Raw genomic sequence first — 57671 nt, 5'->3', positions numbered from 1 at the left:
CTACACAGCGTTTTACTGACAGGTTGCAGAAGTTTTACGTACCTGCTGTCATCATCTTTGTAGGGTTGCTATGTCTCGCATTTCTGGTGATTGACGAACCATTCAGTGCCAGCTTTTATCGCGCTATGGGTGTGGTGGTGGCGGCCAGTCCATGTGCATTGGCCATTGCTACGCCCAGTGCTGTGTTGAGTGGGGTAGCCCGTGCTGCACGTGCGGGTATCCTTATCAAAGGTGGTCGTCCACTGGAAGACCTCGGTACACTCAAAGCCATTGCTTTTGATAAGACAGGCACCCTCACGGCAGGCAAGCCAACACTTACCGGCATTATTCCTGCGGCTGGTATCACTAAAGAGGAGCTACTGGAAATGGTGGTAGCTGTGGAATCACTCAGCGATCATCCATTGGCAAAAGCCATTGTTGCCGATGCGCAACTAAAGAATGTCAAGCCTGCAGAGAACCTTTCATCTGTTACCGGTAAAGGTATTAAAGCACAATGGCAGGGGCATGACATTGTTATTGGTAATAAGGCGTTGGTCACCAGTGTTTCGGAGGAGGTGCTTGCGCTGTTGGATGAAAAATCCACCGCCGGGCATACGGCTATGCTAGTGTTAAAAGACAACCAGTATGCGGGCATGATCACCGTTATGGATACCCCTCGTCCCGAGGCTAAACAGGCACTGGATGCACTCAAAGCAGCGGGGATTAAAAAGATGGTCATGCTATCCGGCGATAACCAGTTAGTAGCAGATGCGATTGCAAAAGCGACGGGTCTTACAGATGCATGGGGGAACTTGTTGCCTGAACAAAAAGTCGAAGCGATTAATAAACTAAAGGCTACGGAACATAAAGTGGCTATGGTGGGTGATGGTGTCAACGATGCACCTGCCATGGCTAATAGTACGGTAGGTATCGCTATGGGTGCTGCCGGTTCTGATGTAGCGCTGGAAACGGCGGATATCGCGTTGATGGGCGATCAGTTGATGCACCTGCCGTTTGCGATAGCGTTAAGTCAGCAGGCGAATCGTATTATCAAACAAAATCTGGTGATCAGTTTGGGTATGGTGGCGGTGCTAATACCCTTAACTTTATTGGGTATTGCGAGTATGGGACCAGCGGTGATTGGTCATGAAGGTTCTACTTTGGTAGTGGTGTTGAATGCGTTGCGGTTGTTGGTTTATAAAGAAAAATAACGGATGGTTACCTATACCTTGTTATTACTATCTGTTTTTACAACAATGATAGGGGGGATGGTTCTTTATTTTTCCGGCTGTGGTGATATTAGCAGTATCTTTGGTCTGTATATTATTTCAAACTGTGCGAACGACAATTAGTATTCCTATAATGCTATTCAATAAAAATCAATAACATGTGGCGGTATTTGTTTGTTTTAACGGGACTCGCCAGTTGTACGACGATCAGGTATTCTGAGAAGGCTGTTTTTAAAAGTGAGAAGAGGGGATACCAGGTAGTATACAATGGACACCCTGTAGCGTTTAAAAATATCATTTTAAATAAGGACAGTATCACACGGGTGAAAAAGAATTATGTGAGGAGGAGGATCAGTATTTATCCAACATCTGTAAATGCGAAATTTAAGACGGGGGAAGAGCTGGTGAATGAGATTCGGGTAGCGACAGGGAAGGAGTTTGATATCATTGTTATCAATGGGGTACCTTATTTTAAAGCGGAGGAGCTGAAGTTACTGCAAGTCCAGCAATCGGCGGGGGTTGAATATATTATATTAGACCCTGACAAATTTCAAATAGGTTGTAATAGAATGGATAATCCATTATTGCTGATTGTAGCCCGATAGAAATTACATTTGAATAGGATGATTCCCTTACCGAAGCAAAAATGGAACTTGTGCTAACGGATAAAAAAGAGAGCCGGCCCTGGCAATTTCTGCAAGCTACATTTACATCATTAGAAGCATAGATATGATCCCGATTACCAACGGTACAAAGGAAGCAAGGTACATTACCTTTATTTTATATTGCTGGCCATTATTATTTGTACTGGCAAATATTTGTTCCAGGAACTTTAGTGTAACATCCATCCTTGTGGATGTCATCGTTTTTTCTTTAACAATTTGGATCGCATATTCGGTATCTTTTAATGATTACGAGATCTGGTTGTCTCAGGAAAATAACAGCATAATAATAAAGAGAAGAGAACTGGAAGTCAAATATGAGGTAGATGAGTTTTTGAAATTCCGGTTGGGATATTATCCATTTCAAATGTCTTCTGAAAGTAGGTATTACGAACTGAAAATTAATCGACAGTCTTATCGGATCAGGATCCTGATTACAAAAAGTAATAGAATGGAATTTTCAGAAAGCCTTGACCCTGAGAGGTATTTGAGGAAATTAGAAGAAGAAATGAAAGATAAGATCAGGATGAACATGAGTGGATGTACGAGGTAATTTGATGTGTGGAATTGTCCAAACCCCCGAAAATTTGTATATTACTATATAATTCCGCCACCCTATTTCAATTCCCTCAATATTATGCTTCAGCACAATAAAAACATTTCTGTCATTCAGCCTTCCAGCCGCGCTGCTGCAAACCGTTCCTCCTTTACCGGTATTTCTCAGCCAGCGGTAGTTCAGAAAACTGCTGTCATACAGCGACAAGCATTGACAAAAATTGTAGGAGAATGGAATACCGATAACTACGACATATACGATGTAATCATTGGCGGCCGCACTCTCTCCCCATTCAGCAATACAATGGGTGCCCATTCTACTGCCTGGGTAGCACATATCGACGCCATCAGAAGGCACCTGGTAGGCACTACTATGAGTGTTGGGATCGACTGGTTTTTAGGTACCATCAATGAGGACCTGGACTCCCCCTTGCGCAAGCTGGATGGCTATATCGGCAAAGAGCAATGGGCAAAACTCGACTTTGCGACCTATCAGCTAAAAGTATCCCGCGATAATCTCGTGAGTGTATCAGCAAAAATCACTGCGCAAAATTATCATAACGTGCTACAGGTGTTACGCATTGCCATCAACGCGTACCTGACCTACATCAACCTCCTCCCAACCTCTACAGTAGCCGGTGGAGACCCTTCCGGCCATGGAGAAGGCGTAGCAAGGGGAGAAATTAACTATTTCGAATTCGCTGCTTCGCAGAAATTTCAGAAAGAGGAGGGAACGCCTTCTAATACCGGCCTTCTGGAAACCTATACCCCGCTGGATGAAAAAGACCTGAATACTACAGACTTTACCGGCATGGATACCGAATTGCGAAAGCTATTAAAAGGAGACTTAAAAGAGGGGGAGCTGGCATTGTATAAAAAGCACATCCGGGCTACACTCTGGACAATGTTCGCAGAAGAAACGCCGGAGGTATTTGCACAAGGTCACGAAAACACACAAAGGAAGGAAGTAAAAGAAGAAATATGGGCCTTGACACTACAGAATTTCCTGCGTACCATCAGGGTCGCTTATCCTTTTGCATACGATTTCTGTAAAATGAATGATATGGCATTACTCACTAACGATGTAACACTCAAGATACCCACGTTGAATGTAGCCCATATCGTGAAACTGGTGAATGGCGAAGAGACATTTATCAATATTGCGGGGAGCTATAATTTTAAAGATGAGGATGACAGGGATAAAGTAAAGTCTAAGCTCAGTGGATCGCATCAACTGAATGAATCAGAGGTACGTGGATCTGCTTATGGTGATTCAGATATTGCAGGTGGCGGATCAGGTTTCCAGGTGACAGTATTATTGAACGACCTGGATAATATTGGCGATATTATTACCACCGGTCGCACCAAAAGTCCTTTTAGCGGTACGATGGGCGCTCATACTACTGCCTGGGCCGTTCACCAGGATGCTGTCATTAATACCCTTACAGGGCTGCCGCTTTCAAGTGCCATCCTCCAACTGTCATTAATGACACAGGAGGCGATGAAAAGCCCACAGCTGGAATTTGCCGGAGTGATAGATGAAAAGCACCAGATCTTCCTGGTAGCGGCCTTTAATGAGGCCAGGAAATTTGTAGGAAAGGTGGGAGAGAATTTTAAGCAGAATGTAGGCGTAAAAACTGCTTTCCTGGAAAACTTCATTGCCACTTATCTCAATTTGCTGAATGTGACCCCTCTTGCCACTATTGCTAAAGGAGGTGTGCCGGGAGGTCGCAGGGAAGGACAGCACCGGCAGTTCCTGAAAAGGTACGAGACGGATGGAGATGCGGTTTTCAGTACAGACGAACTGGGTAATAAAACAAAAATTATCACAGATCACCTGTTAGGGATGTTTGATACAAGCGGACTCAATTACTTCCCTCCATCGTTGGTGAGGAGGGAGGCTACAAATATCAGTGAGTATGTCACGGATGGTTTTGATAATACGCATGCGTTATGGGATTTTGTACAGGATAAGGGAACGGAAAAGGCGAATCAGAAAAAGAAAAAGTATGCGTTGGATCAATTTCTGCATACAGTGGCAGAGGCCTACCCCCGATCACTTAGGAATAGTAACCTGGTAGCGACGCTGACAGAAAAACACTCCATTGATCTGGCGCCACCGAAAAGTCCATCGAATGTGATGGGGCACAATGTAGTGGTAGTGGGGAATAAGCAGGATCCAAATGCGCAATTGAATAAAGGTTACATAGGTGAGATAAGAGGGATTAGCCCATATGGCATCACCGTATTGATCCATGCTACTTTTAAAACAGTCGTATTGCAGCCTGGTTCTATAAAATTCATCTAAAATTGAATTACATTCAGATAAAATCAAATCGATCGATATGGCAATGCAGGCAGATTTAAAGGCGTATAAGGATAAAATTTACCCGAGAGTTTTTTTGATAGATGAATTAAAGTTGGTGTTGGAGGATGAGGCAGATTTTCCTATTCACCGGTTATGGCTGAAGGACCTTGCTTTGGGATATGTGATTGATAGAGGAGATAAATTCACGTTTATCAGCAAATGTCATTTGGGCGATGAAATGACAGCGGAGGAAATAATGGCGTTGGCTACAAATAATTTCATAAGAGATTTTGAGTTTAAAATAGTGCAGACTATTTTTGGTTGTTATGAATTGGAAGGGGAGCCGGATCATTGTGCAACGGCTATATTAGTAGCGCCAATATGGGAGAAAGTGGCGGCGCATTTTGGGAAGGACCTGGTGGTGGCGTTTCCGAGTTATGATCTGGTGTTTATGACGGCGGCGGATGATGAAGAGGGGATTAGTAATTTGAAGATAGAGTTGTATAAGATACAGGGGATGGGGATAGAAAAGCGGTTGAGGGATTATTTGTTTTTGTATAAGAGTGAGGACAAGGCGTGGAGTTTTTTGGAGGATATGGAGGAGGAAGAGTTATTCTAAACCAATCCCTTTTTCGTGAGCTCATTCTGTTAGTATTCTTTTTTCTATTTCGAACTTGTGAAACTGATATATTCTTTTTCTGCTTTTTTTAATTTTGTTTCCTGCGCGGTGGTTAACTTTTCAAATGGCTGTAAGCTAACTTTTACCTCATCTTTTTTTATTTCCCGTTTCCATGTACCTGCTACCTGACCGTCAATGATGATGGTATTCAGGTTACCTGGAAAATTATTACTTTCAGACTAAGTCGACAGAGCTGAATTACATTGTCTTAACGCAGGTGACCCGCAGGGATTTGAGGAAACAGGCGCTGACAGAGCAGCCTTTGGGAGAGGGTGGGAAGACGACTGCTTATTCGAATGAGCCTGGGATTCCGATTGATTTACCAGCGGATGTGATCGTGATACCGGCGAAGGAGATTTTGAATATTAATATTACTTATTTGCAATTGGAAGTTGATAATGAGATGATAGAGGAATTGGAAGGATAGTTTGGCATTTAACCTTAAAGATCCTTTAGCATTCAAGTAACAACATTAAAGGAATATTTTAGCATATAAAGTTACAGTTTGGCATTTAACTCTAAAGATTTACATTTACCCAATAGTTTAACCCAACATCCCTTTAAAACCCCATTATGCCAACGCGTTATTTACCCCTCGCTATCCTCGCCGCAGGCTTGCTTTTCGCACCTGGTTGTAAGCAGGATACCCCACATGCCAGCATCACTGGTACCATCGATGGATTGTATGATCCCGCTATTTTCCTGAACATCCCTGCGGGTGACACTTATAACACAGAACCGATACCTGTAAAAGACGGTGCATTCAGCTGGTCAGGAGATATCCAGGAAGTACAGCGGCTGATGTTGCGGATAGGCGACAAAACCATTCCATTGTATATGGATAATTCGGCCGTGGAGATTCATGGCCATATTGATTCACTCGATCAGTTACGGATTACAGGTTCTGCGCCACAAGCGGACTTTGATGAATATCAAAGGTCCCTGGCGGATATTAAAAAAGAAGGACAGGCATTAACTGATCAGTGGGTAAAGGCGAAGGACAATGATAGTTTGAAGGAGTTGATCAGGACGAAGTTTGATTCTTTGGATGAAGTGAAAGATGAAAGAACGAATCAATTCATCGCTACCCATCCAGGAAGTGTGGTGAGCGTATCGCTGCTGAGTGATATGGCGCTGGTGGGAGATCCGACCTTGCTGGATAGCCTTTTCCGGAAATTATCTCCGGCCATGGTAAGCACGACTCCCGGAAAGGCTCTGCAGGAAAGAATTGCAGTTTTGAAAAAGAGTGCGGTCGGACAGACATTGATGGATTTTAAACAGACCGATGTGAATGGGGATACGGTAAGATTGGCGGATCTGAAGGGGAAGTATGTATTGATAGATTTCTGGGCGAGTTGGTGTAAGCCTTGCAGGGCGGAGAATCCAAATTTGTTGAAAGCGTATAATCAGTTTAAGCATAAGAATTTTACAGTTTTAGGGGTATCGCTGGATGAAAAGAAAGAGAGTTGGCAACAGGCGATTGCGGAGGATAGAATGCCGTGGGTGCAGGTGTCTGATTTACAGGGGTTTCAGGGGAAATTGGCGCAGGAGTATGGGATTAAGGCGATTCCTTGTAACTTTTTGATCGATCCTAAAGGGGTTATTGTTGCAAGGTATCTGAGAGGGGAGGCGTTAGAAGAGAAGTTGACGGAGGTCCTGCGTTAGGGAGGAGTTTTTGATAGATTGTGAAGGAAAATTATCATTGTACAGTATCTGAAAACAGCCGTTGGAGGAGAGGTAGATGGAGGTGCTGCGTTAGGGCACGGTGGGTACCTGAAGGCAGGAATTAGGGAAAAAGCTGTCGGAAACACGCCCCCAGGGTGGTTTTTTTGAAATTACTCCTACATCCTGTACTTTTGACGGTACAGTAAAGCTGTTATGAGTAAGAAAATTCATTCGCAGGAAAGGTCTGAAGAATGTCAGGGACATTTACGGGCCATACATGATACCCTGGATGTGTTGAATGGGAAATGGAAGATTTCCATCATTGGTTCGCTGAGTTTTGGAAAGCGACGATTTATGGAATTGCAAAGAGAAGTGGAAGGAATAGGGTCCAAGATGCTGTCAAAAGAGTTAAGAGAGTTGGAAATGAATGAGCTGGTAAAGCGGACCGTGCATGATACAAAGCCGGTAACGGTGGAGTATGAGCTGACTGACTATGGTGGAACATTGCAGAGCATTATTTCGGAAATGGCGAAGTGGGGAGTGCAGCATAGGAAGCGGATCATGCAGCAGGTGATTGTGTAAGAAGGTTGCCAGCGGCGGAAATTGGGAAAATAAACTAATTGAAGGCAGAGCCTATTGAGTATGTATTTTCAATAAAGCCAGGTCCTTTTGATAACAGGTCCTTATAAAATAAGGTTAGCTCATTATTATAAAAGGTCAGGTTCCTTCTTATAAAATAATCCCGGTCTTTTTTATGAAATAAAGCCAGCGTAACTTTATAAATCAAAAAAGCAAAACCTTGCCTCACAGCCAGGTTCTGCTATTATTTGAATGAAAGCAACCAAAATAAAAACTTACCAGCAAAATAAAAAAGAAAGGAAGGTCAGAAGAAGGGCATTCCGGGATGTCAGAATGCCCGTTGCAAATCGCGCACAATGGACCTTCCTTGTAACCAGTGTTATCTTTAATATCTTATATTACCGCTGATTTTTTAGCATATCTTTCGAAGAAAGCTCTCTCTAATGCTTCCCTATGATCAGGGTGTGCAATTTCGATCAGCGCTTTACCTCTTTGTTTCAGGCCTTTACCGAACAGGTTCGTAATACCATATTCAGTCACCACCCAATGTATATGTCCTCTTGTAGTCACCACACCAGCACCTTGTTTCAGGTAAGGAGTGATGCGGGAGATACCTTTGTTTGTCACGGATGGCAGCGCAATGATTGGCTTACCACCATCTGACAATGAAGCACCTCTCATAAAGTCCATCTGCCCACCGATACCGGAGTATTGGTAAGTACCGATACTATCTGCACACACCTGACCAGTGAGGTCTACTTCGATGGCGCTGTTGATAGCGGTAGCTTTTGGATTCTGACGGATCACAGCTGTATCATTTACATAGTCGATAGCCAGTACCCTTACGGTTGGGTTATCGTTTACAAAATCATACAGTTTGCGGGTACCTGCCATGAAAGCTGTGACATTTCTGCCTACGTTCACTTTCTTCAGGCTATTGTTGATTACACCACTTTCGATCAATGGAATGACGCCGTCGGACATCATTTCTGTGTGCAAGCCCAGGTTCTTATGGTTGGTCAGGTTCTTTAACACATAATCAGGGATGCTGCCGATACCTAACTGCAGGGTGGCGCCGTCTTCTACCAGGGTAGCGATATTGCGGCCAATCTGAGCGGTGACTGGGGTAGCATCTGAAGAGTAGTCCAGTACTGGTAGATCTTCTTCGTGCCATACGGCAGCGTGGAAGCGTGATACGTGGATGAAACCTTCACCGTGAGTGCGTGGCATTTTAGGATTTACCTGTGCCACGATATATTTTGCTACTTCCGTTGCAGCGCGGGCGATGTCTACTGAGGTACCCAGTGAGCAATAGCCGTGTTGATCCGGAGGTGATACTGAAATAAATGCAACATCCGGAGGCAGAATGTTCTTTTTGAACAGCTGAGGTATCTGACTCAGGAAAATAGGAACGTAGTCACCATCCTCACTATTCACTACCTTACGGTTGGCAGCGGATGTGAAAAGGCAATTAACAAAAAAGCTTTTTCTGTATGCAGGATTGTCGAAGTCTACCTTACCTAAGGTTGTGATGCTTGTTAATTCAACATTCTCCAATTCTGCGTGCCTATCTTGAAGGGCTTTTAAAAGGTGCATTGGCGTTGCGGCGGATCCATGGATAAAAACACGGTTACCTGAAGTCACACACTTTACAGCTTCTGATGCCGGGATATACTTAAACATATCGTTTCATTGACTTTGATGCCTCAAAATTACCAGCAGATGGGTTGTTAAATGCTGATGAGAGTCAGGAAGGAAAGTATTTGTAGTCAGGAGAATGGGGGATTTTGGGAGGGAAGGGGCTGCTGTGGGGAGGACAGGAGCATGCTGAAAGTGGAATAGGGGGATTTTTTTGAAGGAGAAATGCGAATGATAGGTGGGAAATTGGCCTGCGGCAGCAAGGAAGAGCTTATTATTGGGCTGGCGCCCTTGGGAGGTAATAATTGGAGAGAGGCAGACAGGGGGCTGTGGCAGCAGCAAGGACTTACTATTGGGTTACCTTTTTAAATACTGATACCCTATCACTAAAACATACTCATCTGCGTATACCTAACCGGCGCCATCTTCCCATTATCTGATATATTATATACCGGCGTCTCCTGATACCTTGAAGCTACCGCGATATGCGTATCCCCGGCATGCTGCTGAAATAACTCCAATACCACATCCGGATCATTATTATCCTTCGATAAGTGAGAAAGAAACAAATGCGTCATAAACGGTGGCCTATGCTTTTTAAATAGCTCTAACGCCTGCTTATTGGACAAATGCCCATGCCCACCCCGTATCCTCTTCTTTAAATGATAAGGATACTGCCCATTCTCCAACATCACCTCATCATAATTCGCCTCCAAAAACGCCGCATGGCAAATCTGGAAATGTTTAATTAAATGCTCGCAGGGGGTACCAATGTCTGTGAAGACGCCTATATTAATAGCATTACCAGATATTATAAAAGAATGTGGCTCTACCGCATCATGGAATTTTGGAAAAGCCGTGATGCTCAGTTCGCCGATCTGAACCGGCATGTAAGGGAGAAAAGAGATAGCCTGCTGTTCCTGTAAGAGGAGATTGCCGCTACGTTGGGTAGCAGGGGTGATATAAACAGGGAGGTTGTACTTTTTAGAAAGAATAGTGATCCCTTTTATATGATCCGTGTGCTCGTGCGAGATAAAGAGCGCCTTTACCTTCGTCATACTCAATCCCAGGCGGTGCATGCGGCGCTCGGTTTCTCTGCAGGAGAGCCCGGCGTCTACCATGATCGCTTCATGGTCGTTGCCTATGTAATAGCAATTACCATTGCTACCGGAATTAAGTGATGTGATGTAAAGTGACATGAAGCTGCAAAGTAAATAATAAATTGCTAAAGAAGTTAGTTTTTAGTCTGGCAATAATTTTGAAGATTGAAATTCCAAAGGAATGACTATTGTTTTTTTGTATATAAATACACGTCAGTTATTTGCTACGTCAGGGCACCTTTCGAGAATTTTTATAGTTAAGTCTTTAAATTCTTCATAACACTTTTGCACAGCATACAAGTGTGCACCTATAGCTCCGTCTGCAGGTCGTAATAAGAAAATTGGTTTATGAGCTTCCATAGACATTGGTGCCAAGCTCCGATAATGTTTTAAAAGTGCAATGCAGTTTGTGTCTCCTTCAATTGTAGGGCCGTATTCACTTGATAAACCCAGAACAAATTCTCTATATACATTAGGGATTCTATTCCCCCATTTTAAGTATGATTTTACAGGACGGTTTTCTTTCGCTGAATACTGCATAATAATATACCCAGCAGGAACTGCGTCATTCTCAGGAATTCTGAAACTAAGATTTGATGGCCGATGAGCTTTTCTTAGATTCCATTGACCTTTCCAGATACCTAACGTTTTACCAAGATTTTTTATGCCTTGAAGAGAAAATAAATCTGAAGCAACAGGCATAATGATATAATCTGAACTAATTGTTATTGCTCTGTTGATAGCCCCGAGATTTGGACCGACGTCAATTAAAGCTACTTCTGCTCCGAATCGTTGAGTCGCTTCCTCAATAATTGTTTTGAAGATACTGGTAATTTTAAAGGAATAATTTTCTTGATTTAAGCATTTCAACCACGCATCACTTAAAGTGTCTTCAAATGTAGACAGCGCTAGATTTCCCAGGATTACCCCAAGATTATCATTAATTGGTTCTATATGAGCAGGTACTGCGGGATCACCATTTACAATCGGCGTAATGGCATCCAATATTGTTGATAATGCATTACTCTCATATACTTCCTGTAGCCGACTTTCCGTTAGAAACATAGAAGTTAAGTTAGATTGAGGATCTAAATCAATGGCTATGGTTTTTACACCTAACTCGGATAACATCCAGGCAAGGTGGTAAACTGTTGTTGTCTTTCCTACTCCTCCTTTATTATTAAAAAACGTTATTGTTCTCATTGCCATTGCTGATTTATCGGTATGGTAACTTTGAACTTTGTTGCTAATGACAAGTCAAAATTAGGTTTCCCATTACCATTCTGAGTTAATTCACTTATTGCACGCTTTACACCATAATTGAAACGATTCACGTATCCTAACACCTTCATACCTTCTGCCAATACCACATTTCTATAGTCACTCGCATTTGGAAAGTTTTGAGGAGTCGCTTCTCCATATAAAGCTCCCGGATTAATAATTTCAATACGATTAGAAAATTCGTAAATATAAATAGGCGCGTTGGATTCGTAGCTTCTATGCATAATGGCATTCATTACCAATTCACGAAGTGCCCAATAGGGATAATTACGTAATGTATTTTCCTGGAAAGATTCTCCTTTTACAGGTCTGTCTTTAATTATGTTACCCTTTATGAAATTATCCAATAGTTGTAACTCCGTAATTAATGCTCCAGAAAATTTCTTTTCATATTCTACATCGCTGGTCATTTCTTCACCAGAAAATTTTATATATTGAATATATGATCCAGGAAGAAAAAATTCCGGGTTTATTCCAAACATTAAAATCCCTCCATTAGTGGGACATTTCTCCTTTGTATCATAAAACCTTAATGACGCTAATTGCTCCTCTATTGTTCTGCCATTTTCTATCAAAGTTTCTTTATCTATTGCATTAGGCAAATAGGAAATTTTAAATAAATCAACACTAAGATCAGCAACATTTGAGCCTAAAGCGGGCACCAGATCATAAGTTTTGGCATAAGAAACCCTTCTTTCTGTAAGCATACGTTCCTCTTCCAATGTAGCTTTATCTCTTCTCGGCCCAATCCTTATCCAGCATCTTCCATCATAACGAACAGGGGGATATGTAGATGGTTTTACCTCAATTACAACTACATCTCCACCTTCTAAGTTAAATACCCGACTTAATATAATAGATGGTTGAGGTAATATTTTACCATTGGTCTTTATTCCTCCAATTTTTTGCAAATCGTCATCTGTCCACTTTTTGCCAGCAAGCGATCCATCGTCATCTACTCCAAGGAGTAAATAACCTGAATGTTTATGGTTGGGAAAATCGTTACTGAACGCACAAATTGCAGGACCAAGCTTATCATCAGCAGTAGATCGCGTTCTTTCAATCCAATCACTTTCCATATCAGAAATTAATTGTAATACCTTTTCTTCTGTCATTGATATATAGTTTAAGCTGAGTCTTAAGGTTTAATTAAATATTTAATATACTTGGCCACATTATATCTTTCTGTGCATTCTTTCTACTAGCAAATCTTTTGCTTCGATATCCAAAATCTCTGCTATTTTGTATAGGTCTTCTAAACTCGGCTGTCTCCGGTTTTGAACATAGGAATTTATCATGTTGTAGCTTTTGCCCAGTTGCTCAGCCAACCATTTCTGTTTTATTCCTTTATGTTCTAAAACCTCTTTTATCCGGTTCATTTTTGTTAAAAGTTATATCAATCGGCAAAAATAGGTATATTAATCAATATCTCATGAAATGAGTATAAAAATAATTACAATATAATGTAAATAGGAGCTTTAATGAAAAGCCAGGGATACCTCAACAAAAGAAAAATAAAGGGTGCCTCAAAAAGAGACACCCTTCGTGGAGCGGGTATTTGGCGGCCTGCTCATCTACCATTTAATATTCACCTTCACCCCATCCGGACTATTATCAAATCCAAGATAAAGGGTATGGGAGCTTTCATCCCATGACTTCACCACCTCCTTATTACCTGTCACTACCTCTTTCGGCTCCGCAGGCAATAACACCCGCATCGCATTAATTGTGTTCACAGGACTCTTTGCTGTAAAACTATAGCTGTTCGCCGTCACCACCTCATCATATATCCTTGCAGCAGCAGCTAATACCTTTGGCTTAGACTTATCCGCCACTCTATTAATATTATACAGGAAAGCCTGAGAACCAGGTTCTACTATTTTCCGGGCCAATACCGGCAATGTAGGATCAAACAGGTCCACCACAGGTCCTTTGATCACATAAGGGGTTTTATCCGCCACCTCATCCATCACCGCTACAATATCATATGGGCCTCTTTCTAAATAAAGATTGTTTTTGGTCTGTATATTCCCACCAAAGGCTTCTTTTATTGTCGCCACATAATTATCTGCCCCATTCACCTGCATCACAAAGTTCTTCGGATCTTCTTTTATGATATACACCTTCCCTTTTCCAACATTATACTTCCCTCCATCTGGAGCAATCCCTAACAAACCGAACAAATGCGCGGAAGGCGTTTTATAATGATTTCCCTTCGTATTCCACCACTCCATCACTGACTGGTATGGATCGTCGTCTTTTGAACAATACACCAGTATACCCCCTTTCTTTACCCATTCAGCAATATATTTATGTACATCAGCACTCATTGGTTTCATATTGGAATAACTCATTACCAACACCCTGATATCTTTCAGACTAGCTGCAAAGGACAGGTTTTCCATATGCACCGTCTGAACAGGGATCCCTAATTTCAACAGCGGTAATGTCTGCCCATAAAAGTTGGAGAACTGCGGATCTTCAAAACCATTATGCGTTGGGAAACGCTGGAACATCAGGGAATTTCCCATCAGCACACCTATCCCATTTACCCCCGTCACCCGATTCGCAGAGCGCGGCATATCATTCAGCGCATTTACCATCACCTGCATTTGTGTAGAATAGTATTTAGGTATCAATACCATGCTATCACTATTCGCTACTTTGTAAGGTCTGGTGTATATACGCTCAGGCCATGGCATTACTTCGTAATCAGCTACCATCGGGTAAAGGATCTTGGCGGTGAATGTCGCCTGGTAATTACGTTTGTAATCACTCCAGTCACGCGGCCAGTCTTCGATAGGGTCAGTCAATAAGAACACCTTCCTGTTCGTAGGTGCGGTCATTGAAATAACAGAGCCATATTCTAAAAAAGCATTTTCAAACACACGCTCTTTCTCTAACCCATTGAAGAATGTAGGTTCGCGGGAAGTGCCTGTCCATACCTGTGCAATGTACCCGTCAATACTGGGTAATGATGCCAGACTTGCTTCGGGACTAACGATCTTCCAGGAAGAGTAGTTGACCAATGAGTGCGTAGGAATGTACACCTTTACATCCAGGCCTTTGGTTTTTCCATAGGCTTTCGCGTAAGAGGAGACTTCCTTAATCGCATTATAATATAAATGGTACTTCAGTTTGCTGGACAAATAAGTATTTTCCGGAGACTCATGCTGTGGCCGCCATGGGAACCCGTAATAACGTTGCCATTCGTCTTTGAAAGTCTGGCCATAACCGGCACGTGCCCAGAATTCAGGTTCTTCGAGGTAGATGGCGGTGATGCCTGCGTCGATCACTTTTTTGACTACACCCTTTTTCATGTATTCGATAAAGGTGCTTTCCGGTACAACATAAGGAATGTTGTGACCATGCCAGATGGTATCGCCATTTTGCATAACCTGACCAATACCAAGATGGTTTTTTCCATCCCATTTACCAAGAAAATAATCATCATAAGAGCCCCAGGCAATGCCTGTCATGAATTGAACGGTGTAGCCATGGTCACGCCATGATTTTACTCTTTGTTCGAAGGTCATGTTATGATGATCACCTGCGCCATATACGATGGCGATGTCTGATCTTACGTCTATTTCAGGCCGCCACGGACTGCTGGTCTGAAAGGCTGTTTTTTCTCCTTTCTGCGCAGTTGCCAATAAGGACAGGCAAAAGCAGGAGAGTAGAAGCAATGGTTTCTTCATAATGGAAAGTTGAGACCTGTAATTAAAAACTTTGAAATAACTCACTCCTACATAAGAGCAATGAGTTATACTGATAGCACACTAAACACAATTAACTGAGTCACATTTGTAACAAGCCCTTCCGCCGTAGGCGGAAGGAACTTGCTATGATGGCCTGTGGCCTTGTAGACAGCAAACACAGATGCCATAAAAAGTGGAATTCGCACAAAGAGCCTTACGGTACTTTCACCGCTATCGGCTCATTATAATTATACCTGTTCACACCATCTACACTATAATTAATTCGTCCACCAGCACGCAGGTAATAAGTTGCATTTGTATATGGTAACACAGGAGTCGTTACTGTAATCGTTTGTCCCAACTGAGTGGTCGGATTGCTCACTGCCACTGTATAACGTGAATCATAATTATTATCACCCACATTATAACTGCTTGAATTCACGAACAGATAAATATTCCCCAGATCCTGCTGATACGCCGGCAATGTTGTACCTCTGGACACCCTGAACTGCACCGTAATAGTATTATCGGTATTCACCACCGGATCCCCGATCCATTCCACTTCAAGGAAAGGCACTACTGTAAAATTCTGCGTCACCGTACCATTGATATCAATTGTCACACTCGCATTTTTCGTCGTATCTCCATTGGCATCCAATTGTACAAGCGGCACGAATGGCCCGAGCGGTGTTACATTATACTTCCCTGCAGGAATAACGGAACACTCAAACGTACCATCCTGATTGGTTGTAAAATAAAATGGGGTAGGACTTGCTGAATAATTCAGGTCCAGCAATTTGAACCTTACACCATTATCACCCACCTGCGTCTGCAATCCCTGACCAGTGATCGAGTCTGTGATCAAACCTTTCAATACCATGGAAGGCTTATCCTTGTTATCATATTTCGTGCAGGAGCAAAACAGCCCCAGCGCCAAAACTATATATTGAATTTTCATCATCTTCAAAGTTTTAGTAGATTAATAGCCTGAATTCTGCACCACCTTAGTACTGGTTGTAATCGCTGCCCCCGGCAGTTCCTGGTAGTACCAGCGCGTATCAAATGTGAACGTACTACCCCTTTCATCATAGCGTGCATCGAAGAACCATTTGCCGGCATTATCAGCATAAAACGGCATCAGTGTACGCCAGCGGGTATTGGACTGTTCGGTTGCAATCACTCTCCAACGTTTTAAATCCCACCATACTTTGTTTTCGAAGGCCAGTTCTTTACGACGTTCTTTGCGTACTGCACTAATGAATGCATCGGGAGATGCTTTTTCTATACCTGATAACAGATCTGCACCTGCACGGGTTCTGATCTTGTCAATGCTGGTATAGGCATCATTCAGGTAATCGGCTGTACCCAGCGTAGCCAGTTCTGCTGCAGCTTCTGCACGGATCAGTAATACCTCTGCATAGCGCATTTCAATCCATGGTTGTGCAGATCTGTTTTCCAGTACTTCTTCCTGTGCCATCCCTTCATTCAACCATTTGCGGATGGTGAAGCCGGACATAGCGCAGGTGTTATCTCCATAAAATACACCCGCTGCACCAGCAGGATTCATTTTAGTACCATCGTGCAGTGTATATGCCGTCTGACTACCACTGGAAGAGGTGACTAACTGAGAAGCGCTGGATGAATTTTCATACTTGGTCGTACTGCCTTCAGGAATAAGGCGGGCTATAGATGACGTGGATGCACCGGTATAAATACCTCTCCATATCTGACAGGCAGTGCCTTTGAACTGATCGTTCGGTAAGATAACCGTCGCTCTTAGACGAGGCTCTGCATCTGCAAAAAACTGCATGGTGCTGTCATAGAGTTTGTAAGTACCATTGCTGTTGTATACATCTACATGTCCGTTTCCATCTTTAGGAATACCATCGAACATTTCTACGAAATTCAGGGTAGGATTGGTCTCAGAAGAATAACCGTTTGCACCTTTATATTGAGCAGGTACATTGTATGCATCATAACCATGTACACTTTCAGGATAGCTGTATTGTTTTACAAAGATCGCTTCTGAACTGCTGGCATTGGAGAAGATATTTTTATAGTTGGTGTACTGAGCGGTTTTATCACCAGACGCCCATTCATTCATATACAGGGAATAGCCACCTGCATCTACCGCCAGTGCTGCATTGTAAGCCTGTGTATAGAAATCTTTTGCCAGGTCTGTACTCATGCCACAGAGGCGAATACCACCTACGATGTATGAGTTTGTATTGTATTTTGCAATAGATCCCGCGTGCACCATGGCTCTCGCCTTCATAGCATACGCCGCATATTTATTGGCACGACCTACCTGGTTGGTAGCTGGTAATAAAGCAATCGCACTATCATAATCGGCACCCACCAGTTTCCAGGTATCTTCCTCTGAAGAGCGTGCGATGTCTACATCTGAGATGGATTCTGATGGATAGTTCAGTACACGTGTTACCAACGGTACGCCACCATAGCGTTTTACCAGTGCATAGTAAGTGAAGGCACGTATAAAGTAAGCTTCCCCTTTGAACTGGGCCACCTTGGCAGTAGAATAACTGCTTTGGTAGTTTTTAATGTTTTCCAGGAAGTAATTGCATTCCCTGATCACGGTGTAAAGATCGCTCCATGTATCGCCATAATCTGTAGATGTAGACTCGTTCTTAGCACCACCTACTTCGCGGCACAATGCTTCGCCTGACATCGTACCTGGTACCTGTAGTACCCAGAAGTGATTGAACAGATAGTTGGGACTATAACGGAAATCTTCGATCGGCATTTCGCTGTAGATCCTTGCCATGTAGGAATTGATACCTGCTTCTGAACCGAAGATATCACCGTCCTGGATGATATTGGTTGGAGAGATATCCAGTTTGGTACAGGAAAAGAGCGAAAAACCCAGTATGAATGGTAGTATATATTTAAACTTTTTCATAATCACAAGAATTAAAGATTGATGGTGAAGCCCATGTTGTAGGTACGGTTCAGCGGATATACGTTACCATAACTGTCAGCAGGATGTTCCGGATCAATGAATTTCATGCTTGACCAGGTGTGGGCGTTGTAGATGTTGCAATACACTCTCGCACCTTTGATACCTGCACGTTTCAGCAGGGATACCGGTAAGGTGTAGCCTAACTCAACCGTTTTCAGACGGAGGTAGCTGGCATTGAAATAAGAGAATGTAGAGTTGCCTCTTGCCACGGTGCCTGTGTAAGCGTATTTACCTTTCACCCATTTAGTATTAGGATCGTAAGGGTTGGCAGTTGGATCCTGAGGATGCCATCTGTCCATAAACATTTCAAGTGCGTTGGAATAATTGGATCCCCAGATAGGCTCTGCTAAGATCTCAACATAGTTTACATATACTTTGGCAGCACCCTGGAACAACATAGCCAGGTCAAATCCTTTCCAGCTCGCATCCAGTGTCAGGCCATAGGAGAACATCGGTCTGCCGCTATAGCTGATAGGCTGTAAGTCAAGGTCAGAGATGATGCCGTCACCATTGGTATCTTCGTATTTATAGTCGCCGGGCAGTGTACCCTGGTCATATTTCACTTTGCTATTGGCTATTTCTTCGTAGCTCTGGAACTGGCCGATGCCTTTGAAACCCCATACCATATCAGAGTAGCGGTTGTTGTTATTGCTTCTCCATTCGTTGTAATTGTTACCATATTTACCTACTTCCTGATAAGTATATTGTGTGCGGGTGAAACCGAAAGTACCTCTTACATTATAGCTCACTTCACCAATTTTGTAGTGATGTGTGACTTCGATATCGATACCACGGGTCATATCGCCATTCAGGTTTTCCTGAGGCAGTGCAGCGCCTACGACTGATGGCAGACTTACACTGCGGGTGGCCAGCAAGCCACTACGCTTACGCTGGAAGTAGTCTACGATCAAACCGAACATACCGTTTTTGGTATTGAGGTCCAGACCTACGTCAAATGTTTTCGCAGTATACCATGTAATATTTTTGTTCGCGATACCAGTACTTACAGAGCTGTTCACATAAGTACCATCGAATACAGAACCACCTGGCAGGTTGTTATTATCGCCGCCTGCAGGATATGTGTAACCATTCAGGTATTGATAGGTAGAAGCGTTGTCATCACCCAGCACACCATATGATGCACGGAACTTGGCGTTGTCGATGAATTTTACATCCAGGTTTTTCCAGAAGTTTTCATCTGTAAAGCGCCAACCCACGGAACCAGAAGGGAAGAAGCCCCAACGGTGAGCAGCATCAAAGCGGGAGGAACCATCATAACGGAACCCGAACTCTGCGAGGTACTTGCCTTTGTAGTTATAGTTAGCCTTACCTACATAACCAATGTTTGCATAGTCATACAGGTCAGCGCTGTTGGTAGACATGCTACCCTGCTGGTTATCACTGTTACCTGCGGAGAGCTGATCCAGTGCCAGAGAAAGATCACGGGCTGCAAAGATGTTATCTCCCTGACGGTGCTGACCTTCTACCAAAGCAAGGACGCTCACATTATGCACTTCGTTGAAGGTACGCATGTAGTTCAGTGAGAACTGAGTAAGGATGGATTGCTTGGTATAGAATTCCCTGCGGATGTTGCTGGGACTCTGGTTGGTAGTTGCGTTATAAGATTCGGTCGCGTCGTCGTAGTTGTAGAGGTTGTATTGCTTTTTATAGATCTTGTTGTCGAGTAACTGATAGTCGTAACCGAACATACCTTTTGCACGCAGACCTGTGATGCCGGGAACATCGTATTCCAGGCTCACGTTAGACTGGAACCATTTGTTGCCATATTTTCTGTAACCAGACTGGTTAGCGTCTGCCATGGCTACAGGGTTGGAACCGTCTACAGAACCAACCTGCAGGTAGTCGTGATTGTCATTGGAGTAAATTGGCTGAATAGCAGCAGATCTTTCCATAGAGCGGATGATCCAGTCGGTGGATTCGTAGTTCTTATTGGACTCGTCGAAGATACCGTTCAGCTGGAAGTCAGCTTTCAAACGATCAGTGATCCGGCCTGTTACGTTAGAGCGTAAGTTGTAACGTTTGTAGCTGTTGCTGTTACTACGCAGGAAAGATTCCTGAGAAAGGTAACCGAGAGATGCATAGTACTGTACCCTGTCAGAACCGCCACTGGTGCTCAGGTTGTGCTGAGACATAGGTGCAGATGGCCTGATTACGGCTTTGTACCAGTCAGTACCTTGTTTGGTACCGTTTCTGTAGGCTTCTACTTCGTCGAGGGAGTAGCGGAGTGTACCACCGTTCTGGTTATGCATGGATTTCTCATTTGCGAGGGTCATCCAGTCGGCAGCGCTGGTGCTTTTCGGAGAGCCGATCGGGGTTTGAATACCGAAGTTAGCGTTGTAGTTGATGACGTTGGTACCCGCCTTTCCTTTTTTAGTTGTGATGAGCACCACGCCGTTTGCCGCGCGTACCCCGTATACCGCTGCAGACGCGTCTTTCAGCACAGAGATGCTTTCCACATCGTCAGGGTTCAGGCGGGACATGTTATCGCGGGGGATACCATCGATAATGATCAACGCATCGCCCATACCACGAATATCGAAGGTATTGTTGAAGGTACCGGGTTCGGAAGATTTCTGTACGATACGTACGCCGGCCAGTTTACCTGTCAGCATGTTGGTTACGTTTTCATTTTTGGTGCGGACGATGTCAGCGCTTTTAATGGCAGCTACCGCACCTGTTACGGTTGCTTTTGTTTGCTGACCGTAACCTACCACTACCACTTCCCCCAGGGACTTGTTTTCAGCAGATAATTTAATATCGATACGGGTACGGTTGCCTACCACTACTTCTCTGGCAGAGAAGCCGATGAAAGTAAATACCAGTGTATCGTTTTCACTACGCACATGGAGAATGAAGTTCCCGTTGGCATCGGAGGTGGTGCCTCTGGAAGTCCCTTTGATACCAATGCTTACGCCGGGCAATGCTTCGTTGGCATCGTTGGTCACTCTACCGCTGATGGTGATATCGGCAGGAGGAGCAGGAGGCGTAGCAGGTTTATCTTTTTGTCTGATGATGATGGTTTTCTGCTTGATCACATAATCAAGTGGCTGGTCTTTGAAGCAAAGGCGCAGCACCTCATCGATCGGAGAGTTGGTCACTGAAATGCTTACTGGGCGTGCGCTGGCGAGCATGGGTGCGTTATAGAGAAAATTGTAACCGCTTTGTTCTTTCAGGTCCATCAGGAGTTTTTCCAGCGGCACATTGCGCTCCGATATGGTCACATTTTGTGCCTTACCATGTACCTGAAGGGCGGTGAACATAACTAATAGAAATGTTTTTAGTAGCAGTTTTAATGGCACGTGGAATTGCCGAGGTTTTTTAAATTGTAGATAGCATCGCATAGATGTACGTTTTGTTGGAATTTATGAATGTGTGTTTTTTTAGCAATAGAATTCCCTTACCGGTGCAGGGTTTGCGCCGGTTGTGTAAAAAAATTAAAGTGGATGATGTTAAGGTAACACCGTCAGCTCCCTTCCCTGAATCCTGAAGTGGATGGTGCCGGTGAGTTCGATCATGCTGAGTACTTCCGAAATATTATCAAAACGTGAAATAGTGCCGGAAAAGATCTTTCCGTTCATATCACCTTGGTAATTTACCCTTACGTCATACCAGCGTGCAAGTTTTCGCATAATGCTTTGTATGTTTTCATGGTCAAAAGTAAAGTAGCCGTTTTTCCAGGCTATGACTTCTTCTAAGTTTGCTTTGCAGGTGGTGATCCGGGTGTTTGAGTCAGTCATTTGTGCCTGCATACCCGGTTTCAGTAATTGTTCGCCTGAGTGGTTGTTCACTTTGACAGCGCCTTGCAGCAGGGTCACTTTACTTTTCGCCTCGTCTTTGTAAGCCATGACGTTGAAGTGTGTGCCCAGTACTGTAATGGTGTTGCCGTCGAAGTTTACCTTAAATGGTTTGGATTCGTTTGTAGCAATTTCAAAATATACTTCCCCGCTTATTTCCACTGTCCTTTCATTGTTCCTGAAGGTAGTTGGGAATCGAAGGGAGGAAGTGGCGTTGAGCCATGCTTTGGTACCGTCTTCGAGTACGATCTGGTATTGTCCACCGGTAGGGGTGGAGATCGTGCTCCAGGAGGTGGCGCTACTGCCAGTTTTGTCGTTATATTCTATGAGTCCATTTTGAACCTGTTTAATGATTACACCGTTTTTTGTGGTCAGGGAACCTGCCCCTGCGCTGTCCAGCGTGATAGAGGAGCCGTCTGCGAGGGTCAGGATAGCCTTATTGCAGCCGGGCGTCACCTTGTTGGATGCAAGGTTTTTTAGCGTTGATGGCGGCAGGGTTGGATTGTTTTTATAGATGGATGAAAGTAGGATGAAGAGGCCGGTAAAAGCAGCAGCTGCTGTGAGAATAGTGGTCAGTGTCTTGATGCCGGTTCGTTTTTTAGGTTTGATCTCCTGTTCGAGCAGTGCGTGTAATTCGTTTTCTATTTCGGTTTTGTCACCCATTTCAGCTTGCCAGGGGTGTTCTTCCGCTTCCATTTGGTCGGTATATTCCTGTAGTCGTAGTTTTTCTTCGGCTGTGATCGTGCCTGATAACAGTTTTTCGTATAGCAAAAAGAATTCCCGTGGACTCATTTGTTTGATTTATAGGTATCTGATAAACTAGAGACCCTTTTGGGGACTCACACACATAAATTTGAAAAATATTTTTTGAAGACGAGTGGGGCCGGAAAAAAAAAGAATAATCTCTGGCAAATTGTTACCTTTAATCCACACTACGTTATGTCCATTTATCATGTGCTTAGGCCATTTATCAGACCATGAACTTTGGGAGTCCATATTAAAGGGGGATCAGGTTGCTTTTTCTTACTTCTTTAAGAAGCATTGGCAGTCTGTATACACAACTGTATTTTTCCATTTAAAGGACAGGGAAGTCAGTAAAGAAATCACCCACGACATTTTCCTGAACATCTGGTTAAAGAGAGAACAATTAGAAATACTTTCTTTCTCGGCGTATTTAAAGGCGGCGGGGCGGTATCATGTGTACAAACATTTGAAGAAGCAGAAGGTGAAGCCATTGTCGTTTAATGAGGATATCGGGCAGTTGGATGATTATGCTGTTCAGAATGAGGGGTATCAGCAGTTGTCGCGACAGGAACTGGAGGATAGTGTGGAGGAGTTTGTGCGGAGGTTGCCGAAGCGGTGCAGGGAGGTGTTTTTACTGAGCAGACAGGAACATTTGTCGAACGACCAGATAGCGGGGAAGTTAGGAATTTCGAAGAGGACGGTTGAGAATCAGATTACCTATGCATTGCATCATTTGAGGACGATGCTGAAGGTGATATCTATATTTTTGTTTTAGCCCTGGATATTGTATGTTCGTAAATATCCCTAATATTTTATCCAATGCATTGCAAACACTGTGGCAATCTAATTGAATGCCAGTGAGTCAGCCTGATTACCTTTTACTGAAAGAAAAACATGCACCCTTTCCGGAGAAAGGGTGATGGTATACTGATAGCAGCTTTGTGCAAAGGTGCAGACGATGAATAGTGCAAGGGTTCTTATCATTGTACACTCCATTCATGAATACCTGATGAATTGTCTTTTGGCAACTGTACTTCCAGCCTTAAGGCGGTAGTGTTCACAGGTTCAAAAGTTACGTTATTGTATTTGTCTTTTGCTATTTCGTAAGGTGTTTTATTTACGACAGGTATCCATTCATCACCTTTTTTATAATAGAGTTTCCAGGATACAGGAATACGACATCCACCAAAAGGTCCGTCATCATACCAGTATACTTTAGAACTGGAAATTGTATACGCCTGATCGAAATCGTACTGCACCCATTCCAGCGTATCCTGTTTTGGCCACCAATGCAGATAGAGTGAACTGTTGTCATGAGAATCCAGTGGATCGTACTGATCATTCAGTGCCATGAACATCCGTTTGTTTTTTATGCCCGCACTTACTTTTGCTTTGGAGGCAATGGTTGGAGCTGGCTTTGGTCTTGCCGCAGAGGCTTCGAAAGGAATCCATACAGCCATTTCACCGGGACCACGATTTGCCCATGCGTAGTATGGAATAGCTATTACTGTTTGAGTGGATGTAATGAGTTGATCGCTGTTTAACTGCCGGCTGGAAGAGCTACCATTCATCTGTAATACGGTTACACCGTTCAGCATATCAGGTTTATAAACAGCATTCACAGTAGCATTTTTATCTACGACAATATTTTGTACAGTGGCATCTTTATTATCCGGGCCTTCCAGGCAATACATGATAGGACCACGTTCCAGGGCGAATCGTTTTCTATCAGCAACTACCTGATCGTTGGCCATAATCTTTTGTACGCTCATGGGAAAGTCAAGTCTTATTTTATCACCTGCTTTCCAGTTACGGGTAATGACAGCAAACCCTTTTTCCATTTTGTAAGTAGCAGGTTTACCATTTAGCAGGATGGCCAGTTTAGGCAGACTGGCACTATCTGCATCGTAATATAAGTTGCCCGGTACAGGGGAGCCTTTTGCCCATTCAGGAATACGGATATGCAGTGCAAAGTTCGCTGCTTTGGCAGGTGCCACTGCAATATCGACCTGTCCATCCCATGGGTAATTGGTGGTTTGTGTGATCTGAACAGCACCAACCGGTAATTTAATAGAAGCTGTATTACCAGCAAAGAGATTTATATAGAGATTGTTTTGGTTCTGGGCGTAAATATATCCGGGCATAGAAGGCAGGAATCGCGTCATATTTGAAATACAACAGGCACAACCAAACCACGCACTTCTTTGATGCTGTCCCATAGACGCTAATGGATTCGGATAAAAGAACCGATCTCCTGAAAGAGATACACCAGATAATAATCCATTGTATAAAGTACGTTCCAGTACATCGATATATTTCGCATCGCCATGCAGCAGGAACATCCTGCTATTCCAGTATACGTTCGCGATAGCAGCGCAGGTCTCAGCATAAGCACTCATATTTGGAAGTTCGTATGCCTGTCCAAATGCTTCGCCATTGCCGGTAGCACCAATGCCTCCGGTAATGTAGAGCTTTTTATCTACCACATCATTCCAGATGTCATCGATGGCATGCAGGTATTGCTGATCACCTGTGAGTGCAGCTACATCTGCCATGCCGGTGTACATATAGGTAGCTCTTACGGCATGACCTTTGGCTTCGTGCTGATCTACTACTTTTGTAAAAGACTGGTTGTATTCACCGCTATATGGAGATCCGGGACCTCGTACATCGAGGAAGAACTTTGCCAGATGCAGATAGGCAGTATCGCCGGTGACACGGTATAATTTTGTCAGACCTGTTTCTACGATCTGGTGGCCGGGCCATTTTTCTTCTTTGCCATAGCCGAAAGTTTTCACCAGCAGGTCTGCGTTTTTGATAGCAATATTCAATAATGTCTTTTTGCCAGTAGCCTGATAATGTGCCACAGCGGCCTCGTACAGATGACCGGCATTGTACAGTTCATGACTCAGGTCTTCTTCCATTTCCCATCTCTTCGTGCCCATCCATGGATGCGGATGCGCGGAGTGTACGGTACGGAAAGTATATAAATAACCATCTTTTTCCTGTGCAGCGCCGATAATAGCAATCAGTGAATCGAGGTACTTTTCCAGTTCGGGGTTCTTTTTCACCTGCAAACCATACGAAGCTCCTTCAATCACTTTGTACAGATCCGTATCGTCAAATGTATATTCCGTCATAGAATCGCCGGGAATGGTATGGGCGGCACGTCTGAAATTGTCGATGCGGCCTGTCTTGCGACATTGTTCCAGGGTATAGGGAATCGTTACTTCTGCATTCACCCTGATCTTGGGTGCCCAGAAATTGTCGGAGACCTTTACCTGTGTGAAGGCCACAGGCTGTATGGGATAATCTTTTTTCACCTGTGCCTGGAGGGTGCTACAAAATCCAGTCGTTGCGATGATGAGTGTCTTTATCTTCATAGGGATGAAATTATGGTTTCCCCCGGGAATGGGTTAAATAGATATTAATCAGATTTGCCTGTATATTAGCAGAATTTTATGGATCGTTATTTCATTATTAACAAGCCTTACGACATGGTGTCGCAGTTCGTGAGCCCTGACAAAGTTCATCTTTTGGGCGAACTGGATTATGATTTTCCCGAAGGCATTCATGCTGTGGGCAGACTCGACAACCATTCCGAAGGATTGCTTATTCTTACAACCAATAAAAAAGTCACCCGGTTATTATTTGAAAGCGATACACCACACAAGCGTACTTATCTCGTGATGGTCAATAAGGTGATTAGTGCTGAGGCGCTAGAGAAATTGCGTACCGGTGTGACCATTCGTATTAAAGGGGGTGTGGATTACGTAACGCCGCCCTGTGATGTGCAGGTAGTAGAAAAGCCGGCGAATGTAGGGCCAAGGGCGCATGATCTGAAGGAGTACCTGCCAAGGACGTGGATTACGATCACGCTGACGGAGGGCAAGTTTCACCAGGTGAGGAAGATGACGTCAGCTGTGGGGCATCAGACGAAAAGGCTGATACGGATCTCTATAGAAGATCTGTTGTTGGGAGATTTGCAGCCGGGGGAGGTACAGGAGATGGAAGAGGAAAGGTTCTTCCGGTTATTGAATATTGTGAATGTAGCGATATAGAAGCTGTAAGCGCTAATATTACTGTATAATTTAGCAATATCGCATCAGTTTGGTGCCATAATTCTTGGTACTTTGCTGACTTCCTTATCATGCTTAAAAGTAAATTATGTTGAAAAAAAGTGCACTGGCACTGGGTGTATTGTTACTCTTTCAGGTAGCACGTGCCCAGGATGCAGCACCATCCCGTTACGGAATCATTCCTTATCCGCAACAGTTGGTGCCACAGGCTGGAGAATTTGTCATTACCGCAAAAACGAAATTGGTTGTTCCTTCCGGAAAAGCTTTCAGCAATGAGGCGGCACAGTTACAGTCACTCATCAAACAGGGCTTAGGTCAGGCATTGCCTGCAGGTACCAAAGCAGGTGCGGGTTCCATTGTATTGACACAGAACGATCAGCTGGAAGGCGAAGAAGATTACACTTTGCAGATCAGCACGCAGGAAATTCAGATAGGTGCAAAAACGCCTACCGGTATGTTCCGCGCGATTCAGACCCTGCGTCAGCTGATGCCGGTATCAGTAGAAGGTGCTACCACCAAACTGGCGAAGATCGCCATCCCTGCTGCGGACATCACCGACCACCCTGTATATGGCTGGCGTGGTATGCACCTGGATTTGTCCCGTCACTTTTTCTCAATCGACTATCTGAAAAAATTCATCAACGTACTCGCCTTGTACAAGATGAATAAATTACACCTGCACCTGACAGATGATCAGGGTTGGCGTATTGAAATCAAAAAATATCCTTTGCTGACAGAAAAGGGTGCATGGCGTGAATGGAACAACCAGGATTCTGCCTGTATGGAGAAAGCCAAAACCAATCCGGATATGGCGATCGACGCTTCTCACATTATTCACAAAGATGGCAAAACTCTGTACGGCGGCTTCTATACACAGGCCCAGATGAAAGACCTGATTGCTTATGCAGCAGCACGTCATATCGAAATCATCCCTGAAATCGATATGCCGGGTCATATGATGGCGGCTATCAGGGAGTATCCTTTCCTGAGTTGTCAGGGTGGTGTGAAATGGGGTAAATTGTTTACCACGCCTATTTGTCCTTGCAAAGAAACGACCTTCGAATTTGCAGAGAATGTATTTACTGAAATTGCGGCATTGTTCCCATCTCAATACATTCACCTGGGTGCGGACGAAGTGGACAAGTCTACCTGGGAGCACTTTGACGGTGTAAAGGATTTCATGAAAGAACACAATATCAAAGATGTTGATGAACTGCAGAGCTACTTTGTGAAGAGAATGGAAAAGTTCTTTAATTCCAAAGGGAAGAAGCTGATTGGCTGGGACGAGATCCTGGAAGGTGGAGTGAGTCCTACGGCAGTCGTGATGTATTGGAGAAGCTGGGTACCTTCAGCACCAGTGCATGCGGCTAAGAACGGGAATTATGTGATCATGACGCCGGGTAATCCTTTGTATTTTGATGGTATTCCTGACAGGAACTCTATCGCTAACGTGTATCATTTTGAGCCGGTTCCAAAGGGGTTGACAGCCGAAGAAGGCCGTTACATCATTGGTGCGCAGGCGAATATCTGGACGGAGATGATCCCTTCTGAAAATCGTGCAGACTTTATGTATATGCCACGTATGACAGCGCTGGCAGAGGTATTATGGACACATAAATCCGATTTTGACGGGTATTCTCAGCGTCTGATGGCGCAGTATAAGCGTCTGGACAAGATGAAGGTACACTACCGTATGCCAGATCTGGATGGGTTTACAGAAGAAAATGTATTTGTAGGAAAGACCAAACTTGCAATCGCGAAGCCTTCTCCTGAGATGACGATCCGTTATACGACAGATGGTACGGCGCCGACAGTAAAGTCTCCTGAATTGCCCGCTGATTATATTATTCCGGGTAAGATTTCCCTGCGTATTGCGGCGTTTAAGCCAGATGGTGTGCATGGAGAGATATATACTTTGAACTATAAACCACAATCATTCTTCAAACCGACTGAAGTGATTGGTTTGCAGCAGGGATTGAAGTTGAATTATTTCGATGGATCATTTAAGAGTGTGACGACACTGAAAGATACTCCTGATAGCAGCGGGTATGTAAACAATGTGATCATGCCTGATAGTATGGGGCATGGTGGCAAGCCATTTGCCGCGACGCTGAAAGGCTTTATCAATGTTCCTGAGACGGCGATATATAGTTTCTTCCTGACGGCGGATGATGGTGCGAACCTTTATATAGATAGTGAGAAGGTAGTGGATAATGATGGCTGGCATGCGCCGTTGCAAAAGAGCGGACAGATTGCGCTGCAAAAGGGTTTGCATCCGATCGAGGTGAAGTTTGTAGAAGGCGGTGGCGGTTATACGTTGAAGCTGGAATATAGGGTGAATGGAGGTAAGATTGGAAGGCTGCCGGACGAGTGGTTGCAGGTAGCGAAATAAATATTTCACATGAACTAATTTAATATTTTTATCGGGCAGCTCACAAGGCTGCCCGATCTGTTTTTTCGAATTTGTTTGAGAAACCTGCCTTGTACGAGTGGTTATTGCAACAGAAAAAGTAGTTTTGCAGCATTATGAAGGATTATAAAAAGCACTTTTTGGTGCCAGCAGCTCCTGAGGAGTTGTACAAGGCATTGACCAATCAATACACCATTCAGTTATGGTCCGGTGAACCTGCGGAAATGAAAGCCGAGGCAGGAACGGAGTTTTCCCTTTGGGGAGACAGTATTGCGGGTATGAACCTCGAGTTTGAGGAGGATAAGAAGATTGTGCAGGAGTGGTATTTCGGGGATCAGCCGGAGGATTCAATTGTGACGATTATACTTCATCCTCACAAGAAAGGAACGGATGTGGAGCTGAGGCATACGAATATTCCTGACGAGGCATTTGACGACATTGTGGATGGATGGAATGAGGCGTATTTTGGAGCACTTGTTGATTTCTATTCATGAAGCCAGCGAGTATCAGTGAAATAAAGAAAGAATTGCAGGCATTGCCCCCGGCGAGGCTAATGGAGGTATGTTTGCGGTTGGCGAAGTTTAAGAATGACAATAAAGAGTTGTTGTCTTATTTGTTATTCGAAGAGGAAGATCTGCAGGGATATATAGCCGCCGTGAAGCTGGAAATGGATGAGGCGTTTACTACCCAGCCGAAGACGAACATTTATTATGTGAAGAAGCATTTGAGAAAGATATTGAGGGGAGTGAGTAAGCAGATAAAGTATACGGGGTCGAAGGTGGCGGAGATAGAGTTGCTGTTGTACTTTTTAATGAAGATTAAGAAAGCGGGCATAAAAGTAGGAGAGAGTCCGGCATTGGTCACGATATATATGGGGCAGATGAAGAAGATCCGGAAGGCGATAGAGGGGCAGCATGAAGACTTGCAATATGAATATTTAAAAGAATTAGAAAGATTATAAGTTGATTAGCAGGCAATTGACTGCTTTTTTTATCATGGAGATCGCGCAGGAAGTGGAGAGTAATCGTACACTAATGGAAGTGTTGAGTATGAAGATTGGTGGATTTTGTATATATCTGGGCGTGATGTTGTTCTTTAATTTGTACTTATTTTTCAGGGGAAGAAAGCATGCAAAACGTACGCCGCTGCCTCTTATAATAAATTAAATGTCAATATGTTAACGCTTTGCTAAAATCTTCTGATCATTAAATCTTTCCTTTAAACGAGAGTCTAATAACTATAAAAAGAAAAGGAGGAGTCATGAAAAAGATAATAATTGCGTTAACGATGACCGTAATGGCGACAGGTGCTTTTGCAATGGGTCCCGGACATGGTGGCGGAGGCTTTCATGGGGGAGGACGGACAACCGTCATAGTAGGCGGTGGTTTTGGTTACTACAGCCCATTCTATTCACCATTTGGCTGGGGTTTTGGGTATGGATACCCTTACTATGCGGCTCCTTATCGACCTACTAAACTCGATATGCAGGTGATGGACATTAAAAATGACTATGCCGACAGGATCGCCTCTGTGAAAATGGATAGAGACCTGAGTGGTAGAGAGAGAAGGCAGGAGGTAAGACAGTTGAAAAGAGAACGAGACAATGCTGTGTATGATGCCAAGAGGAATTATTACAAACAGCAGATGGAACGGAGACAACAGTCGCAACAGCAGCAGCCACAGGAACAAACTCAGCCGGAAACGCAGCAGCAATAATGGATTTGAAAAGCCGCAAGTGATTGCGGCTTTTTTTATAATACTCCTAAGATCTTTTTAGGCAGATGTGCAAACCGATATCCCAGTGTAAAACTCAGGTTCCAATCTGTCCGGTGCATATCTTTCACCAATAAATTCGTATTCAGATTTTCCCACGAGGCATTGAGGTATGCATAATACTTATCGCCATTATACCCCGCATTGATCCAGCCCTGCATATCAGTCACCGCCTGCAGTCTCTTATTATCTGTATTTAATTCATGCAAAGCCCCTGCACCAAATATTACCGTAGGTGCAATGATCCACTTATGCTGTCCCAGAACGATATTGTGGGTGTATCCGCCCTTAAATACCAGCGACAACCACGAGGGGTTAGAAGATAATAAATTATAAGTAGATGAGTCTGATATAAGATGTGGCGTCGGTTTTTTCCACCTGATCTGGTGCCAGAGCGGTGTTGCTACCAGGAATACAGAACCCGCAGATTGCAGCTGTTGTTCGGAAAAGGAAGTGGCTGCTTTGTAAGAGTATTTCCTATGATTGATATAATAAAAGAGATCGAGTCCCGCATTCGTAAAATCAATCCCCTGGAAGGCTTCATATCCCCTGTGGTCATGATTGGGTATCAGTAATCCATTATAGGCGTTATAAAACGGCTCTACGCTCACCGCATGACTACCAAACTGCATCCTGATGAGCCGATAGTGATACTTTGCCTTATTGTCCAGTTCTGTACCGGGTATATTGACAGAATATTGCAGGTATAGCCATTTATAACTCACATCGCCTCCCAGGTACCCACTGCTGTTCACAGCCAGTTTATAATTACGCTGTCTGTTTTGGTGGGTCCTGAATTTAAACGTCGTACTATACGTTCCCGCATATAGTTCAACTGTATTTTTCCTTTGAAATGGCTGAATATAAGCCGAGTCTGTTTTTTGAGCATACAGTGTAGCAGGAAAAATTACTAACAGAAAAAGGTAACGCCACATGATTTTACAACAACAGGAATCAGTAAAAGGTTTTTTCGCAAAAAATGTTTAAGTTTCTACCCGATATTAACAACTACACTATGAAATTAAAACTCAGACATTGTCTGCTGGCATTTATAGCGCTGCCAGCCTTTGGACAAAAATCAAATTTTCACTTCGTAAGCACAAAGAACCAGCAGATCAATATTAATAAAGGGACCATTTTTGTAAATGGTAACCGTACGTATCTGCTGAGTAATGGTGCGGAGTTTTTAGATAGCAGGCGCAATAAGCTCATTGAAAATGGAGGCAATGTATTTTTATTTCTGGAAGTAAGTCGCGGTGCAGACGTTAAAGATCTGATAATTTTCAGTGTAAATAATAGCAAGGCGGATTCTATCGGGAATGTCGTGTCTTCTGATATCAGGGATTATGACCATGACCAGAACCTGGAAGTAGGTGGTGCATATACAGTGGCGCCTTATCCAGCTGCGGATTCAGTGTATTATGTGCCTTATATCTATTATGAGATTGTGAAGGGCAGAGTGGTGCTGGATGAGGAGTATAATGAGAAAATTAATAAGAAAAAGTATGGGGTGTGGTTAAAGGATCTGATAGAGGATAGGAAGTACAAAGTGATACCTAAGCCTAAGCATTAAGTGATAGTAGAAAGCCCCCTTTTATTGGGGGCTTTTTATTTTGATCGCGATCTCTTTTCCACAGTGTAGTGCGGCTTCTACGGTACCAGGACTATCGCCGGTGTAGAGCGCTTCTCCTGCAAAGTAAATAGTATCTGCAACGGGCGTGGTCAATACTGCCTTTGCCTTTTCAGAACCAGGCATGCCGTAGGAGTAGCCGCCATGTATGGCTTGTTCTGTTGACCAGTTATGGATAAAACTTTGCTCCAACAGGTCCGCAATGTTTGTTACATTAAATATTTTAGAAAGCGAGTTGAGTGCTTTGGCCAATAGATCAGATTGAGGTCCTGCTGCATGCGGGCCTCCCAGCCACCCGGTAAGAATTAAGCTATCTTCAGATTGCGTCCACCATACCGGCACTTCCTCATCACTTAACACAAACCCGATATCTCTTTTCCAGAAAGCCTGTTTGAAAAGCAGGTTGAACTTAATAACGGTTCCCCATCCGATCTGCCGTGCCGCAGCTGTATATGCTGGGAGAGCAGGGGAAAACTGTATGCTTTCGTTTTGTAGGATATTGATAGGAACGGTGACGAGTACTTTGTGTGCGGTGTAGGTCCGGTCCTGTGTTGTGACCGTCACCTTTCCCGGTTCCCAGGAGATGATTTGCACGGTTTGGTTCGTGATAATTGTACATCCTTTGCCAAGGTAATTGATCAGGGCTGTGTAGCCGTTTTCAATTCTGAAGTTGGTGCCTTGTTCCAGTGTCCATTCATCGTACAGATATTTTACGCTTACCTTGTTCAGGTCAGCGAGGTCGTATCCTTCCACATATCCCTGTACATGATCACGAAGTTCTGCATATTGATCGGCAGGGTAATATTGATCAAGCAATTGCTGCATGGTGGTCGTTTCAGCGGCTTTGCCCATATGTTCGATCAGGTTATCCCAATCTTCAATCCAGCTTTCTTCCTGTTTGAGTTCCCCGTTTTCCGCAAGGGCCATTTCCTCATTGATGGGGTGATAGGGAATACCTGCTTCCTGTAACAAAGACAGGGTGATGGGCAGTTCGCCATGTATGAATTCAGCACCGGTTTCAATATGAATACCGGGTGCAGGGTAGAGGGTAGTCGTTCTGCCACCAGCTTGTGGCCGTGCTTCCAGTATGGTGACGTTGTATTTAGTGGAGAGATCTTTAGCTGCTATAAGACCAGCAGCGCCGGCCCCAATGATAATGATTTCCTGTTGTGCTGACATATTGTAAATGTAAGGTTTTCGAAGAATAAACATTATAGATGAAATTCACTTTATGAACCGCTATTGCTGACTGTATGAATAGTTTTATTATGCCAGAATGTATTCTCCTGTACGATGTTTAAGATCACGCTCTATGGGAAAACGATGGTGGGAAATAATGAAGATGGATGGCGGCTATTCTTTTAACATTGATTGGGTAGGGGGATATTATTGACGTCGATAAGGGTATCGAGTCTTAATACGACGCCATTTTCAAGACGCATGTATTCCACTTTTTCAAGGACGAAGAGATCGGCGATGCGCGAGGAGACTTCCTGCATCTGGCCATCTTCGGATGTGAAACGGATGAGGCAGATGGTGCGCATGGTGGCCCAGGCCTCCAAACGGTCGTAGTAGTCGCAATTGATGGGTTGGTAGGTGGTACTCATGAAATAAAGATAAAAAACTAGTTGATGGATTTTAAAGACTAAAAATTATTTACCAGGCTTGTTGCGTAACTGCATCATATCAAAGGTATTGGTTCCCATTGAATTTGCAGGAGTTGATGATCGATAACTGACTACATTTAACAGCGGCATTTTGTAGTGCCGTTTTTTTTTACTAAGGCTGTTGCGTTGTTCAGGAACAAAAGACAATTGCATTGACAAATTATAACATTTTATAAAGAAATGCTATGGCAGGAGGGTAGTATCTTTGCATCACTTTACCCTAATTAACTGTATATATGTGTCGATATGGATTTTCCGTATACAAGCCACACTATGCTTGTTTTAAATGCCGTAAGACCTTTAAGAGGCGTATTTCTGATGACTGTTCCTGTTCCGGAACGGGTGGGCATGCACATGCCAAATTGGCCAAGTGCCCCGATTGTGGGGAGCTGATGGCTGATATGGGCATGGACTTCGAAGCTCCTGGGAAAGGGAAAATTAAGGCATGGGAACACCTGCGTGTATTATATTCAGTGGGCATCGCTTTTCACTCTTGCGGTTGCTCCGGACCCGGGTATATCCCTAATACGACGGAAGGATTAAAGACGCATCTGAACGGTTTGATCACCATTTACAATGGTGAATTGCAACAGTTGCGACAGGAAACCAACAAAGAAAAGGAAGAAGCAAAAGGCTATTGGACAGGTAAGATCAAATTATTAGAGCAACGGTTATCGTTGCTGTAAACGGACTACTGTGACCTGGCAGTTTGTTAATTCTGCCGCAATTATTTTACTGATTTCATCCCAATCTCCGCCCGCAAGACCAGCACCGATCAAAGGCATGCCAATATGTGCGCCTTTGAACAGGCTGTTTATTGCCTGCATGCAATGCCGGAATGCGAGAGGGTCGAAAGGTTTTTCGCCTCTGTAGTCGTATTGAGTATAGGCGTTGATGATGGTGAGCGGTTGTTGGCTGGGAAGGGTTACTGTTTGGTAATCTATTTTGCCGAGTTTAGTTCGGTCGCCCTTGTATTGCTTTGTTTCAAGGGGGAATTTGTCCGAACCGAAAGCTTTGGCAATAAGGGGAGCTATGCCCTTTTTTTGTGTGCAGAAGCAGTTACAGCCATGTACAATGGCATCGAATTTTCCGGCTTTGGCAGCTACCAGCAGATCGCCTTCGACATAGGTGATTGGGGTGTTCATTGTCTGTTGAATTTTGAGGGGCGAAGATACTGGTTTTGTAAATGAGGTTGATGAGTCGACGGCTAGTGATTTTAATGATTAAAGCCCGAAGAATGTTTGGGATAATCTGATTGCGGAGATGTCTCTAAAAAAGAAAGTACATTACACCGGTTTTATAAAGTAGTTGTACATGGCATGGAATAAATATTATGTGTTTGTAAAAGGCGCTTACGACAAAGATCTTTTGTTAAAAGATTTCGAACCTGGGCAGGAAGTAAATTTATTTGAGACGAATAAACCGGAAACGTTGTTTGCGGGGGAATATAATGATTGTTTGATTTTAGTGGACAAGGAGTTGCCATTTGAGTTTTTATCTGCAGGATTGGGCGTACAGGCAAAGGCAATGATAGATATTTTTCCGGAGGCGGAGATAGGGGTATTGCTTGAGAATTCGACGGTGGGGGTGTATGGATATGCAGTGTTTAAAGAAGGTACCAGGATTCGTACTAAATATGGCTCAGAGGAGGAGGTGTATTTTGAATTTGGCAATCCGTTGTTGGAAGAGCAGGAGGCGCCTGATGAGCCATTATTTGAGGAGGAGGAATTGGAAGAAATGGAAGAAGATGGATTGTCACGACATGAGATCAGGGAAATGGTAAGGTTTGCGAAAGATTTCAGGGTGCCCGGGAAATTGGTAAAGCGGTTTTTGGGTATCGGGTTTCATGAATTGAACCCGGCGGAGGTGAAGTTGACACGATATAAGCGTAAAGCCAGTACGAATAAAAATTGAAGCATACTGGATGAGGGGTAGAAGAGTTGTAGAGACTGGTTTGCGGGCGTTTAACCACTAGTAATGATTCAAAATTAGTAATGCATATAAGTTGATAATAAATTAATTATATATACCATGCGGCATAGCATGAAGGTGTGAACGATGATTTACCATCGAATAATAACTTTACTGCCGTGAAACATTACCTATATTGTTGCTTTACCCTAGCAATCTTGTTTATTTCGTGTGGTAAAAATGAGAATGCTGACATAAAAGAACCCGGGACAACTCCAACTACACCGACTAACCCGGCGCCTACAAAGACAGATTCCGCCACCATTGTTATTATTGGTTCTTCCACTGCCGCAGGCATGGGAGCCAGTCCAACTGATTCTTCCTGGGTAAACAGGTTAAAGCTGTCTACAAAGGAGAATAAGCGGGTACTTAGTTATTTCAACCTTGGAATATTCGGGCTCACCACTTACCAGGGGATTCCAAAGAGCTTTACTAAACCTGGTCGCCCTGCGACTGATACCCTTCACAACATTACGGCTGCATTGTCTTTCCGGCCTTCGCTGGTGATCATGTCATATCCAACCAATGATGTGGCATATGATTATACAGATGATGAGATTATGGACAACTTCAATGAGATGATCCGTTTGCTGGATTCAGCGAAGGTGAAGTACATTATATTCGGTACACAACCGCGCAACTTCCCGGATGTGGCTTACAGAATACGGTTGAAAAACCTGAATGTAAAGATGCAGGCAGCTTTTGGCGAGCATTTTAGCAATGTGTATGATACCCTGGCTGCTGAAGATGGAACGATCAGGGCAGCGGTGGCTTATGGCGATGGTGTGCATGTGAATAATACAGGGCATGACATATTGTATCATAAGATAGCAGATCATGCTGTGTTTCAGGAGGTGATTAAGTAAACTGTATTTGAATCGAAACTAAAAAAGTGCGCCTGTCGCTGCCACCGTCCAGCTACCTTCTTCAATTTCAGCTTCCAGCTCGGTATTATCCCATCCACAATAACCGATAAATATTTTAATATCCTGGGTCGTAAGGGTACCCTTATTGATATGTGCTACGGCGGTTTTAAAATCGCCGCCATAGTACACTTTATCACTTATATGTGTACCATCCGGAATCAGGTCAGGTCGTTGGTGTACAAAGAAAAGATGTTCCTGGTCCACCGGTCCTCCTTCATACAAAGGGAATGGTTTCCCGTTTTTAAACTCCTCCAGCTCAGTCAGTCCACGGGAAAATTGTTTATTCACCACAAATCCCATCGCTCCTTTTTCATCCTGTTCAGTAATGAAAATAATGACATCTTCAAATATGCTGGCATCCAGTAGCGAACTGGCGTGTATAAATTGACCTGCTTTCATCTGGTAAAGTTACAAGGATTTGGCTACAACCAGACCGTATTCGGCTACGTGAGGATTTTCAGGCAGGTCTACATTTACCTAAAATCATAATCATATGAAAATCATTGTAACAGGATCATTAGGCAATATCAGTAAGCCACTGGCCATTTTATTAATTGAAAAAGGCCATGATGTGACAGTCATTAGCAGTGATGCGGCCAAAGCCGAAACGATTATTGCTTTAGGTGCAAAGCCGGCCATCGGCAGTCTGGAAGACACTATTTTCTTACAAGAGACATTCAAAGGAGCAGATGCCGTGTATTGCATGATCCCTTTCAATATGGCCGAACAGGATCAACTGGGATACTTTACACGTATTGCCAATAATTACGTACAGGCCATCCAGGCAAATAATATAAAAAGAGTGATCAATCTCAGTGGGTGGGCTGCTGAAGTGATCAAAGACCATAGTGCAGAAGGTTTTTTCAATGATTTAAAAGATGTAAGCGTGACCCATTTAAGACCGGGATCGTTTTATTCTAATTTTTATGGGTTCATTGGCATGATTAAAACCTATGGCATGATTATGTCCAACTATGGGGGAGATGATATGATAGCCTTTGTAGCACCGGAAGATATTGCAGATGTAGTGGTGGAAGAACTGGAAACACCTTCACCGGGAATAAAGATCCGCTACGTAGCCAGTGATGAACTTACCTGTAATGAAGCGGCACATATATTAGGCACAGCCATCGGCAAACCCGATCTGCAATGGCCGGCATTGCCTGCCGAACAGGTACAACAAGGCATGGAAATGATGGGTATGCCAAAAGACCTGGCAGCTATGTTGGTAGCCATGCAGCAAGCGCAGCACAGTGGCGAGATTCAGGAAAAATATTTTCAGCAACGGCCTGTACTGGGAAAACGGAAACTGAAGGATTTTGCACCTTTATTTGCAGCAGCTTACTAAATTTGGATATGCAACCATATAGAGTAAAATCCATCAGCGAATTTCATCAGTTAAGGGGCCTGCCCATGACAGGTCACCCATTGATCAGTGTGGTGCAATTCAATACGATCAAAGAGTTGCCTGTATTCGAGCCGAAGACATTGGTGCCGGACTTCTATCTCATTGCCCTGAAGCAGGGCTTTGCAAAAGGAGTAAAGATAAAATATGGTCAGCAGGATTATGATTTTGATGCAGGTGTGTTGTCGTTTATGGCGCCGGGACAGGTGTTTGGAATGGAGATGGACGAACAGACGATGAGGGAAATGATGGCAATGAAGGACGCAAATGGATGGATGCTGATGGTGCATCCTGATTTTCTATGGAATACGCCGTTAGCAAAGAAGATGCGACAGTATGCTTTTTTTGATTATGGGGTAAATGAAGCGTTGTTTTTATCCGATAAAGAAGAAAATACGCTGGTGCATATAGTGAATAATATAGAGCAGGAGATCATTGCGAACATAGATACCTTTAGTCATAATATAACTATCTCAATGTTGGAAGCATTGCTGAATTATTCAGAGCGTTTTTATCAGCGACAGTTTTTGACGAGGAGAAGAAGTAGTCATCAGTTATTAACGCAATTGGATAATTTGCTGGAAGTATATTTTAAAGAACAACGTGGTTTGCCAACAGTGAGTTATGTAGCAACACAACTACATGTTTCCGCAGATTATCTGAGTGGGTTACTGAAGGCATTAACTGGGTTAAGTACGCAGCAGCATATACATGAAAAACTGATTGAGGAGGCGAAGGTACAGTTGTCCACGACTACATTGTCAGTCAGTGAGATTGCTTACCAGCTTGGGTTTGAGTATCCGCAGAGTTTTAGTAAATTATTTAAGGCAAAGACGAATTTATCGCCGTTAGCATTCAGACAATCCTTTAATTAAATATTAAATTGGTGCTGGCCGCAGGCCATTTACCGCATAACAGGAAAACGCTTTTGCCGAAGATAATAGCGTTTTCCTGTTATTTCATTGTTATGATTTGAAATTACAATTCCTTTGATTTTCAGTCTATTAAATCCTTTTAGCGTCCAACCATCCTCAATCATATTTTGCAATTCACTTTTAATACGTACTTTTAATCCGTTCACGTTGAAAATGACTCAGAGAGTACTTAGCGTCCATTAAAGACCCTTCACCTGGAAGGGACACGTTACATTCATATTTAATAGTTCACCTATGATCAAACCCGGTAACCCGTCTGTAAAGATCGCAGTAGCCATGTCGTTGCTACTGATGCCGTTTTGCGCCATGCCCTCAATGGCCCAAACCACCTGGCCTCAGGGTCAGTTATTGCCATCATTTCCTGCTACGGCACAAACGCAGGACCTGATTATCCTTCGCGAAACTTCCACGAAATGGGAAGCAGAAGGTTCTTCACTAAGTCATAAAACAGGCCGTTTAGAAACCGATGGCTGGCTTTGCCAGGTGGGTATCGACGCAGCCAACGACCATATGATCTATGGTCCTTATGACAACACCATTCCTGCAGGTGCAAATGTAGCGGAGTTCCGTATGAAGACGGACAACAACACCGCCAACAATGACCCTGTCGTGGATATTGATGTGCGAGACGCAACAACGGGTGCTACCCTGGCGTCGCAAACCATTACCCGTACTATGTTTACCATTGCGGGTGATTATGTCACTTTCACCTTGCCGTTTACCATGCCGGCAGACAACCATTCGATAGAACTGCGTGTATATTGGCGGGGTTCGGCTTATACGAAAGTGGATTATGTAGCTGTACAGCAGAATAATTCTTCTGCAGAAATGTATTTATTTGCTTCACTGAAAGGTATTGTCAACAAGACACAACCACGTATCTTCTCTTACGAAGGAGATGCATTTGCCGAAGGTCAGTATACCTGGTTGAATTCTCTCGGATTGGGCTATAACGAAGTATCGGATAAGTATAGCCTGATCACCAAGTACCGTAACGAAATCGGTGGTTTGATCGTGTATGATCCATCTCAGATCCATACCGTGAACCTGGCCACCATGCTGGCAAAGAACCAGAACGCGTTGATCTGTTCACCAACATTGCTGTCCAAATTGCAGGCAGCGCCTTACAACCTGCCGATCTTAACAGATCTGCGTGGTGTGTATAGCAGCAAAATGGCGGTGTACCAGGCGATGTATAATACTTACTGGCCGAATGCAGACAAGCGTTTATTGATCGGTTTAGATCCTTCTACGCACAAAGCCGCATTGCGTGAATATGCCACGGCTATTGGTGCTGCGACCATCTGGCTGGATCCTGACGTTGCAGATGAAAGTACATTGCTGAATAGTTTCCTCGCTTCAATGCCTGCAGGTGCTAACTTCATGGGTTGGTGGCAGAACGAAGGATCGGGTGTGCAAAGGACATCGACTTATGGTATCACCACTATTGCGAGTGACTGGTCTTCCAACCTCACAGTACATAGCGGTATGCCAAGAACGGTGAACCTGAAAGCAATGCCACAGAAACCTGCTTTGCAGAATAAAATCTATGTAGCATTTATATTGAGTGATGGCGATAACCTGCAATATGTAGAACACCTGATGCGTAAACTGTGGAATGATCCGGGACGCGGACAGGTGCCGATGGGATGGACATTATCACCAGCTATGCTGGATGCGATGCCGGGTGCATTGAACTATTACTGGCAGTCATCAACAGATAATGATAACCTGATAAGTGGTCCTTCCGGCTATGGCTATACCTATCCTAACAGCTGGGATCAGACGAAGCTAAACCAGTTTGTGGCGAAGACAGAAGATTATAATCAACGTGCAGGATTTAGAGTGGTAACAATATGGAATACCATCACCGGTGGTATCAATCAGAATGTAGGTCAGACCTATGCAACGTATGCGCCTTCACTGCTGGGAATGACTGCGCAGAATACCAATGGTGGTTTAACTATTTATAACAATACCCTACCGGGAATGGCACTGAATTGTAACTATTGTACAACAGAGCAGACCATCAAAGATAATATTGCTTCTGCAGCTGCTGGCTGGAATGGTACATCGCCAAGATTTATCATAATACAGGCGCAGCCATGGCAGGGAGTAACGCCTACCAGCTTTAAGAATGCGGCAACAGCACTGAATTCCGATTATGTGGTAGTAAGACCGGATCATATCTTCCAGTTGATCCGTGAAGCCAATGGCTTGCCGGTAGATTCTCCAAGCAGTAATTTGTTTAAGTTGTCAAAGGCAATGGGATCATCTGTACCTGCGCAACAGCAGTCGGTGATTAGTTGTAAGTAATTGTTTTCGCGCTTCTGTTTTATTACAGAAGCGCGAAAAACTTAAGCTGATTTTAATGTTTTTTAATTTACATCTTTTGTATCTTTAAAATGAAATAACCCTCTATTTGTTAATCATTAAAGACAACCCACATGAGAAACATGAAAACCCTCTTGTCCCTTTCTCTGTTCACGCTGGTTTTATTGTTCTGCTCTTTTACTCCCATTAAGGAAGTAAAACAACCTGCTACAAAGTCAGCTGCTAAGATCGTGAACTATGCATGGTACACACCAGACGGTACGTTCGTAGCATGGAGCACTCTGGCAAATGCACTGGTAGTAAGCGATGCAGATCTGAATCCTACTAACGGAACCGTGGTAGCTTATGGCTGGACTGGTGGTGGTTATGGCTTACCACCATCCGGCACACTGGTGTATACGATTTATACACACCCGTGATTTAAATGATTGATGTAATCATTAATGCCGCTCTTCTTCTGTTTGAAGAAAAGCGGTTTTTTTGTATAGAAGGTTGACGAAAAACTTATCCGGAGACGCGTTTTAGTTAACCCTTATTGTTTTATTTTTAAACTCCGCTATGAGTATATTGTCAGCTTTTGAAGTAATTTGTCTTACTGGTATTTTGCGCTGCCAGCTACTCTCTTTCGCAGATGAATAAATAGTCGCTGCCTCATTTATTCGGGAGGCGGGTTTTGTTTTTTTTATTGGGGTATAGATTTTCTGTATTGCAGGTAGCAGCTGCAAGGTTACAATAATATCAGGGTAAGATAAAGGTGATTGGTTTTGTATGTTGGAACAGTATTGGTATCTAAAAGCCTTACAGTAAGGATTATAAGGCTTTAGCGTTTTATGACTTATATTTTAGCCAGAGCACATCATCTTCTATCCGTTTCACTTCTTCCAGTTTAAACAGTGCGGCATCAAACCGTTTTGCTTTTGGATCTATTTCAAACATCGCCGGATTGTCGTGATTTCCATCTACAATTGGCAGTAGCAGGTGATGGTATTCATCAATGAGTCCTTCATTCAGGAAGCTGCCATTGAGGTGGCCACCGCCTTCAACCATGAGGATGTCGATCCTGAAGAGGGTATATAGTTTTTCGAGCACTATGTTCAGATCGATCTCTGTAGCGCCTCCAAAGATGTAAGATACCCCGATATCCTGCAGATGTGCCAGGTAAGCATCGGGTACGCTTTCGGTAAGTACGGTGACAACATGATCGCCATGCATCTCTGATTTTTCCCATCCTAATTTCGCCTGCGCATCGATGGCGATCGCATAGGTGGTGGCATCCGGATTAGCGTTGACGTCCATGCGGGGAATGGAGTGGGTACCGGGTTTATAGATGGGCTTTGCAAATTGGGTAAAGTCCTTTTCCATGGTAGTACGGCCTACGATCCATGAATAACTGCCAATTAGGTTGTGTACTTCTTCAAATTTGCCGCCCAGTTTTTTAATTTGAGGGCTGTCGCCCCATTTGTCGCCAAGGATCTTACCGTCCAGGGTACTCATCATCAAACAGATGGTATATGGTCGTTGTTTCATATTATTAGGTTACTTGTAAGTTTTTTTTGATTCTTTGTAAGTTTTGGAAAGGTTTTGCAACTAACAGAGAAATGGCAAATATAAAAAGTTATGGATGAAACGCAATTTTTACAACTGATCGGGCAGCATCAGGGAATCATTCATAAGATATGCAGGTTGTACCGTAATTCGAAGGAGGACAGGGAGGATTTGTTCCAGGAGATCGTATTTCAGTTGTGGAAGTCGATAGGGACATATGGTGGTACGGCGGCATTCAGTACATGGATGTATAAGGTAGCGCTTAGTACGGCGATCGCAACCTATCGAAAGCGGGTGCCGAAGATTGTGTATTCGGATGTATTGCCGGATAGGGCGGAAGTATTGGATGAGCGGGGGGCGGAGTTGTTTGAGGTGTTGCGGAAATTGAAGGATGATGAGAAGGCAATCATTACTTTGTATTTGGAGGGGTTGAGTTATAAGGGAATGGGGGAGATTATTGGAGTGACGGAGAATAGTGTGGGCGTGAAATTGAATAGGATTAAAGCGAAGGTGCAGTTACTATTTAAAAAGTGAGTGAAGGGATGGCTCCTGCTGATTAAAGAGAATTGAGAGGAGGAATTAGCAACTATTAAAAAGTGAGTGAAGGGGAGGGGATTACCCCTGATGATTATTGAGAATTGAAACGAGGATTTAGTAGCTATTTTAAAAATGAGTGAAGGGAATTGCCCTGATCTTAAAAGAGAATTGAGACGAGGATTTATCAACTAATTAAAACATGAGTTATGGAAGATCTTTTTGCTGCGTGGAATGAGAAAAGTATAACTTCAACAGTACATGCAGGGTTATTGCGTGAACGCCAGCATCCGGTATTGAAGCAGATACGGAAACAGATGGTGATAGAGCTGGTGGGTTTTGTGTTGTTTTTGATCGTGTATTATGATTTTTTTGATGGGGATCGCAAGCCGGTATATGCCAATGTATTATTGGTGGTGGCGATGTTAGGAGTGATAGCAGGGAATGTGGTGGGATATTTATTTGCAAAGCAGGGGGTGATTGGGCCGAATTTACGCGAAGCCTTGAGAATGCATTTGGAGAAGATGAAGTTGTATGCGGTAGTGGCGGTGATGGCGAGAGGGTTTATGATGGGGAGTGTGGTGGTGTTTTTTAATGCAGGGTGGATAGTGACAATGATTTTTATAGTGATGTGGATGGTATTAGTGGGAATATGGGTGGGAAGGATTAGGAAGATAGATAGGGTTTATAGTGATTTATCGAACCCGCTGGATTTCGGGAGGCCGCTGTGATGGAAGTAAAATCGGACTACAGTGGTTTTGGCTATCCTTATTATTCAGGGAACAGCTTTGTTGGAAGTAGGATCGGACTACATTAGTGTTGGATTTGCTCTTATCCAGGGAACCAGCCATGATCTCTATATATTCAATTTATAGCATCTTTTTGAATCCTGTCGATTTCGGCTCGAACCCTTGATTCTGATAGAATCTATGCGCAGCCGTCCTTTCGGCCCGATTGCCGCTATTAACCAAAAGATAGGTAGCGCCCTGTGCTATTGCAAAAGCTTCCGTATGTTGGATAAGGGCAGCACCTACGCCTTCTTTTCTATATTCCTGTTTCACCACCAGCGCCTGAATTTTAAAATAAGTATCATCCAGTTCCCAGGCAAGTTGCTTGTTTATACCAATATACCCAATGACTTTATGATCCGCGACAGCTACAAAAGTGTGGTAATCTGGTGCCTCCTGAATAGCCTTCATTCTTTGGGTAATTTGAGCTTCAGTTGTGGGGTAGCCAAGTTCAATAGTGAGAACGGTGGTGTCAGGGATGTCGGTATCAATATTGAAAGGTCTGATGATAAAGCTCATTGATAAATGGTTATTGTACAAATATACTAATCAAAAGAGCAATCTGTAGGGTAACCGAGTTCGCGCTGGTTTGATATCATATACATAAGCATAAGCTACTTGAATAATCATTGAATTGCTTAAAATTATAATGTTTTACCTCAAACGGTAGCATCAAAAAATATCAGTAACTCATCAGAAAACTAATCAATGATGCATAATCATAGAAAATAATTTCATGAGTACTTTAAAAAAATACCTAATTTGCCCCCCATATTTTAATCACCCTATACAATATTATAACCCATAGGAAAACAGCATTGTTTTTATGAAATATTTATTAGCATTCTTATCCCTATTCTTTGTCCTGTCTGGAAAAGCGCAGTATTACAATGATGTATTATCATATAATAACAACGCTTACGCTACCAACGGTTACAAAATAAAAACAAACATTCCTTTTACGAACCGCGCCGCCATGCCGACTATCTGGATAGAAGGATATGATTTTACAATCCCAGGCTATACCTTGAATTTAACAATTTCATCGTATGTTGTGGGTGATACCTTAACCCGTACTACTGTATCGTCTTCTGGTGGTTCAGCCCCTCCAATAAGGATTGGTAATGAAAATGGCAAGGTATCTATTTTCCTTGATTACAAGAATGGTTATTATGTACGCTTTCATGTTCGAGCCTTTGCACAGGGCATGAGTGAGACAGCATCCATGTTTACCGGTTGGTCTGTAGTCGATTCGGCATTGATTCCCGAGGCAACGGCCGTCAGGGATATACCTTATCGAAATACATTCGCTGGCACCGTGAACCTGCCGGATAGCGTCACTTCCACAGCAGATGGTAAATTCGGTATCGGTACACTCGCGCCCAAGGCATCATTGGACGTCGGCACGATGGTGAATGATTCTACTACAGCCATCCTAAGCCGTTTATATATAGGTAGCACTACCAAAGATGGTACCTATCTGGGTGTACATGCTTATAATACGAATGGAAGTGCTCCAATGTTTGGTCTCATTCATAAATATTTCGGCAATTTAAATTCAGGGCTCATCTTCAACATGGGGCCCGCATCAACGAGGTACGGAGGTTATCTCACTTTCCTGGTAAATGATGGTACAGAAAAAATGCGCTTGGATGCCGATGGGAATCTTGGAATAGGTACTACGGCTACAGGCACATTCAAACTTGCTGTAGCAGGTACGATTGGAGCTAAAAAAATACAGGTGACCCAATCCGGCTGGCCTGATTATGTCTTTGATAGCCATTATCAGCTACCCTCATTAATGGAAATTGAGAATTATGTACAACAACATAAGCACCTGCCCGAAGTGCCTACGGAGAAAGAAGTGACGGTGAAAGGACTGGACCTTGGAGAGATGAATAAGATCCTTGTGAAAAAGGTCGAAGAACTGACCTTGTACCTGATTGAGGAGCATAAGCAAAACCTGGAAAATCAGGAGCGGATAAAGAAAATGGAGCAGGATCTGGCAGAGATTAAGAAAGCAATTCAATAATATGATCATTTTCTAACGGCGGTAGATAAAACTCCCTAAACTCCTTTCTATCCATTACTTTTACATTGCAAATTAAGGATGATGAACCACTACAATTACTACCTCTTCGACTACGACGGCACCATTTGCAATACTTTTCCCACCATTCACTCCGCCATGAGCCAGACCTTTAAAAAAAACGGACTGAACACCATCGACGAAATAACCATGCTCGCCGCCGTCAGCAAAGGTGGCGCCTTACACGATACAATAAGACACCTGCATCCCGAAGCATCGAAACTCAACTTCGACGATGTTGAAGCAATCGCTAAAATATACCGTGAGCAATATAAAGAATGTGACGAAAAACTCACCGCATTATTCGAAGGAGCCGCCGCTGTTTTTGAAAAATTAAAAGCGCAGGACAAAACCATCATTGTCCTCAGCAATAAAGGCATTGCCGCAGTAGAACGCTCCTTAAAAGCACTGAATCTTTTCGACCAGACAGACCTCATTATCGCCGAAGGTGCCTTCCCGGATTTAGCTTTAAAATTGAAACCCGATCCAATGGTTTACGAAACCATCATCACACAAAAATTCAATATTAAAAACAAGGAAGAAGTACTAATGACCGGCGATACCCATGCCGACATTCTCTTCGCCAACAACTGTGGCATCGCCTCCTGCTGGGCCGCCTACGGATATGGCCAAAAGGATGCCTGCGAAGTATTACACCCAACATACACTATTCAGGAAATTTCAGAAATCATATAAAAAAGGGGGCGTCTAAGAACTTCGAGACGCCCCCTTTTTATTCGGGTACCTGATGGAGAGAATTTTCGTATTTAAATTCTCATTGCCTTCCTGTTATTTATGATACATCCACTTTTCAATGTCCAATTCTTTATCACCCCCCAATCTAATTCTTTATCAACTTCACACTCCCTACCCTCCAATATTGATTACCCGAAGTCATTGTCGCTAAAAATCCTAATGTCACCTCCTCTTCCTGCTCCAACGTAAACTTAAATGATACCGTCGCACTCACATACTTACTGCTGGGAAATGATCCATACCCCAAAGCCCCCGAAAGCCCACTAATATCAGGAAGTGCGCTGCCCGCCGCTGCCACTATATACACCGGATCCAACGCCTCTGTATAACACGCTACCTGAAATATATAATTCCCCGCAGGCAATGTCGTCGTCTGTGAAATCTTCCCATTCACAATATTCGCTGTTCCACTCCATCCTGACTCCATCACCAGAAACCCGCCTGCATTCAACCATGTCTCAGATGCATACCCGCCATAACCTGAGTGATTGATCACATTTGCACTCGTCACCCATGGCGCTGCCAGCGTACCCCAGCGCCCACCATCATAAGTAGCGCGATCAAAAGGACCTGTATTCTTCAGGTACAACGCTGTCACATCCGCTTTCACAGAAAACGCCTCAAATGCTGTATAAAAGGTATCTATTGCCGTAGCATTGGGCAAATAAGCCGTTTGATAACTAATACCCGTTCCGGATTTGAACGCAGGCAATGTCGTAGTCATGTCTGTAAGAACAGACAATACCAGCGTATCATGCGCAACCCCCGTATTATCTGTATACTTAATCCGCATGCTCACCGTACCCGCATCACTGCCCGCATCTGCCCACTTTATCAACGCGGATCCATCATCCTGCATCTCTGCATTTGCAATACCTCTATTGATCAGTGCACTCTGGTAAAGGTCCCCATATACATTCGCAGATGTATTAACGGGGATAGATATATTGCCATGCGCATCATAGGTCCTGATCTCAAAGCTCATCAGTCCTTCCGGAAGATCAGGTATGATCACTTTCGCCGTGTCCACACCAGATGTTCTAGTCACAGGCACTTCTATTGAATCCTGTCTGCTATTCCAGAACACCTTGTACTTCGTGATCTTAGGATCGGAAGTGAACAAGCCCCTGATCTCCGCCCTGTTCTTACCCGAAAAGGCTGCTACAGAATCCATTTTGCCCGGATAAACAATGGATCCATTCTCCATATATTTATCCCTGTATTCATCCATTTTGGTACATGCAAACAATAATGTCAACATGCCTGCTATTATAAATGCTCTTTGCATCCTAAAAGATTATAAGTGATTAATTACCCCATAGCGTGAACTCTGCTATGTTTATAAAGTATGAACCCTGCCAGTTGGAAAGACTTCTGATCCTTACATACCGATAGGCCGTTTGCAACGCAGGAAAATCAAACTGCCAGCCATTGTATGCAAGCGTTTGATCCGCTGTCGTCTCTGTACCTGAAGCAGAGCCTGAAGGTTTCGTAACATGACAGGTAACCAGCCTGGTCCAGCTTTCATCCAAAGCGCCACTTAAATTCGGTGAATTGGATGCCCATATTTCAAAGTCTTTTACATTCCCTCTTACATAATACAAACTGCCGACTTCCTTATAAGGATTCACCTGCATACGGCTGAATATATGTGGTTTGCCAAGATCCAGTGTCACCATCTGTGAAGAGCTGGCCTGCTCAACGGTAAATAAACACTGTGGCCAGCCAGGATGGAAGTTGCCATCATAGATATAAGATACATCTGTACGACCACCATTGTTCAATATCTCCGCATCACCGGGCAACACATAATTGCTCCAATCTGATTTAGGGAGTAACTGTTCGAAAATCGGCGTCAATGTTTCATACAACGTATCTGAATAATTCAGCCATCTATCCCTTACTACAAATGCATAGTGTCGTTCTATAGCTGGTTGTTCCCTGACTGCACTGGTGATGACAGGACTATTACTATAGATATTATCCATACCAGTCGTCTGTATCCAGACTCCATTGCCTGTGGTATCTACCAGTGGAATGATCGCGAGGTTTTCTTCTGTAGGATTATCACAGGTAAGATTGAAGCCACCAAATGTAGCCACTACTTTCAGTGATCTTAATGCCAGATCAATAGGCGGTGTCAGCGGTTGTACCGTAACGGTGACAGCCTCAGATGCTACTTCACTGGAATTTACCGCGTACAATTTGATGGTATGTGGCAAGGTATCTCCAAAACCATCTACTGTGAGTGTGTTCACATAGTAAGATGCTTTTATCTCTCTTGGATGACCTGCAGATGTTTCATATTCCGCTTTTACATAAGAAAGATCCTCATCACCCGGGAGTGTATACGTTAAGGCTGATTTCCCATTCAGGTTCACCACCTTAACATTGGATACTGCACCAGGAGCCGAACTGTTCTTTGATACGGGGCTGCGCAAATCATCCCTGGTACAGGATGCCGCTAATAAAATTAAAGCTATGATATATGTTAACTTCATGTGTTGTCGGTTTTACCAGTTAGGATTTTGAACCAGGTTCGGATTTTCCAGTATGTCATCTTCATCTATTGGCCACAGGTAATCACGTGGCGCCACGAAATGCCTTGCCAGAAAAGAGACTTCACGATAGTACAACTCCGGGGTTTGTCCGCTTACTACCCAGCCGGTAATATTGCCACTCAGTTCCTGTGCCGCCGTTTTCCAACGCAACAGATCCCAGAAACGATGTCCTTCAAAACAAAGTTCTATTGCACGTTCCCGCTGGATAATAGTACGCATCCCTTCTTTGGTGGTATATTTTGTAGGATTCTTGCTATAAGTGGCCCAGGCGTTTTGCACTGTTGTCAAACCTGCTCTTGCCCTTACGCGGTTGATGTATTCATAAACATCATTTTGTGGACCCTGTGCTTCATTCAATGCTTCGGCATACAACAAATACAGATCTGCCAGTCGCATTTCAGGATAAGGATAAGAAGGGTAGGTGAGGGTATTCCAGTCCATATGCCAGTTCACCGTTTTCTTCATATAAAACCCGCAGACAGGCACTGGTGATGACTGACTCGTTTCACTCCCTCTTGCCTTCAGCCAGAATGTGTTTTCATCGCTTTTTGAAGGACTGTTCGCCATATACCAGATGCCTCTGTCAAAACCAAGATCTGCGTAATAACGAGGCTCTCTGTCAAAGTTTAACCGCGCGGTCGTTTCTCCTTCTTTGATATTAAATCTTTCATCATGAGTGGCTACCCGAAGGGTAGAAATGTTAGTAAAGTCCAGCGTTTTGTCTTCATCTATAGGCACTCCATTCTTTGTATAAAATAACTTTGCCATTTTGATGGTAGGTCCCATTAATGGGTGTCCCGCAGTCTTTGAGGCCACTGCATTATCAAAATCAAACTGGCCAATTCCACAACGTTGTAAGAACGTACACGCCCATGTAATACTGGTGGTATTCCCCCATATCAGCTCACTATTCCAGGGTTCGCTCATGGAGTTACGGATGCTCATCTGTGTCATGGTAGTAGCATTCAGTGGAATGGTCTGTGCCGGGAATTCGTACAATTGTACACCTTGTGCTGTAGCTAGGTCAATGGCCGCTTTGCACGCATCTGCTGCACGCTGCCATTTCTCTGCGCTGTAAGCAGGATTAAATAGAGCAGTACCATCTTTATTTCTAAAAGCAGCATAGTCTGAATTGCCATTGTACAAAGGACTTGCAGCAGTGACGAGCAATTTTGCCTTTAGACCCATTGCCGCCGGTTTGGTAATACGACCCAGTTCTGAAGAAATATTATTGATACTGTTTGGCAAATGCAGGGCTGCTTCATCCAGCAGATTGGCAATATAATTCACCACACTATCCACTGGCTGGCGTTTTACATACGTTTCTTCGATGGCCACACTGATAGGCAGGTTCTTATCAATAACAGGAATTGGACCATATGCCCTGAACAAGAGAAAATGATAGTAGGCTTTCAGAAACGTTACTTCAGATATCCAACGCTCACGGGTATCGATGTCCAGATCCGGTACTTTACTTAGATTACTGATGTTTTCCAGGAAAATGTTACAATCCCTGATCGCTTTATAACTAGCAGTTCCGTCTCTGTCGCCAGTCATGAAATTGGCGATAGGACTTGAAATATTCTGATCTCCATAAGGCAGACGAAGCACGTTAGTAGACCTGATTGCACTGGTAGGGTCAAGCACAAAGACCTCATCACTGGCAGATAAACCTACATTGTAAGTGGGGTCGAAACTGATGGGGAGATACGAATAACAGGTAAATAAATATTTCTCAGCTTCTGTTTTGGAAGTAAAGGCATTATCAATGGTTGCCACATTATCAGGTACCACATCCAGGAAATTCTTTTTGCAGGATGTAGTCAGCAATGCCGCAATTATGAACAAGCGAATAATTTTCATAAAATTCTGTTCTTTAATTAACACTTAAAACCCGATAGACAATCCTGTATTAAAAACCCGCTGAATAGGGTATCCCAGACCGGAATCACCCATTTCCGGGTCCCATATTTTGAAGGCGCTGATTGTAGCCAGGTTCATACCACTTACATAAATACGACCTGTACTGAGCCGGAATTTTTTCAACACCCGATCGGAAAAGTTATACCCGATCTCGGCTGATTTCAATCGAAGGAAGGAACCGCTCCGCAGCCACCAGGTAGATGTCTGTTTGTTATTCTCTGAAATGGTATTACTTAACCTTGGCCAGAATGCGTAAGAGTTCCGGTTATCTTCTGACCAGTGGTCGTCTGCAATGGACTGCAGCAAGCCATTCTGGTTACCACCATTGATATAAAAAGGTGTCGTGTTCGCTGAATTAATAATGAAAGAAGACCTGCCTGAACCCTGAAAGGCAGCGCTGATATCAAAGTTCTTATAGCCCACAGAAAAGAGCATACCATAGATCAACTCTGGCGTGGTCGGAAAACCGATCGGTACCATGTCTGCATTAGAGATCGTACCATCTCCGTTGATGTCCCTGTATTTGATATCACCAGCCATGATACGTCCATATTGTAAAGGAGAGTTGCTCACTTCTGCATCATCGACAAACAACTTCTCTGCTACCAGTCCGTATATCTGTCCCAATGAGTTACCTACTTTTGATAAGTGTTGGTTGTTAGCAGCGTATTGCGGCTCTTCATTCACCAGCAGTTTACTTTTTGCATAGGTTAGTGTACCACGGGTTTGCAGCCATAAGCTGTGTTCAAATGTTTTGGTATAATTCAGCATAAGGTCAATACCCTGACTGCTGGCCTTGCCGGAGTTGGCAGAGATGTCAGCCTGCAGGCCCATGGAAGAAGGAATCGTACTTCTTACCATGAGGATATTGCTACGTACCTGTTTGTAAGCATCGATGGTGAGTGTGAGATCTTTGAAGACGGTGAGGTCCATCCCGATGTTCGTCTGGCGGGACAACTCCCAGGTTATATCCTTGTTCTCATAACGATTGATAGCCACAGTGGGTCGGCTATAATTAAATTGCGTACCGAAATAACCAGCGGCACCGCCATTAAGATTTACATCAGATAGATAAAAGAACCGGTCAGTTGAATTACCGATCTGGTCATTACCCACCAAACCATAAGTGAACCTGAACTTCAGCTGCTGCACTTTATCAGCCAATGAGGAAAAGAACTTTTCATTAGACACAATCCAGCCTCCACCAACAGATGGGAAGTAACCAAACCGATGGTTCGTAGCAAAACGTTCGGAACCATTGTAGCCAAAGTTATATTCGAACAGGTAGCGGTTGTCATAGCCGTAAGTGAATCTGCCGGATACACCCAGGTTCCTGCTGGGCAATGATAATTGCAGGGTAGAAGCATTACCTGTAATATAGTTTCTGATCGTACCGATTAGCATACCACCCACACTGTGCTTGTCTTTGAAGATCCTGGAATAATTCAGGGCTGTTTCGGCATATGTCGTGGTGTTCACAACTTTATCACCCGGTGAATAGGTGAGGTATTCCGTAGGCGTAGCACCTACACTACCTGTACTACCATCATTGATTAGTGTCAGCCCGGAAAACTTTCCTTCATTGGTATTCGCCTGGTAATAATAAGGACTATACTGGCGGGAAACGGCAAAGTACGCATACCGTGTAGTATAAGCCATCACTCTCGCAGAAAGACCGGGTGTTACTGCATCCAGGTTTTGTTTTAGGCTCAGCTGTGCAGTGAGTGTACTGGTGTTGGTCGCCTGAAAACCAGAAATGGATTGTGCGTATGGATTGACATACAATGCACCACCACCTGGAATGAGGGCATTACCAAATAAAGGGTGTTTTACATACGGCATCAGACTGGATGGATACACCGCCGGAAATGCCACCGGATTGCTCCAGATCGCATTATAAAAAACTGCCGCACCTCCGCCTACAGGACCATTATAATCATCAAACTGACCCTTTAAACTCACGAGTGCCTCTGTCGTTTTTGTCAGATTGATCGTGGTGTTTGAAAGGATAGAATAAGACCTTAGTTTGATGTTATTGCTGAAATTATTCAGCTCATTTTCTTTCAGAATACCATTGTCAATATTATACGTCATTGCCAGGTAGTATTTGGCTTTGTCAGAACCGCCACTGGCATTGATATTATAACGTTGGTTATTGGTGTGATTTTTAATTAACTGTTTTATCCAGTTATTATTTGGATATAATAAAGGATCGTCGCCAGCTGCGGTATGATCGATTTTATTTTGAGAATAGGGGAGCGCGCTGAGTGGATTCCTGGTGAGCGTGGCTTCGTTCGCCAGTTTCATATAAGTAATATTGTCTGCCAGTGCAAAGTTGCGGGTGTTGGAAGAAGTGGCGTTTTCGAGACGGGCATTGAACTTCATCTTTCCGATGTTGCCGGTTTTAGTAGTAACGAGGATCACGCCATTCGCACCTCTGGCGCCATAGAGTGCGGAAGCAGTCGCATCTTTGAGCACAGAGAAACCGGCGATATCATCGGGTTGCAACCTGGCAAGGTCTCTTGAAGATGATTCAATATTGTCGATCAGAATGAGTGGGTCTACCTTACCTGCGCCAAAAGTACCGACACCTCTGATAAAGAACTGCGCGTTGTCAGCACCCGGTTCGCCGCTTCGCTGGTACGAGATCACCCCTGCTATCTTTCCTGCCAGCATAGTGGTGAGGTTAGAGGTAGGGCCTTTCAGTTCTTTGGGATTGATGGAGGTGATGGAGCTGACCATACTGGTTTTCTTTTGGGTGCCATATGCTACCACCACCACATCCTTGATGGTATTGTCTTTTGGGGAGAGCATAATTTCTAAATTGTTCTTCCCGGTCAGGTTCATCTCCCTGGTTTCATAGCCTACATATTGCACCACAAGTACTTTGCTGGTGCCATTCAGCCTGAGTTTGAAGAACCCGTTCTGATCGGCAGTCGCACCGATATTAGTGCCTTTCAGCATGACGGTGGCCATGGGTAATGGCGTTTTGGTATCCTCTGCTAAGATCTGGCCGGAGAGTATGGGCTCCTGATTGGCGGCAGCAGGTTTTTCGACCGGGAGGGGCTTTTCCTCCCTTCGAATGAGGATCACATTTTTTTTAATTTCATAGGCGAGGTTGCGCCCTTTCAATAAATCATCCAGTACGGTGGTCACTTTGGCCCCGGAGTAGTTGACCTGGCCAATGATGTCGTTTTTAGGGATGTTGCCACTGTAAAAAAAGGTGATGTCAGTTTGTTGCTCTATCGATTTAAAGATCGATTCCAGGGTCATATTATTCCCTTTGATCGTTACAATTGGGGGGCTGATCGTCTGCCCACGTAATTGATAATTCAGAAAGAGCAACAGAAAGGCAATAGTGGTTCGCTGCCAGGCAAAATGCTTGCTGGCCGTTTTCATTAACGGGGAATGTCTGTTCATTTTCCTTACTTAATTGTAGAATCTAGTTGATGCTTCACGATATAAAGACGACGACAATTGTGAATGGGTGAATGCCCTCCAAAAAAACTTTTTATAAATGTCAAAATAACATTTATATTTATTCCAGACAATATCCCTTTAGAATTTTTATCCGCGTTATACAATCAACCACTTAACTATTTTTTATGCCTGAATATCCAGGAGACGATATTGTACTTCTATTATTAAAGAATGGGGGCGCCGGCGATGCATTTGAACTTATCTTTAAGAAATACTACAGACTAATGTGGACGAAGGCGTATCTGGGAACAGGAGATCCTACTGACGCCGATGACCTGGTCCAGTCTGTACTGTGCAGTATCTGGGAAAAACAATTGTATTACAAAATTAATGGTAACCTCCGTACCTACCTGCTGGTTGCGGTACGCAACCAGGTAAATGACTATCATAAGATAAAGTCGAGAAGACTTAAACGCATCGAAAAGTATGCTGAAACAGTCGTGGACCAATCGTGTGGGGAGGAACACAACCTAATATCGAACGAAAAGTTTCAGCAGCAACTACATGAACTGTTGCGGGAATTTCCCACGCAGCGTCAGCGTGCATTTAACCTGGTATACCTGGAGCATAAGAAGTACCATGAGGTGGCAGACAATATGGGGATTAGTGTAAACTCATTAAAGACACACCTGAAGATCGCAGTGAAAACGCTGCGGAATAAGCTGGACCTGCCATATTCAGAATAAATTTAAGATCAGAACAAATGATACCATATATAGAACAATTAATGTTGGAGAAGCTGTCAGGATGTATTTCTGATGAAGATGATGCGCAACTGAGGCAATTATTAGAAACCGTTCCGGAATTAAGTGAAATATATAAAGGAATGCAGGAGCAGTTGAGCCAGCCAATTTCACAGGCGTATTTGTCCAAACTGGATGAAGGTGTTTTATGGGAGGAGAACAAACACCGGTTTATACCTCGGAAATTCAAGTGGTGGTATGCAGCGGCAAGTATCCTGCTAATATTAGGATTAGGAGGTAGTTTGTTTTATTATAAACAACCGTCGAAAAAACAACTTGCAAATAACCCGACCGGCATTGTCCTGCAACTAGCCAACGGTCAGCAAATAGACCTCTCCGATACGACACAGTCCATGATGAAGGTAGGGAGTGCGCAATTACACGTATCTTCAAAAAGCTTACAATACAATGCGGCCAACGCAACTGCCGATATGCCAATGAATGTATTGCGGGTACCTGCCGGCAAAGATTATAAGCTTGTGCTGGCAGATGGAACAGAAGTATGGATGAATGCAAAATCAGAAATTCGTTTTCCAATGGCATTTAATGGAAAAACGCGGGAAGTAACCGTGAGCGGAGAAGCCTATTTTTCCGTAAAACAAGATCCTACCCGGCCTTTTATCGTACATGCCGGAGATGTGTCTGTAGATGTACTTGGAACAGCCTTTAACATCAACACCTACAGCAGTGTGAACCCGCGTATAGCATTGGCCTCAGGCAAGGTAGTATTAAAAAGCAAAAACAGTGCACAGGTGGTGCAGTTATCACCTGGCTATGAAGCAGTGTATAACCAGCAGTTCTTTAGTATCGATGCCTTTGATAAGCGAAATACCTTAGGATGGATGGAAGGGAAATATTATTTCAGAAACGCAACATTGAAAGACTTAGGTGATGTGATCAACAGATGGTTTGATATCGATGTTGTATTTGAAAATTCTGCTGTTTCCCGTATAGATCTTACCGGCATATTGACTAAGCAGGATGGATTAAATGATTTTTTGGACAACCTGGGAAAAACGACCGGCATTAAACATGAATTGAAAGATGGTGTGTTAACGTTCCGGTAATAGGAGCTATTGGATCAGATTTAGCAGCTGAATGACCTGAAGAACAAAGGAATTTCGACAGAGGATGAGTCTCAGAATAAAAACAGTCATGAAAGAGGGAATTCACCAACGGGGAATGAAAACCATTTTCAGAAAAAACCCTA

At 43.6% G+C, this 57671-nt stretch carries 51 protein-coding genes (1 of these 51 running past the window's edge); 28 read left to right on the top strand and 23 right to left on the bottom strand.

What is annotated here, in order from left to right; translation table 11 throughout:
• The 5 genes from BW716_RS16575 to BW716_RS16555 all read left to right on the top strand — a co-directional run.
• Nucleotides 1-1190 carry the 3' portion of a heavy metal translocating P-type ATPase gene (locus tag BW716_RS16575; RefSeq protein ID WP_083723934.1) on the top strand. Its footprint begins 718 nt before the window's first position, so only the last 1190 of its 1908 coding nucleotides appear in the window; its start codon lies off the left edge, out of view; the stop codon is at nucleotides 1188-1190.
• Nucleotides 1191-1366: 176 nt separating this feature from the next.
• Nucleotides 1367-1813 carry a hypothetical protein gene (locus BW716_RS16570; protein WP_083723932.1) on the top strand — a complete coding sequence of 149 codons (447 nt, stop codon included), beginning with the start codon at nucleotides 1367-1369 and terminating at the stop codon, nucleotides 1811-1813.
• A 124-nt stretch (nucleotides 1814-1937) separates the two neighbouring features.
• Nucleotides 1938-2423, top strand: coding sequence for a hypothetical protein (locus BW716_RS16565; RefSeq protein ID WP_083723930.1), 486 nt, complete (start codon nucleotides 1938-1940; stop codon nucleotides 2421-2423).
• Nucleotides 2424-2507: 84 nt separating this feature from the next.
• Complete coding sequence (locus tag BW716_RS16560) at nucleotides 2508-4733, top strand: hypothetical protein (RefSeq protein ID WP_083723928.1); 2226 nt, start codon at nucleotides 2508-2510, stop codon at nucleotides 4731-4733.
• Nucleotides 4734-4770: 37 nt separating this feature from the next.
• A complete protein-coding gene (locus tag BW716_RS16555; RefSeq protein ID WP_083723926.1) occupies nucleotides 4771-5352 on the top strand; it encodes a hypothetical protein in 582 nt (193 codons plus the stop codon).
• Nucleotides 5353-5396: 44 nt separating this feature from the next.
• Here BW716_RS16555 and BW716_RS39005 read toward each other — a convergent pair whose 3' ends face one another.
• Nucleotides 5397-5549, bottom strand: a complete 153-nt coding sequence (locus BW716_RS39005; protein WP_368677479.1) for a hypothetical protein — start codon at nucleotides 5547-5549, stop codon at nucleotides 5397-5399.
• A gap of 95 nt (nucleotides 5550-5644) precedes the next feature.
• Here BW716_RS39005 and BW716_RS16550 point away from each other — a divergent pair, with 95 nt between their 5' ends.
• The 3 genes from BW716_RS16550 (at nucleotide 5645) to BW716_RS16540 (ending at nucleotide 7659) form a co-directional block, all read left to right on the top strand.
• A complete protein-coding gene (locus BW716_RS16550) occupies nucleotides 5645-5839 on the top strand; it encodes a hypothetical protein (protein WP_143708879.1) in 195 nt (64 codons plus the stop codon).
• Nucleotides 5840-5985: 146 nt separating this feature from the next.
• Nucleotides 5986-7077 carry a TlpA disulfide reductase family protein gene (locus BW716_RS16545; protein ID WP_083723922.1) on the top strand — a complete coding sequence of 364 codons (1092 nt, stop codon included), beginning with the start codon at nucleotides 5986-5988 and terminating at the stop codon, nucleotides 7075-7077.
• Between the two features lie 213 nt (nucleotides 7078-7290).
• On the top strand, nucleotides 7291-7659 hold the full coding sequence (locus BW716_RS16540; protein WP_083723920.1) for a helix-turn-helix domain-containing protein: 369 nt from the start codon (nucleotides 7291-7293) through the stop codon (nucleotides 7657-7659).
• A 390-nt stretch (nucleotides 7660-8049) separates the two neighbouring features.
• On the opposite strand, the gene BW716_RS16535 is transcribed toward BW716_RS16540, so the two are convergent.
• From BW716_RS16535 to BW716_RS16490, 10 genes are all read right to left on the bottom strand, one after another.
• The gene (locus BW716_RS16535) at nucleotides 8050-9339 is read right to left on the bottom strand and encodes an acetyl-CoA hydrolase/transferase family protein (protein WP_083723918.1); all 1290 of its coding nucleotides are present in this window, start codon (nucleotides 9337-9339) and stop codon (nucleotides 8050-8052) included.
• A 341-nt stretch (nucleotides 9340-9680) separates the two neighbouring features.
• Complete coding sequence (locus BW716_RS16530; RefSeq protein WP_083723916.1) at nucleotides 9681-10493, bottom strand: MBL fold metallo-hydrolase; 813 nt, start codon at nucleotides 10491-10493, stop codon at nucleotides 9681-9683.
• A 114-nt stretch (nucleotides 10494-10607) separates the two neighbouring features.
• Nucleotides 10608-11597: a ParA family protein gene (locus BW716_RS16525; RefSeq protein WP_083724029.1), complete on the bottom strand. Its 990-nt coding sequence runs from the start codon at nucleotides 11595-11597 to the stop codon at nucleotides 10608-10610.
• Nucleotides 11594-12790 (bottom strand): RNA-binding domain-containing protein, encoded by a 1197-nt coding sequence (locus tag BW716_RS16520; RefSeq protein WP_083723914.1) that lies wholly within the window; start codon nucleotides 12788-12790, stop codon nucleotides 11594-11596. The genes BW716_RS16525 and BW716_RS16520 overlap by 4 nt, the downstream gene beginning before the upstream one ends.
• A 60-nt stretch (nucleotides 12791-12850) precedes the next feature.
• On the bottom strand, nucleotides 12851-13054 hold the full coding sequence (locus BW716_RS16515) for a helix-turn-helix domain-containing protein (protein WP_083723912.1): 204 nt from the start codon (nucleotides 13052-13054) through the stop codon (nucleotides 12851-12853).
• Nucleotides 13055-13249: 195 nt separating this feature from the next.
• A complete protein-coding gene (locus BW716_RS16510) occupies nucleotides 13250-15373 on the bottom strand; it encodes a hypothetical protein (protein WP_083723910.1) in 2124 nt (707 codons plus the stop codon).
• Between the two features lie 214 nt (nucleotides 15374-15587).
• Nucleotides 15588-16334 (bottom strand): DUF3823 domain-containing protein, encoded by a 747-nt coding sequence (locus tag BW716_RS16505; protein ID WP_083723908.1) that lies wholly within the window; start codon nucleotides 16332-16334, stop codon nucleotides 15588-15590.
• 18 nt (nucleotides 16335-16352) lie between these two features.
• A complete protein-coding gene (locus BW716_RS16500; RefSeq protein ID WP_083723906.1) occupies nucleotides 16353-18293 on the bottom strand; it encodes a RagB/SusD family nutrient uptake outer membrane protein in 1941 nt (646 codons plus the stop codon).
• An 11-nt stretch (nucleotides 18294-18304) separates the two neighbouring features.
• Nucleotides 18305-21634, bottom strand: coding sequence for a TonB-dependent receptor (locus BW716_RS16495; protein WP_179091162.1), 3330 nt, complete (start codon nucleotides 21632-21634; stop codon nucleotides 18305-18307).
• 189 nt (nucleotides 21635-21823) lie between these two features.
• Nucleotides 21824-22960 carry a FecR family protein gene (locus BW716_RS16490; RefSeq protein ID WP_083723902.1) on the bottom strand — a complete coding sequence of 379 codons (1137 nt, stop codon included), beginning with the start codon at nucleotides 22958-22960 and terminating at the stop codon, nucleotides 21824-21826.
• A gap of 160 nt (nucleotides 22961-23120) precedes the next feature.
• Here BW716_RS16490 and BW716_RS16485 point away from each other — a divergent pair, with 160 nt between their 5' ends.
• The gene (locus tag BW716_RS16485) at nucleotides 23121-23687 is read left to right on the top strand and encodes an RNA polymerase sigma factor (RefSeq protein WP_083723900.1); all 567 of its coding nucleotides are present in this window, start codon (nucleotides 23121-23123) and stop codon (nucleotides 23685-23687) included.
• A 205-nt stretch (nucleotides 23688-23892) separates the two neighbouring features.
• On the opposite strand, the gene BW716_RS16480 is transcribed toward BW716_RS16485, so the two are convergent.
• Nucleotides 23893-26295 carry a glycoside hydrolase family 127 protein gene (locus BW716_RS16480; RefSeq protein WP_083723898.1) on the bottom strand — a complete coding sequence of 801 codons (2403 nt, stop codon included), beginning with the start codon at nucleotides 26293-26295 and terminating at the stop codon, nucleotides 23893-23895.
• Between the two features lie 78 nt (nucleotides 26296-26373).
• Between BW716_RS16480 and BW716_RS16475 the strand changes: the two genes are divergently transcribed.
• The 5 genes from BW716_RS16475 to BW716_RS16455 all read left to right on the top strand — a co-directional run bounded on the left by BW716_RS16475 (nucleotide 26374) and on the right by BW716_RS16455 (nucleotide 31117).
• A complete protein-coding gene (locus BW716_RS16475) occupies nucleotides 26374-26973 on the top strand; it encodes a pseudouridine synthase (RefSeq protein WP_083723896.1) in 600 nt (199 codons plus the stop codon).
• A gap of 106 nt (nucleotides 26974-27079) precedes the next feature.
• Entirely contained in the window at nucleotides 27080-29383 is a 2304-nt protein-coding gene (locus BW716_RS16470; RefSeq protein WP_083723894.1) for a family 20 glycosylhydrolase, read from the top strand.
• A 134-nt stretch (nucleotides 29384-29517) separates the two neighbouring features.
• Nucleotides 29518-29895, top strand: coding sequence for an SRPBCC domain-containing protein (locus BW716_RS16465; protein ID WP_083723892.1), 378 nt, complete (start codon nucleotides 29518-29520; stop codon nucleotides 29893-29895).
• Nucleotides 29892-30362, top strand: a complete 471-nt coding sequence (locus BW716_RS16460) for a hypothetical protein (protein WP_083723890.1) — start codon at nucleotides 29892-29894, stop codon at nucleotides 30360-30362. Before BW716_RS16465 ends, BW716_RS16460 begins: the two co-directional genes overlap by 4 nt.
• 299 nt (nucleotides 30363-30661) lie before the next feature.
• Nucleotides 30662-31117, top strand: a complete 456-nt coding sequence (locus BW716_RS16455) for a hypothetical protein (protein ID WP_143708878.1) — start codon at nucleotides 30662-30664, stop codon at nucleotides 31115-31117.
• Between the two features lie 35 nt (nucleotides 31118-31152).
• On the opposite strand, the gene BW716_RS16450 is transcribed toward BW716_RS16455, so the two are convergent.
• Nucleotides 31153-32109: a DUF4421 family protein gene (locus tag BW716_RS16450; protein WP_083723886.1), complete on the bottom strand. Its 957-nt coding sequence runs from the start codon at nucleotides 32107-32109 to the stop codon at nucleotides 31153-31155.
• 80 nt (nucleotides 32110-32189) lie between these two features.
• Between BW716_RS16450 and BW716_RS16445 the strand changes: the two genes are divergently transcribed.
• Nucleotides 32190-32747 (top strand): hypothetical protein, encoded by a 558-nt coding sequence (locus tag BW716_RS16445; protein WP_143708877.1) that lies wholly within the window; start codon nucleotides 32190-32192, stop codon nucleotides 32745-32747.
• A 21-nt stretch (nucleotides 32748-32768) separates the two neighbouring features.
• Here the strand turns inward: BW716_RS16445 and BW716_RS16440 are convergent, their stop codons facing one another.
• On the bottom strand, nucleotides 32769-33983 hold the full coding sequence (locus tag BW716_RS16440) for an NAD(P)/FAD-dependent oxidoreductase (RefSeq protein ID WP_179091161.1): 1215 nt from the start codon (nucleotides 33981-33983) through the stop codon (nucleotides 32769-32771).
• Between the two features lie 182 nt (nucleotides 33984-34165).
• Nucleotides 34166-34411: a hypothetical protein gene (locus BW716_RS16435; RefSeq protein ID WP_083723880.1), complete on the bottom strand. Its 246-nt coding sequence runs from the start codon at nucleotides 34409-34411 to the stop codon at nucleotides 34166-34168.
• A 296-nt stretch (nucleotides 34412-34707) separates the two neighbouring features.
• On the opposite strand from BW716_RS16435, the gene BW716_RS16430 reads away from it, so the two are divergent.
• Entirely contained in the window at nucleotides 34708-35157 is a 450-nt protein-coding gene (locus BW716_RS16430) for a hypothetical protein (RefSeq protein WP_083723878.1), read from the top strand.
• Here BW716_RS16430 and BW716_RS16425 read toward each other — a convergent pair.
• Complete coding sequence (locus BW716_RS16425; RefSeq protein ID WP_083723877.1) at nucleotides 35143-35616, bottom strand: macro domain-containing protein; 474 nt, start codon at nucleotides 35614-35616, stop codon at nucleotides 35143-35145. The two genes, BW716_RS16430 and BW716_RS16425, sit on opposite strands and share 15 nt — an antisense overlap.
• A gap of 169 nt (nucleotides 35617-35785) precedes the next feature.
• Between BW716_RS16425 and BW716_RS16420 the strand changes: the two genes are divergently transcribed.
• On the top strand, nucleotides 35786-36385 hold the full coding sequence (locus BW716_RS16420; RefSeq protein WP_083723875.1) for a hypothetical protein: 600 nt from the start codon (nucleotides 35786-35788) through the stop codon (nucleotides 36383-36385).
• A gap of 215 nt (nucleotides 36386-36600) precedes the next feature.
• Complete coding sequence (locus BW716_RS16415; RefSeq protein WP_143708876.1) at nucleotides 36601-37308, top strand: SGNH/GDSL hydrolase family protein; 708 nt, start codon at nucleotides 36601-36603, stop codon at nucleotides 37306-37308.
• Nucleotides 37309-37326: 18 nt separating this feature from the next.
• Here the strand turns inward: BW716_RS16415 and BW716_RS16410 are convergent, their stop codons facing one another.
• Complete coding sequence (locus BW716_RS16410) at nucleotides 37327-37767, bottom strand: YqgE/AlgH family protein (protein ID WP_083723871.1); 441 nt, start codon at nucleotides 37765-37767, stop codon at nucleotides 37327-37329.
• Between the two features lie 94 nt (nucleotides 37768-37861).
• Here BW716_RS16410 and BW716_RS16405 point away from each other — a divergent pair, with 94 nt between their 5' ends.
• From BW716_RS16405 to BW716_RS16390, 4 genes are all read left to right on the top strand, one after another.
• Nucleotides 37862-38716 carry an NAD(P)H-binding protein gene (locus BW716_RS16405; RefSeq protein WP_083723869.1) on the top strand — a complete coding sequence of 285 codons (855 nt, stop codon included), beginning with the start codon at nucleotides 37862-37864 and terminating at the stop codon, nucleotides 38714-38716.
• 8 nt (nucleotides 38717-38724) lie between these two features.
• Entirely contained in the window at nucleotides 38725-39648 is a 924-nt protein-coding gene (locus tag BW716_RS16400; protein WP_083723867.1) for an AraC family transcriptional regulator, read from the top strand.
• A gap of 294 nt (nucleotides 39649-39942) precedes the next feature.
• Entirely contained in the window at nucleotides 39943-42024 is a 2082-nt protein-coding gene (locus BW716_RS16395; protein WP_083723865.1) for a GxGYxYP domain-containing protein, read from the top strand.
• 131 nt (nucleotides 42025-42155) lie between these two features.
• The gene (locus BW716_RS16390; RefSeq protein ID WP_083723863.1) at nucleotides 42156-42461 is read left to right on the top strand and encodes a hypothetical protein; all 306 of its coding nucleotides are present in this window, start codon (nucleotides 42156-42158) and stop codon (nucleotides 42459-42461) included.
• A 409-nt stretch (nucleotides 42462-42870) separates the two neighbouring features.
• Here BW716_RS16390 and BW716_RS16380 read toward each other — a convergent pair whose 3' ends face one another.
• Nucleotides 42871-43569, bottom strand: a complete 699-nt coding sequence (locus BW716_RS16380) for a RibD family protein (RefSeq protein ID WP_083723859.1) — start codon at nucleotides 43567-43569, stop codon at nucleotides 42871-42873.
• Nucleotides 43570-43659: 90 nt separating this feature from the next.
• Here BW716_RS16380 and BW716_RS16375 point away from each other — a divergent pair, with 90 nt between their 5' ends.
• Complete coding sequence (locus BW716_RS16375) at nucleotides 43660-44121, top strand: RNA polymerase sigma factor (RefSeq protein ID WP_083723857.1); 462 nt, start codon at nucleotides 43660-43662, stop codon at nucleotides 44119-44121.
• A gap of 209 nt (nucleotides 44122-44330) precedes the next feature.
• Nucleotides 44331-44852 carry a hypothetical protein gene (locus tag BW716_RS16370; RefSeq protein ID WP_083723855.1) on the top strand — a complete coding sequence of 174 codons (522 nt, stop codon included), beginning with the start codon at nucleotides 44331-44333 and terminating at the stop codon, nucleotides 44850-44852.
• A gap of 138 nt (nucleotides 44853-44990) precedes the next feature.
• On the opposite strand, the gene BW716_RS16365 is transcribed toward BW716_RS16370, so the two are convergent.
• A complete protein-coding gene (locus BW716_RS16365; RefSeq protein ID WP_083723853.1) occupies nucleotides 44991-45428 on the bottom strand; it encodes a GNAT family N-acetyltransferase in 438 nt (145 codons plus the stop codon).
• Between the two features lie 307 nt (nucleotides 45429-45735).
• Here BW716_RS16365 and BW716_RS16360 point away from each other — a divergent pair, with 307 nt between their 5' ends.
• Entirely contained in the window at nucleotides 45736-46941 is a 1206-nt protein-coding gene (locus tag BW716_RS16360) for a hypothetical protein (protein WP_083723851.1), read from the top strand.
• Nucleotides 46942-47019: 78 nt separating this feature from the next.
• Nucleotides 47020-47694, top strand: a complete 675-nt coding sequence (locus BW716_RS16355; RefSeq protein ID WP_083723849.1) for an HAD family hydrolase — start codon at nucleotides 47020-47022, stop codon at nucleotides 47692-47694.
• Nucleotides 47695-47839: 145 nt separating this feature from the next.
• On the opposite strand, the gene BW716_RS16350 is transcribed toward BW716_RS16355, so the two are convergent.
• From BW716_RS16350 to BW716_RS16335, 4 genes are read right to left on the bottom strand one after another with little or no spacing between them, the layout of a single operon-like run.
• The gene (locus BW716_RS16350; RefSeq protein WP_083723847.1) at nucleotides 47840-49042 is read right to left on the bottom strand and encodes a DUF4998 domain-containing protein; all 1203 of its coding nucleotides are present in this window, start codon (nucleotides 49040-49042) and stop codon (nucleotides 47840-47842) included.
• Nucleotides 49043-49061: 19 nt separating this feature from the next.
• Nucleotides 49062-50255, bottom strand: coding sequence for a DUF5000 domain-containing lipoprotein (locus BW716_RS16345; RefSeq protein WP_083723845.1), 1194 nt, complete (start codon nucleotides 50253-50255; stop codon nucleotides 49062-49064).
• Nucleotides 50256-50267: 12 nt separating this feature from the next.
• Entirely contained in the window at nucleotides 50268-52178 is a 1911-nt protein-coding gene (locus BW716_RS16340) for a RagB/SusD family nutrient uptake outer membrane protein (RefSeq protein ID WP_083724027.1), read from the bottom strand.
• A gap of 24 nt (nucleotides 52179-52202) precedes the next feature.
• Nucleotides 52203-55658, bottom strand: coding sequence for a TonB-dependent receptor (locus BW716_RS16335; RefSeq protein ID WP_235643743.1), 3456 nt, complete (start codon nucleotides 55656-55658; stop codon nucleotides 52203-52205).
• Between the two features lie 185 nt (nucleotides 55659-55843).
• On the opposite strand from BW716_RS16335, the gene BW716_RS16330 reads away from it, so the two are divergent.
• Complete coding sequence (locus tag BW716_RS16330) at nucleotides 55844-56404, top strand: RNA polymerase sigma factor (protein ID WP_083723843.1); 561 nt, start codon at nucleotides 55844-55846, stop codon at nucleotides 56402-56404.
• A gap of 17 nt (nucleotides 56405-56421) precedes the next feature.
• Complete coding sequence (locus BW716_RS16325; RefSeq protein ID WP_083723841.1) at nucleotides 56422-57528, top strand: FecR family protein; 1107 nt, start codon at nucleotides 56422-56424, stop codon at nucleotides 57526-57528.
• The last annotated feature ends 143 nt before the right edge of the window (nucleotides 57529-57671 follow it).

This window comes from [Flexibacter] sp. ATCC 35208 (assembly GCF_001975825.1).
Lineage (GTDB): Bacteria > Bacteroidota > Bacteroidia > Chitinophagales > Chitinophagaceae > Chitinophaga.
This window is presented reverse-complemented; position numbering and strand designations above follow the sequence as displayed.

Excerpts from the sequence above, each read along its gene's own strand:
- BW716_RS16570 (WP_083723932.1), top strand. The coding sequence starts at position 1,367 with ATGTGGCGGTATTTGTTTGTTTTAACGGGACTCGCCAGTTGTACGACG.
- BW716_RS16565 (WP_083723930.1), top strand. The coding sequence starts at position 1,938 with ATGATCCCGATTACCAACGGTACAAAGGAAGCAAGGTACATTACCTTT.
- BW716_RS16560 (WP_083723928.1), top strand. The coding sequence starts at position 2,508 with ATGCTTCAGCACAATAAAAACATTTCTGTCATTCAGCCTTCCAGCCGC.
- BW716_RS16555 (WP_083723926.1), top strand. The coding sequence starts at position 4,771 with ATGGCAATGCAGGCAGATTTAAAGGCGTATAAGGATAAAATTTACCCG.
- BW716_RS16545 (WP_083723922.1), top strand. The coding sequence starts at position 5,986 with ATGCCAACGCGTTATTTACCCCTCGCTATCCTCGCCGCAGGCTTGCTT.
- BW716_RS16540 (WP_083723920.1), top strand. The coding sequence starts at position 7,291 with ATGAGTAAGAAAATTCATTCGCAGGAAAGGTCTGAAGAATGTCAGGGA.
- BW716_RS16535 (WP_083723918.1), bottom strand. The coding sequence starts at position 9,339 with ATGTTTAAGTATATCCCGGCATCAGAAGCTGTAAAGTGTGTGACTTCA.
- BW716_RS16530 (WP_083723916.1), bottom strand. The coding sequence starts at position 10,493 with ATGTCACTTTACATCACATCACTTAATTCCGGTAGCAATGGTAATTGC.
- BW716_RS16525 (WP_083724029.1), bottom strand. The coding sequence starts at position 11,597 with ATGAGAACAATAACGTTTTTTAATAATAAAGGAGGAGTAGGAAAGACA.
- BW716_RS16520 (WP_083723914.1), bottom strand. The coding sequence starts at position 12,790 with ATGACAGAAGAAAAGGTATTACAATTAATTTCTGATATGGAAAGTGAT.
- BW716_RS16515 (WP_083723912.1), bottom strand. The coding sequence starts at position 13,054 with ATGAACCGGATAAAAGAGGTTTTAGAACATAAAGGAATAAAACAGAAA.
- BW716_RS16510 (WP_083723910.1), bottom strand. The coding sequence starts at position 15,373 with ATGAAGAAACCATTGCTTCTACTCTCCTGCTTTTGCCTGTCCTTATTG.
- BW716_RS16505 (WP_083723908.1), bottom strand. The coding sequence starts at position 16,334 with ATGATGAAAATTCAATATATAGTTTTGGCGCTGGGGCTGTTTTGCTCC.
- BW716_RS16500 (WP_083723906.1), bottom strand. The coding sequence starts at position 18,293 with ATGAAAAAGTTTAAATATATACTACCATTCATACTGGGTTTTTCGCTC.
- BW716_RS16495 (WP_179091162.1), bottom strand. The coding sequence starts at position 21,634 with ATGTTCACCGCCCTTCAGGTACATGGTAAGGCACAAAATGTGACCATA.
- BW716_RS16490 (WP_083723902.1), bottom strand. The coding sequence starts at position 22,960 with ATGAGTCCACGGGAATTCTTTTTGCTATACGAAAAACTGTTATCAGGC.
- BW716_RS16485 (WP_083723900.1), top strand. The coding sequence starts at position 23,121 with ATGTGCTTAGGCCATTTATCAGACCATGAACTTTGGGAGTCCATATTA.
- BW716_RS16480 (WP_083723898.1), bottom strand. The coding sequence starts at position 26,295 with ATGAAGATAAAGACACTCATCATCGCAACGACTGGATTTTGTAGCACC.
- BW716_RS16475 (WP_083723896.1), top strand. The coding sequence starts at position 26,374 with ATGGATCGTTATTTCATTATTAACAAGCCTTACGACATGGTGTCGCAG.
- BW716_RS16470 (WP_083723894.1), top strand. The coding sequence starts at position 27,080 with ATGTTGAAAAAAAGTGCACTGGCACTGGGTGTATTGTTACTCTTTCAG.
- BW716_RS16465 (WP_083723892.1), top strand. The coding sequence starts at position 29,518 with ATGAAGGATTATAAAAAGCACTTTTTGGTGCCAGCAGCTCCTGAGGAG.
- BW716_RS16460 (WP_083723890.1), top strand. The coding sequence starts at position 29,892 with ATGAAGCCAGCGAGTATCAGTGAAATAAAGAAAGAATTGCAGGCATTG.
- BW716_RS16455 (WP_143708878.1), top strand. The coding sequence starts at position 30,662 with ATGAAAAAGATAATAATTGCGTTAACGATGACCGTAATGGCGACAGGT.
- BW716_RS16450 (WP_083723886.1), bottom strand. The coding sequence starts at position 32,109 with ATGTGGCGTTACCTTTTTCTGTTAGTAATTTTTCCTGCTACACTGTAT.
- BW716_RS16445 (WP_143708877.1), top strand. The coding sequence starts at position 32,190 with ATGAAATTAAAACTCAGACATTGTCTGCTGGCATTTATAGCGCTGCCA.
- BW716_RS16440 (WP_179091161.1), bottom strand. The coding sequence starts at position 33,983 with ATGTCAGCACAACAGGAAATCATTATCATTGGGGCCGGCGCTGCTGGT.
- BW716_RS16435 (WP_083723880.1), bottom strand. The coding sequence starts at position 34,411 with ATGAGTACCACCTACCAACCCATCAATTGCGACTACTACGACCGTTTG.
- BW716_RS16430 (WP_083723878.1), top strand. The coding sequence starts at position 34,708 with ATGTGTCGATATGGATTTTCCGTATACAAGCCACACTATGCTTGTTTT.
- BW716_RS16425 (WP_083723877.1), bottom strand. The coding sequence starts at position 35,616 with ATGAACACCCCAATCACCTATGTCGAAGGCGATCTGCTGGTAGCTGCC.
- BW716_RS16420 (WP_083723875.1), top strand. The coding sequence starts at position 35,786 with ATGGCATGGAATAAATATTATGTGTTTGTAAAAGGCGCTTACGACAAA.
- BW716_RS16410 (WP_083723871.1), bottom strand. The coding sequence starts at position 37,767 with ATGAAAGCAGGTCAATTTATACACGCCAGTTCGCTACTGGATGCCAGC.
- BW716_RS16405 (WP_083723869.1), top strand. The coding sequence starts at position 37,862 with ATGAAAATCATTGTAACAGGATCATTAGGCAATATCAGTAAGCCACTG.
- BW716_RS16400 (WP_083723867.1), top strand. The coding sequence starts at position 38,725 with ATGCAACCATATAGAGTAAAATCCATCAGCGAATTTCATCAGTTAAGG.
- BW716_RS16395 (WP_083723865.1), top strand. The coding sequence starts at position 39,943 with ATGATCAAACCCGGTAACCCGTCTGTAAAGATCGCAGTAGCCATGTCG.
- BW716_RS16390 (WP_083723863.1), top strand. The coding sequence starts at position 42,156 with ATGAGAAACATGAAAACCCTCTTGTCCCTTTCTCTGTTCACGCTGGTT.
- BW716_RS16380 (WP_083723859.1), bottom strand. The coding sequence starts at position 43,569 with ATGAAACAACGACCATATACCATCTGTTTGATGATGAGTACCCTGGAC.
- BW716_RS16375 (WP_083723857.1), top strand. The coding sequence starts at position 43,660 with ATGGATGAAACGCAATTTTTACAACTGATCGGGCAGCATCAGGGAATC.
- BW716_RS16370 (WP_083723855.1), top strand. The coding sequence starts at position 44,331 with ATGGAAGATCTTTTTGCTGCGTGGAATGAGAAAAGTATAACTTCAACA.
- BW716_RS16365 (WP_083723853.1), bottom strand. The coding sequence starts at position 45,428 with ATGAGCTTTATCATCAGACCTTTCAATATTGATACCGACATCCCTGAC.
- BW716_RS16360 (WP_083723851.1), top strand. The coding sequence starts at position 45,736 with ATGAAATATTTATTAGCATTCTTATCCCTATTCTTTGTCCTGTCTGGA.
- BW716_RS16355 (WP_083723849.1), top strand. The coding sequence starts at position 47,020 with ATGATGAACCACTACAATTACTACCTCTTCGACTACGACGGCACCATT.
- BW716_RS16350 (WP_083723847.1), bottom strand. The coding sequence starts at position 49,042 with ATGCAAAGAGCATTTATAATAGCAGGCATGTTGACATTATTGTTTGCA.
- BW716_RS16345 (WP_083723845.1), bottom strand. The coding sequence starts at position 50,255 with ATGAAGTTAACATATATCATAGCTTTAATTTTATTAGCGGCATCCTGT.
- BW716_RS16340 (WP_083724027.1), bottom strand. The coding sequence starts at position 52,178 with ATGAAAATTATTCGCTTGTTCATAATTGCGGCATTGCTGACTACATCC.
- BW716_RS16335 (WP_235643743.1), bottom strand. The coding sequence starts at position 55,658 with ATGAACAGACATTCCCCGTTAATGAAAACGGCCAGCAAGCATTTTGCC.
- BW716_RS16330 (WP_083723843.1), top strand. The coding sequence starts at position 55,844 with ATGCCTGAATATCCAGGAGACGATATTGTACTTCTATTATTAAAGAAT.
- BW716_RS16325 (WP_083723841.1), top strand. The coding sequence starts at position 56,422 with ATGATACCATATATAGAACAATTAATGTTGGAGAAGCTGTCAGGATGT.